This window comes from Ensifer sp. EB106-03-01-XG145, assembly GCF_058792075.1.
This window is the reverse complement of sequence record NZ_JBYTEC010000010.1, coordinates 54885-111428: the sequence shown is the minus strand read 5'-3', so window position 1 is coordinate 111428 and position 56544 is coordinate 54885. Positions and strand designations below refer to the sequence as shown.

53 protein-coding genes and 1 riboswitch (2 of these 54 running past the window's edge) are annotated in these 56544 nt (G+C 62.4%); of the genes, 20 read left to right on the top strand and 33 right to left on the bottom strand.

What is annotated here, in order from left to right; translation table 11 throughout:
* Positions 1 to 291, bottom strand: partial view of a ribose-phosphate pyrophosphokinase gene (locus tag AC3WWH_RS22460; protein WP_058324097.1) — the beginning only. It extends 642 nt beyond the left edge of the window; only the first 291 of its 933 coding nucleotides appear in the window; its start codon is at positions 289 to 291; its stop codon lies beyond the left edge, outside the window.
* A 268-nt stretch (positions 292 to 559) separates the two neighbouring features.
* Between AC3WWH_RS22460 and AC3WWH_RS22455 the strand changes: the two genes are divergently transcribed.
* Positions 560 to 1102 (top strand): GrpB family protein, encoded by a 543-nt coding sequence (locus AC3WWH_RS22455; protein ID WP_113132892.1) that lies wholly within the window; start codon positions 560 to 562, stop codon positions 1100 to 1102.
* 167 nt (positions 1103 to 1269) lie between these two features.
* On the opposite strand, the gene AC3WWH_RS22450 is transcribed toward AC3WWH_RS22455, so the two are convergent.
* The 6 genes from AC3WWH_RS22450 to AC3WWH_RS22425 all read right to left on the bottom strand — a co-directional run bounded on the left by AC3WWH_RS22450 (position 1270) and on the right by AC3WWH_RS22425 (position 8678).
* Entirely contained in the window at positions 1270 to 2139 is an 870-nt protein-coding gene (locus AC3WWH_RS22450) for a cytochrome c1 (RefSeq protein ID WP_057248900.1), read from the bottom strand.
* Positions 2140 to 2171: 32 nt separating this feature from the next.
* Entirely contained in the window at positions 2172 to 3452 is a 1281-nt protein-coding gene (locus tag AC3WWH_RS22445; protein WP_058324095.1) for a cytochrome b, read from the bottom strand.
* A gap of 14 nt (positions 3453 to 3466) precedes the next feature.
* Entirely contained in the window at positions 3467 to 4045 is a 579-nt protein-coding gene (petA, locus tag AC3WWH_RS22440) for a ubiquinol-cytochrome c reductase iron-sulfur subunit (protein WP_057248898.1), read from the bottom strand.
* A gap of 369 nt (positions 4046 to 4414) precedes the next feature.
* Positions 4415 to 6280 (bottom strand): ABC transporter ATP-binding protein, encoded by a 1866-nt coding sequence (locus tag AC3WWH_RS22435; RefSeq protein WP_058324094.1) that lies wholly within the window; start codon positions 6278 to 6280, stop codon positions 4415 to 4417.
* Between the two features lie 120 nt (positions 6281 to 6400).
* Positions 6401 to 8254 (bottom strand): ABC transporter ATP-binding protein, encoded by a 1854-nt coding sequence (locus AC3WWH_RS22430; protein ID WP_057248896.1) that lies wholly within the window; start codon positions 8252 to 8254, stop codon positions 6401 to 6403.
* Positions 8238 to 8678: a hypothetical protein gene (locus tag AC3WWH_RS22425; protein WP_492377281.1), complete on the bottom strand. Its 441-nt coding sequence runs from the start codon at positions 8676 to 8678 to the stop codon at positions 8238 to 8240. Before AC3WWH_RS22425 ends, AC3WWH_RS22430 begins: the two co-directional genes overlap by 17 nt.
* Here AC3WWH_RS22425 and AC3WWH_RS22420 point away from each other — a divergent pair.
* Positions 8666 to 9238, top strand: a complete 573-nt coding sequence (locus AC3WWH_RS22420; protein ID WP_058324093.1) for a GNAT family N-acetyltransferase — start codon at positions 8666 to 8668, stop codon at positions 9236 to 9238. The genes AC3WWH_RS22425 and AC3WWH_RS22420 overlap by 13 nt on opposite strands.
* Before the next feature lie 6 nt (positions 9239 to 9244).
* Complete coding sequence (locus AC3WWH_RS22415) at positions 9245 to 9706, top strand: tRNA (cytidine(34)-2'-O)-methyltransferase (RefSeq protein WP_057248894.1); 462 nt, start codon at positions 9245 to 9247, stop codon at positions 9704 to 9706.
* A gap of 80 nt (positions 9707 to 9786) precedes the next feature.
* Here the strand turns inward: AC3WWH_RS22415 and AC3WWH_RS22410 are convergent, their stop codons facing one another.
* Positions 9787 to 10362 carry an NADPH-dependent FMN reductase gene (locus AC3WWH_RS22410; protein ID WP_058324092.1) on the bottom strand — a complete coding sequence of 192 codons (576 nt, stop codon included), beginning with the start codon at positions 10360 to 10362 and terminating at the stop codon, positions 9787 to 9789.
* A 76-nt stretch (positions 10363 to 10438) separates the two neighbouring features.
* On the opposite strand from AC3WWH_RS22410, the gene soxR reads away from it, so the two are divergent.
* On the top strand, positions 10439 to 10909 hold the full coding sequence (gene soxR / locus AC3WWH_RS22405; protein WP_058328278.1) for a redox-sensitive transcriptional activator SoxR: 471 nt from the start codon (positions 10439 to 10441) through the stop codon (positions 10907 to 10909).
* 15 nt (positions 10910 to 10924) lie between these two features.
* On the opposite strand, the gene AC3WWH_RS22400 is transcribed toward soxR, so the two are convergent.
* Positions 10925 to 11185, bottom strand: coding sequence for a hypothetical protein (locus AC3WWH_RS22400; RefSeq protein ID WP_057248891.1), 261 nt, complete (start codon positions 11183 to 11185; stop codon positions 10925 to 10927).
* A 217-nt stretch (positions 11186 to 11402) separates the two neighbouring features.
* On the opposite strand from AC3WWH_RS22400, the gene hemF reads away from it, so the two are divergent.
* The gene (gene hemF / locus AC3WWH_RS22395; RefSeq protein WP_058324091.1) at positions 11403 to 12314 is read left to right on the top strand and encodes an oxygen-dependent coproporphyrinogen oxidase; all 912 of its coding nucleotides are present in this window, start codon (positions 11403 to 11405) and stop codon (positions 12312 to 12314) included.
* 46 nt (positions 12315 to 12360) lie between these two features.
* Here hemF and AC3WWH_RS22390 read toward each other — a convergent pair whose 3' ends face one another.
* Entirely contained in the window at positions 12361 to 12537 is a 177-nt protein-coding gene (locus tag AC3WWH_RS22390; protein ID WP_156433193.1) for a hypothetical protein, read from the bottom strand.
* Between the two features lie 153 nt (positions 12538 to 12690).
* Here AC3WWH_RS22390 and AC3WWH_RS22385 point away from each other — a divergent pair, with 153 nt between their 5' ends.
* Positions 12691 to 12963 (top strand): BON domain-containing protein, encoded by a 273-nt coding sequence (locus tag AC3WWH_RS22385; protein WP_058324195.1) that lies wholly within the window; start codon positions 12691 to 12693, stop codon positions 12961 to 12963.
* Positions 12964 to 12969: 6 nt separating this feature from the next.
* On the opposite strand, the gene AC3WWH_RS22380 is transcribed toward AC3WWH_RS22385, so the two are convergent.
* The 4 genes from AC3WWH_RS22380 to AC3WWH_RS22365 form a co-directional block, all read right to left on the bottom strand.
* The gene (locus AC3WWH_RS22380) at positions 12970 to 13584 is read right to left on the bottom strand and encodes an ABC-type transport auxiliary lipoprotein family protein (RefSeq protein ID WP_058324090.1); all 615 of its coding nucleotides are present in this window, start codon (positions 13582 to 13584) and stop codon (positions 12970 to 12972) included.
* Between the two features lie 87 nt (positions 13585 to 13671).
* Positions 13672 to 15042, bottom strand: a complete 1371-nt coding sequence (locus AC3WWH_RS22375) for an MlaD family protein (protein WP_057248888.1) — start codon at positions 15040 to 15042, stop codon at positions 13672 to 13674.
* Between the two features lie 81 nt (positions 15043 to 15123).
* The gene (locus AC3WWH_RS22370) at positions 15124 to 15933 is read right to left on the bottom strand and encodes an ABC transporter ATP-binding protein (protein ID WP_058324089.1); all 810 of its coding nucleotides are present in this window, start codon (positions 15931 to 15933) and stop codon (positions 15124 to 15126) included.
* Between the two features lie 22 nt (positions 15934 to 15955).
* Positions 15956 to 17083, bottom strand: a complete 1128-nt coding sequence (locus AC3WWH_RS22365) for an ABC transporter permease (RefSeq protein ID WP_082641105.1) — start codon at positions 17081 to 17083, stop codon at positions 15956 to 15958.
* A 256-nt stretch (positions 17084 to 17339) separates the two neighbouring features.
* Between AC3WWH_RS22365 and dgcA the strand changes: the two genes are divergently transcribed.
* The gene (gene dgcA / locus AC3WWH_RS22360; RefSeq protein ID WP_058324087.1) at positions 17340 to 18323 is read left to right on the top strand and encodes an N-acetyl-D-Glu racemase DgcA; all 984 of its coding nucleotides are present in this window, start codon (positions 17340 to 17342) and stop codon (positions 18321 to 18323) included.
* On the opposite strand, the gene AC3WWH_RS22355 is transcribed toward dgcA, so the two are convergent.
* Together AC3WWH_RS22355 and AC3WWH_RS22350 are read right to left on the bottom strand one after the other, a co-directional pair.
* Positions 18275 to 19495 carry an MFS transporter gene (locus AC3WWH_RS22355; protein WP_113399123.1) on the bottom strand — a complete coding sequence of 407 codons (1221 nt, stop codon included), beginning with the start codon at positions 19493 to 19495 and terminating at the stop codon, positions 18275 to 18277. The two genes, dgcA and AC3WWH_RS22355, sit on opposite strands and share 49 nt — an antisense overlap.
* Before the next feature lie 97 nt (positions 19496 to 19592).
* The gene (locus tag AC3WWH_RS22350; protein WP_058324085.1) at positions 19593 to 20429 is read right to left on the bottom strand and encodes a UDP-2,3-diacylglucosamine diphosphatase; all 837 of its coding nucleotides are present in this window, start codon (positions 20427 to 20429) and stop codon (positions 19593 to 19595) included.
* A 172-nt stretch (positions 20430 to 20601) separates the two neighbouring features.
* Between AC3WWH_RS22350 and AC3WWH_RS22345 the strand changes: the two genes are divergently transcribed.
* From AC3WWH_RS22345 to AC3WWH_RS22330, 4 genes are all read left to right on the top strand, one after another.
* Positions 20602 to 22914 (top strand): NADP-dependent malic enzyme, encoded by a 2313-nt coding sequence (locus AC3WWH_RS22345; RefSeq protein WP_058324084.1) that lies wholly within the window; start codon positions 20602 to 20604, stop codon positions 22912 to 22914.
* A gap of 282 nt (positions 22915 to 23196) precedes the next feature.
* Positions 23197 to 23934 carry a helix-turn-helix transcriptional regulator gene (locus AC3WWH_RS22340; protein WP_057248881.1) on the top strand — a complete coding sequence of 246 codons (738 nt, stop codon included), beginning with the start codon at positions 23197 to 23199 and terminating at the stop codon, positions 23932 to 23934.
* A 142-nt stretch (positions 23935 to 24076) separates the two neighbouring features.
* Positions 24077 to 24718, top strand: coding sequence for an acyl-homoserine-lactone synthase (locus tag AC3WWH_RS22335; RefSeq protein WP_058324083.1), 642 nt, complete (start codon positions 24077 to 24079; stop codon positions 24716 to 24718).
* A 127-nt stretch (positions 24719 to 24845) separates the two neighbouring features.
* The gene (locus AC3WWH_RS22330; protein WP_058324082.1) at positions 24846 to 25952 is read left to right on the top strand and encodes a DUF2865 domain-containing protein; all 1107 of its coding nucleotides are present in this window, start codon (positions 24846 to 24848) and stop codon (positions 25950 to 25952) included.
* A 56-nt stretch (positions 25953 to 26008) separates the two neighbouring features.
* Here the strand turns inward: AC3WWH_RS22330 and bluB are convergent, their stop codons facing one another.
* The 3 genes from bluB to AC3WWH_RS22315 all read right to left on the bottom strand — a co-directional run bounded on the left by bluB (position 26009) and on the right by AC3WWH_RS22315 (position 29197).
* Positions 26009 to 26704, bottom strand: coding sequence for a 5,6-dimethylbenzimidazole synthase (gene bluB / locus AC3WWH_RS22325; protein WP_058324081.1), 696 nt, complete (start codon positions 26702 to 26704; stop codon positions 26009 to 26011).
* Between the two features lie 46 nt (positions 26705 to 26750).
* Positions 26751 to 26962, bottom strand: a riboswitch (cobalamin riboswitch).
* A 141-nt stretch (positions 26963 to 27103) separates the two neighbouring features.
* The gene (locus AC3WWH_RS22320; RefSeq protein ID WP_058324080.1) at positions 27104 to 27916 is read right to left on the bottom strand and encodes an SDR family oxidoreductase; all 813 of its coding nucleotides are present in this window, start codon (positions 27914 to 27916) and stop codon (positions 27104 to 27106) included.
* Positions 27917 to 28003: 87 nt separating this feature from the next.
* Positions 28004 to 29197: a phytanoyl-CoA dioxygenase family protein gene (locus AC3WWH_RS22315; RefSeq protein WP_058324079.1), complete on the bottom strand. Its 1194-nt coding sequence runs from the start codon at positions 29195 to 29197 to the stop codon at positions 28004 to 28006.
* Between the two features lie 104 nt (positions 29198 to 29301).
* On the opposite strand from AC3WWH_RS22315, the gene AC3WWH_RS22310 reads away from it, so the two are divergent.
* Positions 29302 to 30321 (top strand): LacI family DNA-binding transcriptional regulator, encoded by a 1020-nt coding sequence (locus AC3WWH_RS22310; RefSeq protein ID WP_058324078.1) that lies wholly within the window; start codon positions 29302 to 29304, stop codon positions 30319 to 30321.
* On the opposite strand, the gene AC3WWH_RS22305 is transcribed toward AC3WWH_RS22310, so the two are convergent.
* From AC3WWH_RS22305 to AC3WWH_RS22285, 5 genes are all read right to left on the bottom strand, one after another.
* The gene (locus tag AC3WWH_RS22305) at positions 30296 to 31843 is read right to left on the bottom strand and encodes a sensor domain-containing diguanylate cyclase (protein WP_058324077.1); all 1548 of its coding nucleotides are present in this window, start codon (positions 31841 to 31843) and stop codon (positions 30296 to 30298) included. The genes AC3WWH_RS22310 and AC3WWH_RS22305 overlap by 26 nt on opposite strands.
* Positions 31844 to 32088: 245 nt before the next feature.
* Complete coding sequence (locus AC3WWH_RS22300) at positions 32089 to 33822, bottom strand: ankyrin repeat domain-containing protein (RefSeq protein ID WP_058324076.1); 1734 nt, start codon at positions 33820 to 33822, stop codon at positions 32089 to 32091.
* A gap of 165 nt (positions 33823 to 33987) precedes the next feature.
* Positions 33988 to 34815, bottom strand: a complete 828-nt coding sequence (locus AC3WWH_RS22295) for a TolB family protein (protein WP_058324075.1) — start codon at positions 34813 to 34815, stop codon at positions 33988 to 33990.
* A gap of 27 nt (positions 34816 to 34842) precedes the next feature.
* Positions 34843 to 35097 carry a hypothetical protein gene (locus tag AC3WWH_RS22290; RefSeq protein ID WP_058324074.1) on the bottom strand — a complete coding sequence of 85 codons (255 nt, stop codon included), beginning with the start codon at positions 35095 to 35097 and terminating at the stop codon, positions 34843 to 34845.
* An 83-nt stretch (positions 35098 to 35180) separates the two neighbouring features.
* On the bottom strand, positions 35181 to 36863 hold the full coding sequence (locus AC3WWH_RS22285) for an NAD+ synthase (protein ID WP_058324073.1): 1683 nt from the start codon (positions 36861 to 36863) through the stop codon (positions 35181 to 35183).
* Between the two features lie 268 nt (positions 36864 to 37131).
* Here AC3WWH_RS22285 and AC3WWH_RS22280 point away from each other — a divergent pair, with 268 nt between their 5' ends.
* The 5 genes from AC3WWH_RS22280 to AC3WWH_RS22260 all read left to right on the top strand — a co-directional run bounded on the left by AC3WWH_RS22280 (position 37132) and on the right by AC3WWH_RS22260 (position 43211).
* A complete protein-coding gene (locus AC3WWH_RS22280) occupies positions 37132 to 39063 on the top strand; it encodes an LTA synthase family protein (protein WP_082615755.1) in 1932 nt (643 codons plus the stop codon).
* 137 nt (positions 39064 to 39200) lie between these two features.
* Positions 39201 to 39749, top strand: a complete 549-nt coding sequence (locus tag AC3WWH_RS22275; protein ID WP_057248868.1) for a DUF1003 domain-containing protein — start codon at positions 39201 to 39203, stop codon at positions 39747 to 39749.
* 185 nt (positions 39750 to 39934) lie between these two features.
* Complete coding sequence (locus AC3WWH_RS22270; protein ID WP_058324072.1) at positions 39935 to 40357, top strand: TadE/TadG family type IV pilus assembly protein; 423 nt, start codon at positions 39935 to 39937, stop codon at positions 40355 to 40357.
* Position 40358: 1 nt separating this feature from the next.
* Positions 40359 to 42098 (top strand): pilus assembly protein TadG-related protein, encoded by a 1740-nt coding sequence (locus tag AC3WWH_RS22265; RefSeq protein ID WP_058324071.1) that lies wholly within the window; start codon positions 40359 to 40361, stop codon positions 42096 to 42098.
* 195 nt (positions 42099 to 42293) lie between these two features.
* Positions 42294 to 43211 carry a helix-turn-helix domain-containing protein gene (locus tag AC3WWH_RS22260; RefSeq protein WP_057248865.1) on the top strand — a complete coding sequence of 306 codons (918 nt, stop codon included), beginning with the start codon at positions 42294 to 42296 and terminating at the stop codon, positions 43209 to 43211.
* Positions 43212 to 43215: 4 nt separating this feature from the next.
* On the opposite strand, the gene AC3WWH_RS22255 is transcribed toward AC3WWH_RS22260, so the two are convergent.
* From AC3WWH_RS22255 to rpiA, 5 genes are all read right to left on the bottom strand, one after another.
* Positions 43216 to 43614, bottom strand: a complete 399-nt coding sequence (locus AC3WWH_RS22255) for a GFA family protein (RefSeq protein WP_057248864.1) — start codon at positions 43612 to 43614, stop codon at positions 43216 to 43218.
* A gap of 187 nt (positions 43615 to 43801) precedes the next feature.
* Complete coding sequence (locus AC3WWH_RS22250; protein ID WP_058324194.1) at positions 43802 to 45175, bottom strand: class II 3-deoxy-7-phosphoheptulonate synthase; 1374 nt, start codon at positions 45173 to 45175, stop codon at positions 43802 to 43804.
* 256 nt (positions 45176 to 45431) lie between these two features.
* Positions 45432 to 46820 (bottom strand): glutathione-disulfide reductase, encoded by a 1389-nt coding sequence (gor, locus tag AC3WWH_RS22245; RefSeq protein ID WP_058324070.1) that lies wholly within the window; start codon positions 46818 to 46820, stop codon positions 45432 to 45434.
* A 189-nt stretch (positions 46821 to 47009) separates the two neighbouring features.
* Entirely contained in the window at positions 47010 to 47555 is a 546-nt protein-coding gene (locus AC3WWH_RS22240; RefSeq protein ID WP_057248862.1) for a DUF2059 domain-containing protein, read from the bottom strand.
* Between the two features lie 121 nt (positions 47556 to 47676).
* Positions 47677 to 48372, bottom strand: coding sequence for a ribose-5-phosphate isomerase RpiA (gene rpiA / locus AC3WWH_RS22235; RefSeq protein WP_057248861.1), 696 nt, complete (start codon positions 48370 to 48372; stop codon positions 47677 to 47679).
* Positions 48373 to 48596: 224 nt separating this feature from the next.
* On the opposite strand from rpiA, the gene AC3WWH_RS22230 reads away from it, so the two are divergent.
* A complete protein-coding gene (locus AC3WWH_RS22230; RefSeq protein ID WP_057248860.1) occupies positions 48597 to 49274 on the top strand; it encodes an HAD family hydrolase in 678 nt (225 codons plus the stop codon).
* 49 nt (positions 49275 to 49323) lie between these two features.
* On the opposite strand, the gene AC3WWH_RS22225 is transcribed toward AC3WWH_RS22230, so the two are convergent.
* Positions 49324 to 51213, bottom strand: a complete 1890-nt coding sequence (locus tag AC3WWH_RS22225; protein WP_058324069.1) for a L,D-transpeptidase family protein — start codon at positions 51211 to 51213, stop codon at positions 49324 to 49326.
* 509 nt (positions 51214 to 51722) lie between these two features.
* Here AC3WWH_RS22225 and fumC point away from each other — a divergent pair.
* The gene (fumC, locus tag AC3WWH_RS22220; protein ID WP_058324193.1) at positions 51723 to 53114 is read left to right on the top strand and encodes a class II fumarate hydratase; all 1392 of its coding nucleotides are present in this window, start codon (positions 51723 to 51725) and stop codon (positions 53112 to 53114) included.
* Between the two features lie 191 nt (positions 53115 to 53305).
* Positions 53306 to 54376 (top strand): GGDEF domain-containing protein, encoded by a 1071-nt coding sequence (locus AC3WWH_RS22215; protein WP_057248857.1) that lies wholly within the window; start codon positions 53306 to 53308, stop codon positions 54374 to 54376.
* Between the two features lie 115 nt (positions 54377 to 54491).
* Here the strand turns inward: AC3WWH_RS22215 and AC3WWH_RS22210 are convergent, their stop codons facing one another.
* The 3 genes from AC3WWH_RS22210 to AC3WWH_RS22200 form a co-directional block, all read right to left on the bottom strand.
* Entirely contained in the window at positions 54492 to 55283 is a 792-nt protein-coding gene (locus AC3WWH_RS22210; protein ID WP_245299240.1) for a M15 family metallopeptidase, read from the bottom strand.
* A gap of 62 nt (positions 55284 to 55345) precedes the next feature.
* Positions 55346 to 55954 carry a pyridoxamine 5'-phosphate oxidase family protein gene (locus AC3WWH_RS22205; protein ID WP_058324068.1) on the bottom strand — a complete coding sequence of 203 codons (609 nt, stop codon included), beginning with the start codon at positions 55952 to 55954 and terminating at the stop codon, positions 55346 to 55348.
* 127 nt (positions 55955 to 56081) lie between these two features.
* Positions 56082 to 56544, bottom strand: partial view of an alpha/beta fold hydrolase gene (locus AC3WWH_RS22200; protein WP_058324067.1) — the 3' portion only. The gene runs 446 nt beyond the window's last position; 463 of the gene's 909 nt are visible here — the last part of the coding sequence; its start codon lies off the right edge, out of view; the stop codon is at positions 56082 to 56084.

The following is a 56544-nucleotide window of genomic DNA, read 5'->3' as shown; positions in this document are numbered from 1 at the left end:
ACGGCGATCCTGACGGGCATAGCCGAAGTAAGGGATAACGGCGGTGATACGGCGAGCGGATGAGCGGCGCAGCGTATCGGCCAGGAGAAGCAACTCCATAAGATTGCCGTCGGCGGGGGCACTTGTCGACTGGAGAACATAGACGTCCTCCCCGCGTACATTTTCATGAAGTTGAACGTGGATTTCCTGGTCGGCGAAGCGCTTGACCGTACAATCTGTGAGGGAAAGATCTAAGTGGTTGGCAATGGCTTCGGCAAGGGCGCGGTTGGAGTTACCGGTCACCAGCTTCATTAGCGCGATCCTGTTTCGAGGAGCCTTCGGGAGCAGAAGTTTGAGCTTGGGGCACATTTAGAGACTTGTGCGTGAAATCACAACCAGACGCTGTACATTCTTGCGAGATGATCGGCCTCCGTTGGACCGCGGCCTTGGCCGGCTTGCCGATTGCGGACGACGAACCTATTTACGCCGTCGTCTCCAAACCAGCCGGTTAATCCGCCAGCGTAGAGCCCGACAGGAGCATGATCTCTCAACGCCAATGAACACAGCGCCGACAAAGACGATGCAACCGATTGAAATCTGCGCCTGGTGTCCCGAATGGCCAACTCAGTTCGCCGTCAAGGCAAAGCTCATCCGAAGCGTGTTGGACGCGCACGCTATGCGCATCGACCACATTGGCTCGACGGCGATCCGAGGTCTGGCGGCAAAGCCGATCATCGACATTCAAATTTCGGTGGCCGATCTGCAATCCGTCGAAGTCCTGAGGGAGAGGATGACGGCCATTGGATACGTGTGGCGACCATCGAATGCTGACCTGACCAAGCGCTATTTCCGAGAGGCGCCAGGCAACGAGCGTACGCATGTTCATGTGCGCGGGCGCGGAAGCTGGAGCGAGCAATGGTCCTTGCTGTTCCGGGATTACATGCGTGCCCACGCCCATGAGCACGCGCCCTATGGAGAACTCAAGCGCGCCTTGGCGGCGCGATACCAGAATGATCGAGTGGCCTACACCGAGGCCAAGTCCGAACACCTCTGGACAATTATCCATCGTGCAGATCGCTGGGCGGCCCAAACCGGCTGGCAGCCGGGCCCGTCCGACGCTTGACCGCACGCGCCACAGCGAGCGCGAGCACTCCGCGGCCAGCGCCAGGTCGGCTGGCCCCCTGCAGGGCCTGCATCCCGCCGCGGCCGGACTTCCAAAACAAAAGGCCCCGGACGAACCGGGGCCTTTTCTTTGGATCTTAATCAGAGCCGGCTTAAGCCGGCCGACGATCAATGTTCCTTGTTGGCGTAGACCGACTTCTTCGTAAGGTAGACGAGGCCGGTGAAGATCAGTAGGAACACCATGACCATGAAGCCGGTGCGCTTGCGGTCTTCGAGGTGCGGCTCGGCCGCCCACATCAGGAACGACGCAACGTCCTTGGCGTACTGGTCGACCGTCTGCGGCGTGCCGTCGTCGTAGGTGACCTGGTCGTTCGAGATCGGCTGCGCCATTGCCAGAGCGGCAGCGTTCGCGAAGTACGGGTTGTAATGCGTGCCTTCGGCGACTTCGACGCCCTGCGGCGGCTCCTGGTAGCCGGTCAAAAGCGCATGGATGTAGTCCGGGCCGCCTTCCTGGTAGGGCCAGAACATGTCGAAGACGAACTGCGGGAAGCCGCGTTCGATGCCGCGTGCCTTGGCGATCAGCGAGAAGTCCGGCGGGGCTGCACCGTTGTTCGATGCCGCAGCCGCTTCCTTGTTCGCGTAAGGCGACGGGAAGTGGTCGGACGGCAGAGCCTTGCGGGTGAACATCTCCCCGTCCGCATTCGGGCCGTCCTGAACTTCGTAGTTCGCCGCAAACGCCTTCACCTGTGCTTCCGAGTAGCCGAGGCCTTCGAGCGTACGGAAGGGCACCAGGTTCATCGAATGGCAGGCCGAACAGACTTCGGCGTAGACCTTCAGGCCGCGCTGAAGCTGGCCCTTGTCATAATGACCGAAGGGGCCGGCAAAGCTCCATTCCTGCTGTTCCGGCTTGTGGATCGGATAGTGAGGCGTACCGCCGCCGTGCTCCTCGCCGCCCTTCGCCTCTTCGGCGATAGCTGCACCGAGACCGAGACCAGCGACGACAGCGAGTGACAGAATGCCTGTAACAAGCTTTTTCATTGTTGTGGGTTCCTTATCAATCGCTGTTCTGATCAGGCGCGCGCGGCGGCCGGCTGGGCCTTGGCATTCTGCTTTTCCAGCACCGCTTCGGTGATGGAGTTCGGAATGCGCTTCGGCGTTTCGATCAGACCGAGAACCGGCATGACGACGAAGAAGAAGCCGAAGTAGTAGAGCGTGCCGATCTGCGACATCACGACGTAGAGGCCTTCTGCAGGGCGCGAGCCGAGCCAGCCGAGCATGATGGCGTTGACGACGAAGATCCAGAAGAACAGCTTGTACCACGGACGGTAGACGGCCGAACGGACCTTGGACGTATCGAGCCAGGGCAGGAAGAACAGGACGATGATCGAGCCGAACATCACCAGAACGCCGCCGAGTTTGGAGTCGATCGGGCCGATGTTGAAGGTGATGGCGCGCAGCATCGCGTAGAACGGCAGGTAGTACCATTCCGGAACGATGTGAGCAGGCGTCTTCAGCGCGTCAGCCGGGATGTAGTTGTCCGGGTGGCCGAGGAAGTTCGGCATGTAGAAGACGAACCAAGCATAGACGAGCAGGAAGACGGAGACGCCGAGCGCATCCTTCAGCGTCGCATAGGGCGTGAAGGCAACGGTATCGGTCTTGGACTTCACTTCAACGCCGGTCGGGTTGGTCTGGCCGACGACGTGCAGCGCCCAGATGTGCAGCACGACAACGCCGGCGATCATGAAGGGCAGCAGGTAGTGCAGCGAGAAGAAGCGGTTCAGCGTCGGCTGGTCAACGGCAAAGCCGCCAAGCAGGAACTGCTGGATCCACTCACCCACCAACGGGAAGGCGGTGAAGAAGCCGGTGATAACGGTCGCGCCCCAGAAGGACATCTGACCCCAGGGCAGAACGTAGCCCATGAAGCCGGTCGCCATCATCAGCAGGTAGATGACCACGCCGAGGATCCAGAGGATTTCGCGCGGAGCCTTGTAGGAACCGTAGTAGAGACCACGGGCGATGTGCAGGTAAACGGCGATGAAGAAGAAGGATGCGCCGTTGGCGTGCATGTAGCGCAGCAACCAACCCTGGTTGACGTCGCGCATGATCTTTTCGACCGAGTTGAACGCAACGGTCGTTTCGGCGGCGTAGTGCATCGCCAGAACGATACCGGTGAGGATCTGGACGACCAGCATCACCGAAAGCATGGCACCGAAGGTGTATGCGTAGTTCAGGTTCCGCGGAACCGGATAGGTGATGAAGCTGTCGTGAATCATACGCGGCAACGGCAGACGGGAATCAACCCATTTCTCAATGCCAGTCGTCGGCGTGTAGGTTGAATGTTCAGCACTCATTATCAGTAGTCCCCTCAACCGATCTTGATAACTGTGTCGGAAACGAACGTGAAGGTCGGCACGTGAAGGTTCTCCGGCGCCGGACCCTTACGGATGCGGCCGGCCGTATCGTAGTGCGAACCGTGGCAGGGACAGAACCAGCCACCGAAGTCACCGGCCTGACCAAGCGGCACGCAGCCGAGATGGGTGCAGGAACCGATCATGACGATCCAGTTTTCCTTGCCTTCGCCGGCAGAGCGATCGACGTCGCTTGCCGATGCGTCGGCCGGAAGGTTGGCATTGCGCGCAACCGGATCCTTCAGGTCGTCGAGCTTGACGGCCTTTGCCTCTTCGACTTCCTTCTCAGTACGGTTGCGGATGAAGATCGGCTTGCCGCGCCATTTCGCCGTCAGCGACATGCCGGGCTGCAGGCTCGAAACATCAACCTCGATCGAGGCGAGCGCGAGCGTCGATGCATCCGGACGCATCTGGTCGATGAACGGCCAAGCGACAGCACCGGCGCCGACGACGCCTGCCATACCGGTAGCCAGATAAAGGAAATCGCGGCGAGTGGGCTCGCCCAAGGCCTCGCTTGAAGTGTCGTGTTCGCTCACGGCTAAACCATCCTCTCACGCAATGTTGCGGAAACCGCATCCGCCCCCGGCGAAATTCCTGCCCCTTGCGGTTTGATCCAGGTCAAGGAACCACGCCCTATTCATAGTGCTAACGCCCCCGCCGTTTTGCGCCTGCAAACACGACATCGGCACCAGAATCCGAAAAAATTCTGCGCACCCACGGCACACAGATTCCCCGTCAATCCGGCGCGTTCTATGCTTGATCGCAAATTATGTCCAGCCTTGACAAGGGGATGTGGGCAGATTGTCGCGGGGAAAAGCGCGGCCAATCGGCACAAGGACTTGACGGTCGCCAGTTAGGCTGAATTCGGGCCGGCCGAGCGGGCGTTGAAGCGGTCTTGAACCGCCCTACTCCGCCGCTTCCTCGCGGGCGAGAAATCCACCCGACTGACGCGACCAGAGCCCGGCGTAAAGTCCGCCGCGGGCAACGAGTTCCGCATGGGTTCCCTCTTCGACGATCCGCCCCTTGTCCATCACCACGAGCCGGTCGAGCGCCGCGATCGTCGACAGCCGGTGCGCGATCGCCAGCACCGTCTTGCCCTGCATCAGGCGGTCGAGATTGGACTGGATCGCCGCTTCGACCTCAGAATCGAGCGCCGAGGTCGCCTCGTCGAGCACGAGGATCGGCGCATCCTTCAGCATCACCCGGGCAATGGCGATGCGCTGGCGCTGACCGCCCGAAAGCTTGACGCCGCGCTCGCCGACATGGGCATCGAACCCCTTGCGGCCGCGCTGGTCCTGCAGGCCGAGAATGAAGTCGTAGGCTTCGGCCTTGCGCGCGGCGGCAATCTGTTGCTCCTCGCTCGCATCCGGCCGGCCGAAGAGGATGTTGTCGCGGATCGAGCGATGCAGCAGCGAAGTATCCTGGCTGACCATGCCGACCTGGGCGCGCAGTGACTCCTGCGTGACCGCTGCGATATCCTGCCCGTCGATACGGATCCGGCCGCCCTCGAGGTCATAGAAGCGCAGCAGCAGATTGACGAGCGTCGACTTGCCGGCGCCGGAACGGCCGACGATACCCACCTTCTCACCCGGGCGAACGATCAGCGAAAAATCGTCGATGACGCGCTCGCCCTTGCCGTAGTGGAAACGGACGTGTTCGAAGCGGATTTCCGGCTGGCTGACGGCGAGCTCTGCGGCATCGGGCCGGTCGACCAGACCAATCGGCTGCGACACGAGTTCGGCCGAGTTCTGGATCGTGCCGATGTTGCGCATGATCGAATTGAACTGGGTCATCATGCGGCCGAGCAGCATGTTGAGCCGGAGCACCAGCGCCAGCGTGAAGGCGACGGCGCCGGAACTGATCGCGCCGCCGAGCCAGAGATGGATCGCATAGATGGCGATGGCCGTGATCATCATGCCGGAAAGCAGCGCCAGCGAAGCGCGCACCGCCGTCAGAAGCCGCGTGAACGGAATGACCGCGTGCTGGAACCGATCGAAACCGGAGCGGATATAGCGGTCGTTCTCGTCGTCGCGACCGAAGAGCTTCAGCGTCTGGATATTGGAATAGGCATCGACCATGCGGCCATTCAGCATCGAGGCCATTTCGGCCGTATCGCGGGCATGCTTGCGGATGCGCGGAACGAAGTAGCGCGCGAGCGCCAGGAAGACGACGATCCAGAAGGCGACCATCGCCGCCAGACGCCAGTCGAGTTGCGCCACCAGCGCCATGGTCGAGGCGGTGTAGATGACGATGAACCAGACGACCTGCAGCAGCGAGACGATCAGATCGCTCGTCGCCTGGGCGCCTGCCCAGACCTTGGTGACGATGCGGCCGGAGAAATCGTTCTGGAAGAAGGTCAGCGACTGTCGGGCCACATGCACATAGGACTGCCAGCGCACCAGATTGAGAAAGCCGGTGATGATCGATTGCTCTTCCACGAGCGCCGCCAGCGACACCGCAATAAAGCGGAACACCATCACCGTCAGCAGCATGAACAAAAGTTCGGGCCCGTTCGCGGCGATGAGCCCGCTCCAGCCGGCTTCCGGCTTGACCGTGTCAAGAACGTCGACCAGCCGCCCGACGAAATAGAACAGCCCGGCCTCAAGCATGGCGACGAGACCGCCGAGCACGGCCATCGCGATGAACGGTCCCTTCGCCTGTCTGGCGTAGAACCAGGCGAAGCCCCAGAGCGATTTGGGCGGCTGCAGACGCTCGCGCGGCGCGAACGGCTTGATCCAGTTCTCGAAGAGGCGGACGATGGCGCTGAGCATGGTTCCGATATAGGCGGTTCGGCGGGAACAGCAATCGGTTTCCGTCCGATTGCGGGTTACAAATGCGTAACGTCTAAGAGAGCGGCCCGCCGCTCTTTCGAACGGCGGGCCGACGGCATCTTACTCCGCCGCCTCTTCCTTCTCGACGTCGTCGGCGATGAAACCGCCGGACTGGCGCGACCAGAGGTCGGCATAAAGGCCGCCCTTGGCGACGAGTTCGCCGTGCGAGCCGGTCTCGACGATCCGGCCCGCTTCGAGGATCACCAGCCGGTCCATCTCCGTCAGCGTCGACAGGCGGTGGGCGATCGCGATCACCGTCTTGCCGGACATCAGCGCGAAGAGGTTTTCCTGGATCGCCGCTTCGACTTCGGAATCGAGCGCCGAGGTCGCCTCGTCGAGGATCAGGATCGGCGCGTCCTTGAGGAAAACGCGCGCGATCGCGACGCGCTGCCGCTGGCCGCCGGAAAGCTTGACGCCACGTTCTCCGACCTGGGCGTCCAGCGCCTTGCGGCCCTGGTTGTCCTCGAGCCCCTGGATGAAGTCCCAGGCGTTCGCCTTCTTCGCCGCGGTAATGATCGCCTCGTCGTCCGCCTCCGGATGTCCATAGGCGATATTATCGCGAATGGAGCGGTGCAGTAGCGAGGTGTCCTGCGTGACGACGCCGATTTGGGCGCGCAGGCTGTCCTGCGTGACGGTGGAGATATCCTTGCCGTCGATCCGAATTGCGCCGTCCTCGAGATCGTAGAAGCGCAACAGCAGGTTCATCAGCGTCGTCTTGCCGGCGCCTGAGCGACCAACGAGACCGATCTTCTCGCCCGGCTTGATGTCGAGCGACAGGTGATCGATGACGCCCTTGGCCTTGCCGTAGTGGAAGCGGATGTTGTCGAAGGCAATCGCCCCCTTGTCCGCCTTCAGCGCCTTGGCATCCGGTTCATCGACGATATCGTGTGCCTTTGTCATCATGCCGATGCCGTCATAGACCGTACCGATGTTCTCGAAGAGCGCCGAGACTTCCCACATGATCCACTGCGACATGCCGTTGATGCGCATCGCCAGACCGACCGCAATCGCGATCGCGCCGACCGAGATGGCACTCGTCAGCCAGAGATGGATGCCAAGCGTGGCGATGGCAAAGAGTGCGATGCTGTTGTTGGCATAAACGAGGATGTGGAACAGCGTCACCTTGCGCATCTGGCGATGTACGGTGTCGAGGAAACCGTCCATGCCGTCACGCGCATAGCCTTCCTCGCGGCCGGCATGGGAGAACAGCTTGACCGTGCCGATATTGGTGTAGCTGTCGACGATCCGGCCCGTCATCATCGAGCGCGCGTCGGCCTGCTCCTTGGAGATCTTCTGCAGGCGCGGCACGAAATAGCTGACGATGCAGATGTAGATCGCGAGCCAGATGGTGAGCGGGATAACGAGGCGCCAGTCGGCTGTCGCCACGACCGCGAGCATGGTGACGAAGTAGCTGACGACATAGACGAAGACGTCGAGGATCTTCATCACCGTTTCGCGCACCGCAAGCGACGTCTGCATCACCTTCGTCGCCACGCGTCCAGCGAACTCGTTGGCAAAGAAGGTCATGCTCTGACGCAGCAGGTAGCGGTGCATCTGCCAGCGGGCGATCATCGGATAGTTGCCGAGCAGCACCTGGTGCATGATCAGCGAGTCGATCGCCACCAGGCCAGGCAGGCCGATGAGGACGAGCGCGCCCATCCAGAAGAGCCTGCCGCCCTCGGCTTCCAGGAACGTGTCGCGGTTGGCGCTCGACAGCCAGTCGACCATGTTGCCGAGGAACTGGAACAGCGCCACTTCGCCGACGGCGATCAGCATCGTGCAGACGGACATGATGAGCAGCCACGGCACGGCCGGCTTGGAATAATGCCAGCAGAAGCCGAAAAGGCTTTTCGGCGGGAGCGTCGGCTCCTCCGCCGGATAGGGATTGAGGCGGGATTCAAACCAGCCGAACATTGCATTGCTCCTTCAGAGTATTTTGAAGGAAAGCGGGGTTTCCCCGCATTCTTATGATGAAAAGGTCAGTCCGGAAATGCAGCCCGAAAGAGGGCTTCGTCTTCCGGAGTCCCGGAAGCGCGTCGATCTCTTTTAAAAGATAGGTCGCGGAACCGGTCAGGCCAAACGGTGGCCCACTACTCCAGGAAGGCGTGTCAACATCAATACATTCATGTTTGCCTCCGTCGGTTCGCGTTGGAGAGGTTCGATCTCTACCCTTATTCGCGCCGGCATGCCAGATTGTCGCAGGCTGTTTCTTGCACATTTTTTCACCGTTCGGGTATCTGTTGCCGTTTCGGCACAGATTAGCGCCGGCAATATCAGCGACCGCAAAAGCAAGCAGCGCCGAGTTTTTCGCAGCGGAGAACACGGATGAATGCTTCATCGGATACGCCTCCTGATCTTCAAGGTGTCGGTTTCGTCCTTCGCCGCCCCCGCGACGGTGATGTGGATGCGCGCCTGAGGCTCGGCCGCCATCCGGAAATCTACCGAATGTTCGGTGCGGGCCGGTCCTTTCCCGGCCTCTTCAGTTACGGAGAGGCAGCCGCCTGGGTTGCGCGGATTGCCGGACACCCGGCGGCCTGGATCATCGATCAGGACGGCCTCACCGGCGAAGTGAGGCTCGACAATCTCAATCACGTCGATCGGCGTGCGAGCTTCGCCATCGGCATTTTCGATCCGGAACGCCTCGGCAAGGGGCTTGGCACGGCGGTCACCAAGCGGGTATTGGCCTATGCCTTCGATGAACTTGCCCTTCATCGGGTGTCGCTCAGGGTTCTCGCCTTCAATGAGCGGGCGATTGCCGCCTATCGCAAGTCCGGCTTCTCCATCGAGGGCCGCGAACGTGAGTCGGCTCTGATCGACGGCGAGTGGCATGACGACATCATGATGGGCATCCGGGCCGCGGAATTTGACGCGCGGCGTGATGCTACCGGAAACGAGTGACCTGACGTGAGCAATCTGCGCATCGCCCTCTACCAGCCCGACATTCCCGGCAATACCGGCACGATCCTGCGCCTTGCCGCCTGCCTCGGGCTTTGCGTCGACGTGATCGAACCGGCTGGCTTCGACCTCTCCGACCGCAACCTGAAGCGCGCCGGCATGGACTATATCGCCTCGGTGGCGCTCACCCGCCATGTCAACTGGGAGCGCTTCGAAGAGTGGCGAGCGGCGAGCGGACGCCGACTGGTGCTCGCATCTACCAAGGCTGCCCTGCCCTATACGCGCTACGAGTTTCGCCCCGACGACATCCTGCTCTTCGGACGGGAGAGCGCCGGCGTGCCCGACCACGTGCACGAGCGTGCCGACGGCCGAATCCTCATTCCAATGGCGGAGGGCCAGCGCTCGCTGAACATCGCAATCTCCGCCGCAATGATCGCCGGCGAAGCGATCCGGCAGGTTTCTCCAGCCTGACAGTGTAAACATTGCTACCTCCTTGGCTGTCGATCGAGGGGCGCTGCAAGCCGAACCGGCCACCGTCAGTGGTCGGCGCGTTACGCCGCCACCTCGTTGTAGGGTGCGCTCTTGCGCGCCTGTTTCAGAACACGTGCCCACCAGGTCAGCCGGTCGATCATCACGAACAGCGGCGCACGCAATTCCTCGGGCTTGTAGAGGTTGCCGGCAGCGTCGAACTTCGACCACGCCTTGGGGAAAGTGATGCCATCGCGCAGCGTCACCGTATGCAGCTCCCCGAACACCTGGCGCAATTGCTCGACGGCCCGGATTCCGCCCGAGGCGCCGCCATAGGAGACGAAGGAGACAGGCTTTGCGTGCCAGGGCTCGTAGACCGAATCGATCAGTTCCTTGAGCGCCGCCGGATAGCCGTGATTGTATTCGGGCGTGACGATGATGAAGGCGTCGGCCTCGGCGATCTTGCGCTCGAGCCACTCGCCCGGATTGACCGCAGCGCCCAGCCCACGTGACGTCCTCAGCCGCGCCGGATCGATGACCGTCAGGGTGAACACATCAGAAGCCGAAAGTTCCCGGATCAGCCAGTTGGCGACCGTATCGCAGAAGCGACCCTGGCGCGCACTGCCATAGATCACGGCAAGGGTCATTTTCTCAGTCATGGGATCAAGCTCCTGTTGTCGACGTTATGGAGCCAATGCTATAGAACCTCAACAATAGTTGAGGTCAATAGCCATCATGACAATTGTGAAAAGCAGCGAATTGCGCCGCGAACTGACGGTCGGCGAAGTGGCGGAGCGAAGCGGCGTCGCCGTCTCCACCCTGCACTTCTACGAGGCCAAGGGGCTGATCCGCAGCAACCGCACCCGCGGCAACCAGCGCCGTTATCCGCGCAGCGTGCTGCGACGGGTCGCCGTCATCAAGGTGGCCCAGCGCACCGGCATCCCTCTGTCGGAGATCCAGGACGCTTTGTCTGTCCTTCCGGACGATCGTCCGCTTACGGTCGAAGATTGGGGCAGATTGTCCGAAAATTGGCGCGAACAGCTGAACGAACGCATCGCCAACCTGATGGCTTTGCGCGATCACCTGACGGGCTGTATCGGCTGCGGCTGCCTGTCGCTGCGTGAATGTCCGCTGCGCAACCCGCACGACGTGCTGTCGATGGAAGGCGCCGGACCGCGGCTCATGGATGACGATGGCCACCCGTGAGGGCAGTGAAATGGGTCAATCCGCACTCGGCAGGCGGCGCATGGTGAATTCGATCTCGTCGCCATCGAGCTGCCGCCAGCTTTCGACCTCGGTCCAGTAGGCGGCCTTCGGCCAGGTGTCGAACCATTCCCGTGCCTTCGCGCGGGCGGCACTGCGATCGAGCCGAAAGGTTTCCCGCACGAAAAGGCCATCGCCTCGTGTCGGTTTGTCCCGGCGATGCCGGGCGATCTGCCGCCGCAATCCATCGAGCGGCGGGCCTGCAGGTATTCTTGCCATGGGCTATACCTCTGATAACTAAGATAGTGACGGCGCTTGAGCTTTGCCAGAGGATTGTTCTGCGGCAGGCTCGCGCTGCCCATCAGCGCTCTGGTGCGACAGACCGCCCCGAGGTGCTGGACCGGCGTTGCCATCGGCGCGAAAGTGTGAACTGTGGCGACTTCAATCGAATCGGCGGCATTTCATCGGGAAACCCGCCAACAGGACGCAACTTTCCATGGAACGACCGCAGCTCCCCCCGGGCCTCCCCGCAGATATCGAAGTGAAGAAGGCCGAGGCGCGTGCGTGGTTCGAAGGGCTGCGCGACACCATCTGCGCTGCCTTTGAAGGCATCGAGGATGAACTGACGGGTCCCCTCTCCGATCGCGCGCCAGGGCGGTTCGTCGCCAAGGATTGGAGCCGCGACGATGGCAAGGGCGGCGGTGGCCGCATGTCGATGATGGAAGGCCGCGTCTTCGAAAAGGTGGGCGTCCACACCTCGACCGTCTTTGGTGAATTCTCGCCTGAATTCCGCGGCCAGATTCCGGGTGCTGCCGAGGATCCGCGCTTCTGGGCCTCCGGCATTTCGTTGATTGCCCACCCCGTGAACCCCAACGTGCCCGCCGTGCATATGAACACCCGCATGGTGGTGACGACGAGCAACTGGTTCGGCGGCGGCGCCGATCTGACGCCGGTGCTCGATCGTCGTCGCGTCATGACCGATGCGGACACGCAGCTCTTCCATCGCGCTATGGAAATCACCTGCAGCCGCCATGCGGTCGCCGACCACGCCAAGTTCAAGACGTGGTGCGATGACTACTTCTTCCTGCCGCACCGCAACGAGCCGCGTGGCACCGGCGGCATCTTCTACGACTGGCTGCGCTCGTCGGAGGAACAGGGTGGCTGGGATGCGGACTTCGCCTTCACCCGCGACGTGGGCAAGGCCTTTGCCCTCGTCTACCCGAAGATCGTCCGCACCAACTTCAACATGCCCTGGACCGAGGAAGACCGGGATGAGCAGCTCGTGCGGCGCGGTCGCTACGTCGAGTTCAACCTGCTCTATGACCGCGGCACGATCTTCGGCCTGAAGACCGGCGGCAACGTGGAGTCGATCCTGTCGTCGCTGCCCCCGGTGGTGCGCTGGCCCTAAGACAAGCACAGAGAGCGTTTCGCCAGGCAAGAACGCTCTCGCCACCTCAACTGCAGATCCGCACCTTCTTAGGGATGACCCGGCCATAGGCGCCGTAGGTCTTGACGGTTTTGACGACGCAGCTCTGCCTGTAGCCATAGCTGTAGTTCCCGGCCTGCGCCGGTATGCCGAAGGCAAGTGCCATCGCTATCGCCAGAGCCATGGCGAAAAAAGAGCCGCGCATCGATATGTCCCCTGCATGCTGATCGTGACCGCGACAGATCCCGTCGCTTGAGGAGACACATGGCACGACTGAGGATTTCCCGCTGTTTCGAATGAAACAGGCGAACAAAGCGTGGCATCCAACGTTTCCTCTGCGTTGAGCGAGGTGGATGCCATGATTTTCAAGAAGCGAACATTCTACGGCGACGAGCCGGAGCGGCAGGCCGCGGATCACCCGGCCGAGCTCGAGCGCCGCGTTGCCCATTTTCTGGCGGTAGCCCCCGGCCTCGATGCCGCCGATCTCACGGTGACTGCCAAGGGCAACACGATCATCCTTGCCGGCTTCGTCGCGACCGCGGCCGAAGTTGCCCGCGCCGAAGAGGCAGCAAGGCACATGCAAGGCGTCGCGGAAGTGGTCAACCGGATCGAAATAGCCGGCGCAAAATAGAAGGCGTCAGATAGAGCCCAGCGTCCAGCTGACGATCTCGGCGGAAACGCTGGCAAAGGCCTGGTCCATCGCCTTGATGAAGGCCGGGTTGCCCGCACCCTTCACGCTGGCCGTGGCGCGAAACGCCTTTTGCACCCGCACCGTGCCATTGCGGTCGTTGAGGATTTTCGCGAAGATTTCGACAACGGCCGTATCTGCACCTTCCGTCGAGATCTCGAAGGCGCGGATTTCGGTGATGAGCTGGTAGTCGATCGCAAGGCCCTGGCCCGGCTTGCCGACGCCGCCGATCTTGCCGGTGTCTTCGAAGGCCTGCACGAGCTTCGATTGCACCAGCTTCGGCAGGCGGTCGCTCCATTGTGCCTTGGAGAGAAATTGCAGCTCGGAACCGGACAGGCGGATGACGACCTGGTCGCTGTCGAGCGCCTTCAGCGCCGTCGGCTCGGGCACCAGGATTTGTTTGCCGGTCGATGCCCGTCCTTCAACGAGAGGTGTAGCCGAAAGGCTGTACGTGTCGTTGACGGCTTTCGTACCGCAGCCGGCAAGTCCGGCTGCCAGCACGAAAATCAGGGCGGAGCGCCATGCTCCTGCTACTCGCACACCCACCAGCCCCGGAAAACTCATACTGCCAATACCCTTGTCCCACACACCTTGGCGCGCCCTTGATCGAAAGCACACCGCTTGGCCCCACACCGGTCCTGCCGCCCCGACTCAGCGCCGGGTGCGACCATCATATTGCTTCACCGTCTCGCCGCCAAAGAGAAGACGCTGCGGGTTCTTGTCGAATGTGGAGATGGTGTTCTCCAGGCTCTGGACCGTACGCCGCGTATCGGTGACGAGTGCTTCGACGTCGCGCAGGCCCGAGCCCGAGAAGCGCTTGAGGTTGTCGGCGATCGGGCCGATCTGCGCATTGAGATTGTCGGCCATCTTGCGGAATGACGCGAGCGTCGCGCGGGCGTCAGCCGAAAGCGAAGGCGCATCCGCATCACCAAGGAAACCATCGACCTTGACGAGAATGCTGTCGACCCGGTTGGCAGAGGCGTTCAACTTGCTCGCCAACTGGGTGACATCGGTGATGGTACGGTCGATATCCTGCTGCCGCGCCGTGATCTTTTCGGCAAATGCGGAAATGTTGGCGACCGTCTTCCGGGCGTCTGCGGTCGCCGCTGTGATGTCGTTGACGACGAGCTCGACCTTCTCCTTGTCCACCGAGGCCACAAGCGTATCGACCCGCTCCAGCGTCTTCTGGGCGTTCTTGCCGAACTGATCATAGGTCTCGACCGTTCGACGCAGCGCAGCAAGCGTCTCCGTCACTCCGCCCGAAGCCGCCTTCAGGTCGTTGCTGATCTGCTCGACATTCGAAACGATGTGGTCGATCTTCTTCGGATCCACCGACTTTACCAGGGTCTCGGCAGCCTCCAGGGTCGAATCGAGTTTCTTGGAGGCTGCGCTGACCGAACCGGAAAGCTCCGTCACGCTCCTGAGGAAATCGTCGATCGCGCCGGAATTGTTGGCAAGCGCCGTGGAGAACGTTTCGGCATTGCCGATCGTTTTCGTCAGCGGGCCGCGCACGTCGGTCACAAAACCCTGGATGTCGGTGATCGCGTCGTTGGCCCGGTCCATGATCTGGTCGGCAGTCGCCAGCAGGCTGGTAACGCTCGACTGATCCGCAAGGATGCGCGCCTGTGTGCCATTTTCGATCGCGGATCTCAGGATGTTCTCGTCGCCCTTGCGGCCGCCGCTGAGCTCGATATAGGCGGCGCCCGTCAGGCCCTGCACTTCCAGCGTCGCCTTGGTCGATTTCAGTACCGGCGCATCGATCGAAACCTCGGTGACCGCAATCGAATAGCGCGGGTCATTGGCGTCGATCGCAAGATTGCGCACCGTGCCGACGGGAATACCGTTGAAGCGCACCGGCGAACCGACGGAAAGACCGTTGGCGGAACCCGGAATATTGACCACCAGCTCGACCATCTCGCCGCTGCGGCCGTATTGCGACATCCAGTAGACGAAGCCGAATGCGGCCGCGATCACGAACACCGTGAAGAAACCGACAATGGCGTAGTTCGCTTTCGTTTCCATTCGTACCGACTACCTTCGTGGCCGCTTCACCGGCTCTTGCTCCGATCTCGACACGTGAGCGTCAAAACCGCCTTCTCGAAATCATTGATCGTTCCGCACGATCGAACGTGCCCGCTTGCCCCTGAAATAGGACTGCACCCAGGGGTCGTCGCAGGCCAGCATGTCCTCCACGGTCCCCTCGACCAGAACCTTCTTCTTGCCGAGAACCGCGATGCGGTCACAGACGGAAAACAGGCTGTCGAGGTCGTGAGTCACCATATACACGGTCAATCCCAGCGTGTCGCGCAGCTTGGCAATCAACTCGTCGAACTCGGCAGCCCCGATCGGGTCGAGGCCCGAGGTCGGCTCGTCCAGGAAGACCAGGTCGGGATCGAGCGCCAGTGCGCGTGCGAGAGCCGCGCGCTTGATCATGCCACCCGAAAGCTCCGACGGGTATTTTTCCGCCGCCTCCGGCTCCAGGCCGACCAGCTCGATCTTCACCCGCGCCAGTTCGTCCATCAGGCTCTGCGGCAGATCGAGATATTCCCGCATCGGCACCTGGATGTTCTCGCGCACCGTCAGCGCCGAAAAGAGCGCGCCATGCTGGAAGAGAACGCCAAGGCGCATGTCGAGCGCGATGCGCTCGGCTTCAGTGATCTTGTCGTAGTCGGCGCCCAAGATCTCGATCTTGCCGGAACGCTTCGCCAGCAACCTCAGCACAGTGCGCATCAGCACCGACTTGCCCGTGCCGGAAGCGCCGACGAAACCAAGGATCTCGCCGCGGTAGATTTCGAGGTTCAGCTTGTCGAGCACGATGTTGGAGCCGAAGCCCACCGTCAGGTCACGGACGGAAAGAACGGACTCCCGCCCGTTCGCCTCGGTCGCCTGGTACGCATCGTGCTGTTTTTCCAATGGGTTCACGCTGTTCTCCGCCTCAAAAATCGATCGACGCGTAGAACATGGCGAAGAGCCCGTCGATCAGGATCACGACGAAGATCGACTTGACCACCGAGGACGTCACGTGGCGGCCAAGCGATTCCGCGCTGCCGCCGACCTTCAACCCTTCGACGGCTGCGACCACGCCAATGATGAGCGCCATGAACGGCGCCTTGATCATGCCGGCGGCGACGGACGAAAAATCGACCGCTTCCTGCAGACGGGCGAGGAAGGTCGGGATAGTGATGCCGGAATAGCCCCAGGCAACCAGAGCGGCACCGGTCAAGGCCGCGAAGTTCGCGATGATCGTCAAGAGCGGCAGCGCGACGGTGAGCGCGACGAGGCGCGGAAAGACGAGAACGCCGATCGGGCTCAGCCCCATCACCTTCAGCGCGTCCACTTCCTCGCGCATCTTCATCGAACCGATTTCGGCGGTGATGGCACTGCCGGAACGGCCGGCGATCATGATCGCCGTGAGAAGAACGCCGATTTCACGCAATTGCAGGATGCCGACGAGATCGACGACGAAGACTTCCGCACCGAAGTAGCGGAGCTGGAACGCGCCCTGCTGCGCAATGATCGCACCGATCAGGAACGACATCAGCATGATGATCGGCACTGCCATCACGCCCATCCGGTCGATCTGATGAACGATCGCCGCCGGCGAGACACCGCTGTGCCGCCCAAGCTTCAGCTGGGCGCCGCGCACCGCAGAGCCAAGAATGTACATGGCAGCGACGATATCTTCCCAGGTCGCGATCATGACCTCGCCGACCGGCGCGAATATGCGCTGGAACAGCGGCACCCGCTCCTTGCCTTCATCGGGCGAACGCAGTTCTGCCGGCAAGGCGTCGATCAGCTCGACATAACGCTGCCCGCCGTCGGCGAAGTGAACGTCATCTCTGGACGGCCCGACGACACGGGTCACGAAGCGGCGGATGATCCAGGCCCCGGCCGTATCCATCGCGGTCACGCCGGACAGGTCGAACTGAGCGGCGCTGTCACCCTTGCGCGCGAGCTGGTCCAGCTTCGCCGCCATCGCCTCGGCTGTTTCATGCCGCCAGACGCCGGTGAAGACATAGCTTCGCTCGCCACCACTTTCGGCCAGCGCGACATCAGCGGTCATCTTGCGGGCAGGTTGCGACACGTGGCTTCTGTTTTCCCGAATTTCTACTGCATAATTCCCTGGATCGGGGTCGGTCTCAGGACAAATTTATGCAGCGGGCCTAAAGTGTTACAGCGAACTTTGCGCATCTCAACGCGCGTCGCCGTAAAGATTCGTAAATCCTTACACCGTCATAACCGCTCGTATCGTTGCTGTCACCCGAACCTTCGACCGGTGGCGATACCAGCCCTTCAGAATGCAGGCCGGAGACGTTTTCATGTCACTTTCTCTCGATGCAGCGGTGGAACATTTCCCGATCGCAGGCACCTTTACGATCTCGCGCGGCTCCAAGACGACGGCGAGCGTCGTTACTTGCCGAATCAGTGACGGCACCCACACCGGTTCCGGCGAGTGCGTGCCCTACGGCCGCTACGGTGAAACGATCGATTCAGTGTTGGCCGAGATCGCTTCCATTCGCCCGCGCATCGAGGCTGGCCTGACCCGTGTCGAACTGCAGCGCCAAATGAAACCAGGCGCCGCACGAAATGCCGTCGATTGTGCACTGTGGGACCTGGAGGCCAAACAGAAAAACAAGCCTGTTCATGCGCTTGCGGGCATAGCCTCACCCGACGCACTGACCACCGCCTACACGTTATCGCTCGCCGAGCCAGACGCCATGCGCGAACAGGCGGCGAAATATGCCCACCGCGCACTCCTCAAGATCAAGGTCGGCACACCGGACGATGCCGCGCGTATCCGCGCCGTACGGGCCGGCGCGCCTGAGAGCCGCATCATCCTCGATGCCAATGAGGGTTGGACGCCCGAAACCCTCGCCTATCACTTCGCAATCTGCGCCGAGGAACGGATCGACCTGATCGAACAACCGCTGCCCGCCGGGCGCGACGAGGCACTGGCGACGATTGCCCGCCCCGTACCCATTTGTGCGGATGAAAGCGTGCACGCGACCGAGGACCTCGCCGCGCTCGTCGGCCGCTACGACGCGGTCAACATCAAGCTCGACAAGACCGGCGGCCTTACCGAAGCGCTACGCATGCGTGATGAGGCCGTGTCCCTCGGCCTTAAGGTCATGGTCGGTTGCATGGTCGGCAGTTCGCTGGCGATGGCCCCGGCGATCCTAGTGGCCCAGGGCGCCGATTTCGTCGATCTCGACGGGCCGCTGCTGCTCGCCGAAGACCGCACACCCGGCCTGCGCTACGAGGCTTCGCTGGTCTTCCCGCCGGAGCCGCGCCTCTGGGGCTGAAGATACCAGGCGGCGACCGCAAAGCAGCAGCCGGCAAAGGCGACGACCGACATCGAATAGAACCCCTTCACCCCGTACCAGGCGTAGAAGTAGCCCGATAGGAACGTCAAGATCGCGGTGAAGATGCCGGTGTAGAAGAAGTAGAGCCCCTGGGCGGACGCTTCCTGGGATTCCACCACCCGCTCGACGAGCTTGTGCTGCATGCCGGTGTGCATGATCGCATAGGTGAAGGCGTGGAAGCACTGGAGGATGAAGTAGCCGCTGAAACCGAGATCCATCGGGAAGATGATCCAGCGCACCACGGCGAGCGAACAGCCCGACAGGATCATCACCCAGACGCTGAAACGGCGGCTGATCGCCTTGGCGAAGATGAACATCGTCACTTCGGCGGCCACGCCCGCGCTCCAGAGCAGGCCGATCTCGGTGCCGCTGTAGCCGATGTGCTGCCAGTAGATCGCCGAGAAGGCAAAAAGCATCGCGTGGCTGGCATTGACCAGCGTCACACCGATCAGGAGCAGCTGCAGGTCGAGCTGCTTGAGCGACTTCGGCGGCGGCTCGGTGAGCGCGGTGATCGGCGATGGCCGGCGCGGCTTGCCGACACGCGGCGCCGCATAGGCCATGGCAATCGTCAGGCCGAAACCGATCGCCATCGCCGGCAGCACCATGTCGCTGCCGAATATGCCGACCATCCAGCCGCCGAGCATGGTTGCGCCGATGAAGGCGACCGAGCCCCAGAGCCGCATATGGGCGTAGTCGAAGCCCCAGCGGCGGACGCCAGAAAGCGCGATCGCCTCGACGATCGGCACATAGGGCGAATAGACCGCCGATTGCAGCGTGTAGATGACCAGCACCGGCCAGAAGTCGCGGAAATAGAACAACACCAGAGCGGTTGCGAGCGACAGGAAGCCAGACCAGATCAGCACGATCGTCCGCTCGCCGAGGCGGTCGGCGATGACGCCGGCGATCGGCGCGGTGATGACGCGCACGAACATCGGCAGCGCCAGCACGACGCCGATCTCGAAGTCGCTCATCGAGAGCGTGCTGAGCCACATCGGAAAATACGGCATCGCGAAGCCGTTGACGATCAACGGCGCGCAGAAGAGCAAGGCGATGCGAAGCGCGAAATGGCGCGGCGGAGGGCCCACGGATGCGGGCGCTGAGGAGGGAATCATCGGCTGACCTGATGGCTGTGCTCAATCTCTAGCACAGCCCTGGCATGCCTCGCCATAACCTAGTTTTCGCGACAGGAGGTGACCTGTCGCTCTCCGGTTACGCAGCGCGCTGTGTCAGCAATTGGGCAAGCAGCTTGTCGGCTTCACCAGAGGCTTCGCCCTCAAGCGCGCCACCGCGCATCTGATGCCAGGTGATGAGTTCCATCGTGCCATCATGGTGCTCGGCGATCGCCGTGCAGCTTTCCACCCAGTCACCGGTATTGATGTAGCGGATATCGCCGATGTCCTCGATGACGGCATGGTGGATGTGGCCGCAGATCACCCCTTGAGCGTCGTGGCGGCGGGCTTCCTCGGCAACCACCTTCTGGAATTCGCCGATGAAGTTGACGGCGTGCTTCACCTGGAGCTTGGCCCAGGAGGAGAACGACCAGTAGGGCATGCCGAGGCGGCGGCGGATGGCGGCCAGGCCGATATTGATGGCGATCGCCGTGTCATAGGCCCAGTCGCCGAGATAGGCGAGCACACGGGCATTGCGGACCACGACGTCGAATTCGTCGCCGTGCAGCACCAAATAGTTACGGCCGTCGGCACCCTCGTGCATGTAGCGCTGCGCCACCTCGATGCCGCCGAAGTGCACGCCGGGAAAATCGCGCAGGAACTCGTCGTGATTGCCGGGGATATAGACGATGCGGGTGCCCTTGCGGGCCTTGCGCAGAAGCTTCTGGACGACGTCGTTGCAGTTCTGCGGCCAGTACCAGCTGCGCTTCAGCCGCCAGCCGTCGACGATGTCGCCGACCAGCACAATCGTCTCCGCTTCGTGATGCCGCAGGAAATCGAGCAGGAAGTCCGTCTTGGCGGCCTTCGACCCGAGATGGACGTCGGAGATGAACAACGTCCTGAGCTTTCGTACGGAGTTGTCTTGCTGCGCCGTCATGCCAGCCTCGTCTTTAATTACGCTTCCTGCCCCCGTGAAAACCAGACTCGTGTTTCAGGAAGATGACATGAGTGCCTTGCCGCCGGTCTGGCCGCCGAAATCAGCACGGCAAACTGTACCTCGCTCCGAATTCATGCCAAAAGGCACGACCACGAATGAGGAATGTGAGAGCATGAACACGGGCGACAAGACGAAATCCCACATCGGTCCGGCCAGCGGCGACATCGACCAGCAGGCCCTTTTCTTCCACCGTTACCCGCGCCCGGGAAAGCTCGAAATCCAGCCCACCAAGCCGCTCGGCAACCAGCGCGATCTGGCACTCGCCTATTCGCCCGGCGTGGCCGCGCCATGCATCGCCATCCGCGACAACCCGGAAACGGCCGCCGACTACACGGCGCGCGCCAACCTGGTCGCGGTCATCTCCAACGGCACGGCCGTGCTCGGTCTCGGCAATATCGGGCCGCTCGCCTCCAAGCCGGTGATGGAAGGCAAGGCCGTCCTTTTCAAGAAGTTCGCCGGCATCGACGTCTTCGACATCGAGATCGACGCCTCGAGCATCGAGCGCATGGTCGACGTGATCTCGGCGCTGGAGCCGACCTTCGGCGGCATCAATCTTGAAGACATCAAGGCGCCCGAATGTTTCGAGGTTGAGCGCCAGCTGCGTGAAAAGATGCAGATCCCGGTCTTCCATGACGACCAGCACGGAACCGCGATCATCGTCGCCGCCGCCATCCTCAACGGCCTGGAACTCGCCGGCAAGGATATCGCCAAGGCGAAGATCGTGACGTCGGGTGCCGGTGCGGCAGCACTCGCCTGCCTCAACCTGCTCGTCATCCTCGGCGCCAAGCGCGAGAACATCTGGGTGCACGATCTCGAAGGCCTCGTCTACAAGGGCCGCGAAGTGCTGATGGACGAGTGGAAGTCCATCTACGCCCAGGAGAGCGACAACCGCGTGCTCGCCGACAGCATCGGCGGCGCAGACGTGTTCCTCGGGCTTTCCGCTGCCGGCGTCCTGAAGCCGGAACTGCTGGTGCAGATGGCCGAAAAGCCGCTGATCATGGCGCTTGCCAACCCGACGCCGGAAATCATGCCGGAAGAGGCCCGTGCCGCCCGTCCGGACGCGATGATCTGCACCGGCCGCTCGGACTTCCCGAACCAGGTCAACAACGTTCTGTGCTTCCCGCACATCTTCCGCGGCGCGCTCGATTGCGGCGCAAGAACGATCAACGAAGAAATGAAGATGGCGGCGGTCCGCGCTATCGCCGGCCTTGCCCGCGAGGAGCCGTCCGACGTTGCCGCTCGCGCCTATTCCGGCGAAACCCCGGTCTTCGGTCCCGACTACCTGATCCCCTCGCCGTTCGATCAGCGCCTGATCCTCAGGATCGCGCCGGCCGTCGCCAAGGCGGCTGAGGAAAGCGGCGTCGCCACCCGTCCGATCCAGGATTATGACGCCTATCTCGACAAGCTGAACCGCTTCGTATTCCGCTCGGGCTTCATCATGAAGCCGGTGTTTGCAGCCGCGAAGAACGCCCAGAAAAACCGCGTGATCTTTGCCGAGGGCGAAGACGAGCGCGTGCTGCGCGCTGCCCAGGTGCTGCTGGAAGAAAGCACGGCCCGACCGATCCTGATCGGCCGTCCGCAGATCATCGAGACGCGCCTGCGCCGTTACGGCCTGCGCATCCGTCCGGATGTCGATTTCGAAGTGGTGAACCCCGAAGGCGATCCGCGCTACCGCGACTATGTCGAGGATTATTTCGCCCTCGTCGGACGCCTCGGCGTCATCCCGGAGGCGGCCCGTACGATCGTGCGCACCAACACGACGGTGATCGGTGCGCTTGCGGTCAAGCGCGGCGAAGCCGATGCGCTGATCTGCGGCGTCGAAGGCCGGTACTCCAGGCACATGCGCGACGTTTCGCAGATCATCGGCAAGCGCGAAGGCGTGCTCGACTTCTCCGCCCTCAGCCTGCTGATCTCGCAGCGCGGCGCGACCTTCTTCACCGACACCTATGTCAGCTACTGCCCGAGCGCCGAGGAGATCGCGCAGACGACCGTCATGGCCGCGCAGGAAATCCGCCGCTTCGGCATCACGCCGCGTGCAGCGCTCGTCTCGCATTCGAACTTCGGTTCGCGCGACTCGGAAAGCGCCACCAAAATGCGCAAGGCGCTTCAGCTCGTGCGCGAACTCGCGCCTGACCTCGAAGTCGACGGTGAAATGCACGGCGATGCGGCGATCTCGGAAGCGCTGCGCCAACGCGTCATGCCGGACAGCAGCCTGCCGGGTGAAGCCAACCTGCTGGTCTTCCCCAATCTCGATGCCGCCAACATCACGCTCGGCGTCGTCAAGACCATGACCGACAGCCTGCATGTCGGTCCGATCCTGCTGGGTTCGGCGCTTCCCGCGCACATCCTTTCGCCTTCGGTCACATCGCGCGGTGTCGTCAACATGGCGGCCCTCGCGGTCGTCGAAGCCAGCCATCCGGGCTGACATGATACCGCGGAGATCGCCTTCGATCTTCGCAGCTATCAGGCGCCAGACCGGCGCCCCCAATGCCATATCCAGGCGTCGCGCAGTTGTTGAGCGCGACGCTCTATCGCCCGAGAATCACAGCGGAATCATCCTCTGCTGCCCGCTCGCGCGATCCGGTCGCAAGAACCGGCAATCGAAAATTGCAAAATTGGCACCACACACCAAACGGGTAAGTTTGCGCTGGACAAAAGGTGAACCTCTAACCATGCTGTGGCTTCGGACGAGATTCGGTGTTGTGGCATGACTGAGCAGCAGGCTGTCCTCGACATGCTGGAAATCCTGGAAGGCGGGGGCTGTGTCGAGCCCGCTCATTTCTTTACGCTGATGCGCCGCACGTTCCGCATTGCCCATCTCCTGTACCTCGAAGCCGAGCCCTATGCGGACGAGCTCAAGATCTGCCGCCTGCATCACACCTTCGGCGCCTATGCCGCCGAGATCTACCGTTCGCGCGGCCTTCACCGAATCGATCCGATCCTGAAGCTCGCGCTTGGCGGCGTGCGCCCGGTGGAATGGACGATGGCGCGACATCGGTTCCCGGAATGCGAGCCTTTGTTCCAGGCCGCGCAGGAAATCGGCATTTCCACCGAGGGCGTTGCCTTGCCGCTGCCATCGCCCGCAGGTCGGACGGCGCTGCTGGCAATCAACGTCAACATGCCGGCCGACGAATGGACGGCCTATCGGCGCCAACATCTGCGCGATTTCCAGCTCGCCGCGAATCTTTTCCATGCGGCCATGCTGGAACATGGCGCAATGGCCGGCGGCCTTTCGGCGCGTGACATGCGCCTCACCGGTCGCGAAACCGAGGTTTTGACCTGGGCCGCCGCCGGCAAGAGCTATTGGGAAATCGCCACTATCCTCGGCATTTCCGAACGCACTGTGCGCTTCTTCATGACCAATGCGAGGCGCAAGCTGAATGTCGTCTCCAACACGCAAGCGGTCGCCCAGGCCGTCCGCCATGCGCTGATCCCCACCGTTTGACGCAGCTCGCGCCAATGCCCTCCCAAAACCCCTCGAAATCTAGTGGGAAATATCGCTGATTTAAACTGTCACTACCGACAGTTACGCGACCGCCGCCAGCCTGACAGCATCCGCCCATCCCAAGACAAGGATGGAGAAAAAGATGATCAGGATCCTGAACGGAAAGACCCGAGCACAGCACCCGCAGGCCGTCGACGACATGTTCCGGCTGCGCAAGCGCGTCTTCCACGACTTCCTGAAGTGGGACGTTCAGACGGACGGCGCATGGGAAATCGACAACTACGACACGGCGAACCCGCTCTACGTGCTATCCTACGCTCCCGACGGCCGGCTGCGTGGCTCGCTGAGGCTGCTGCCGACGCTCGGCCCCAACATGCTGGACGATACCTTCCCGATCCTGCTCGGCGACAATCCGGAAATCCGCAGCGCCTCGGTGTGGGAATCGAGCCGCTTCTGCATCGAGCCCGAGATTTCGCAGGACCGCGCCTCCAATCAGGTGACGATCGCCGCCGCCGAGTTGATGTGCGGTGTCGGCGAACTCGGTCTCGCCTCCGGCATCAGCCACATCGTCACGGTCACCGACGTGTTCCTGGAGCGCATGTTCCGCCGCATGGGATGCCCGGGCGAGCGCATTGCCGAACCCCATCGCATCGGCTCGGTCTTCGCCGTTGCCGTCGCCTGGGAAGTGACTAACGACCTGCTTCAGCGCATGAAGGCCATTGCCGCCATCGAAGGCACCGTTCTCGAACGCCCGATGTCGCTCGAAACCGCCCGCGCCGCTTGAATGCCATCGCCGGCCGGAGCCGTTAACGCAAACCGCCGCTTGTCGTTGCACGATCACCGACAAGCTCTATGATGGAGGTGAAACAGGAATTGCCGCTGGCAGCCGCCCATATCAGAAGGCCGGCATCATGCGGCATCAGGAAGAGACTTCGCCCGTGTTCCCGCGCTTGAAACACGTCGCTGTGGTGCTTGTGCCGCTGGCCCTGGTCGGTGCCGATCCTTCGCTGGCATCGACCGTGTGCGACCGGCTGAATACCCGGCTTGCGCAACTGCCCGACATGGTCGCCACCACTGCGGATGCCCGGGACTATGCCAGCGCCATCTCACGACAGAATATCGAGCTGCGCCGGGCGAAGAACGACCGCCGCCGCGCGGGCTGCGGTGGCGGCAGCGTCGTCACCTTCGATGGCGGCGACCCCGACAGCTGCGGGGAGCTCGACAGCCTCATAGCCGAGATGGAAGACAATCTGCGCATGCTGAAGTCGGAGCGCGAGCAGATCGTCGCCGGCGGCAGCGAAGACAGTCGCCGCCGTATCCTTGCCGCGCTTGAAATCAACGGCTGCTACAGCGACAGCGAAGAATTCGCGAGCGTCGAGCCCGAAGAGCCCGAAACGCACCGCAACATCATTGCCGACCTGCCACCTGACGACGCCTACGGGCCGATGCTCGGGCATGGCGAAGACGGCTATGCGCCGCAGGATGGCTACTATCGCGGAACACTCAGGACCATGTGCGTGCGCACCTGCGACGGCGCTTTCTTCCCGATCTCCTCGGATGCGACGCCGGCCGACTTCCCGCGGGACGAACAGGCCTGCCGGGCGCGCTGTCCTGGCGCCGAAACCGAACTCTACTTCCACGATATCAACACGGAAGAGAGCGAACAGATGGTCTCGGCCGTGACCGGGTTACCCTATACCGAAATGCCCAATGCGTTCGCCTATCGCACACGCGGCATCAGCAAGCCCGGCATGTGCGGCTGCCAGATACCGCAGACTGCCGCAACCTCACCGAAAACGACCGGCACCAAGATCGGCGACGATCAGTCATCCATCGTCGTGATCGAAACCAAGAAGCCGGCGGACACCACGACCGCCACGGCGCCGGCCGAGGAGAGGCCTTACGACCGGTCCAAGAGCAAGGTGCGCGTCGTCGGTCCGACCTTCCTGCCGCAGGAAGAAACCTCGATCGACCTGAAGCACCCGAAGGGACCGGCCTATCAACCGGTCCAGAACTGAACCCGGCGCCGCCTTAAAGCGCGTCGCGATCGCTGCGCACTTTTGCGCGACGGGCTTTAGGAACTCTCGCTGCAGTTCCCCCAGCCTTCCTCAAACACCAGTTCTTCCAGCGGCAGGCGTTGCCGCCATCCCTTCACCGCCAGTTCGGGCTGCTGGTAAAGGCGATCGACATAACCGAGGCAGAGCCAGGCGACGATCTCGATATGATCGGGAATGCCGAGGATCGCCTTGATCTCCGCCTCGTGAAAGATACTGACCCAGCCGACGCCAACGCCTTCGGCTCGCGCCGCAAGCCACAGGTTCTGCACGGCACAGACCGTCGAATAGACATCCATCTGCGGATTGTGCGTCCGCCCGAGAACGACGGCGCCGCCGCGTGTGCGGTCGCAGGTGACGCAGATGCTGAGCGGTGCCTTGCGAATGCCTTCAAGCTTCAGCGAGCGGTATTTGGCCTGCTGCTCTGCCTCGAACATCAAGGCGGCCTCATCATTGGCGCGGTGAAACGCCTGCCAGACGCGCTCGCGCGTTTCTGCCCCCCGCACCAGTACGAAATTCCAGGGCTGCATGAAGCCAACCGACGGCGCGCTGTGCGCCGCGGCAAGCAGGCGTTTCACCAGATCGTCGGGAAGAGGCTCGGCCAAGAATTCGTCGCGCACGTCGCGGCGTGTTTCGATGGCGCGGTAGACGGCCTCCCGCTCGTCCGGCGAAAAGGCACCGGCAGCCGCAAGGCCGCCCTTCTGTTCAGTCAGCATCGTTCGATCCCCAACAATGCGAAAACCTCCCGCCGTCCGCGCGGGGTTCGGTCTATCTCGCCAGGCCGGTCTTCTGACTTCGGTTCAACCGGTCGCCTCACCTTCCCAGATCGATTGAGGATCCAGTGGCAAAGCCTTGAATCAATTCAAGGCACTTCTAGAGGCGACCGTCCCCGTCACAGCGTTGGGCACGTTCCGGAATGACACCGGATTCCCGATTCTCCCGCTCGCGCGGGCACCTGACGGCGTCATAAGGGCACAGCCGCCAAGGAAAGACAAGCGCCCGTCAGAGCGGGATGAGGAAAAGTGCGCGCGGTTTTCCGCCCGCATTCCGCTCTAACTTTTGAGGATCGATCACGTTTATGATTTTGGGTCGATCCGACCCAAAATCATCGTGATCTAGAGCGGCGCCACCGGATGCGGCGAACCGTCATAGCCGCCCCAGACCGACTGGTCGAAGCAGATCACCGATCCGGTCATCAGCCCGGATTCCGCGGAAGACAGATAGGCGCAGGCGCGCGCCACCTCCGCCGGATCGACGAGCCTGCCGAAGGGTTGGCTGGCGGCCGCCTTTTCGAGCCAATCCGCGGCAGCGCCGTGAAATTCGCGCTGGATGCGGTCCTCGCCTTCGGAAGCCATCCAGCCGATATTCAGGCCGTTGACGCGGATGCGGTTGCGCAGAAGCGCATAGGCAGTGTTCTTGGTCAGCGTCTCCAGAGCGCCTTTCGACGAGCAATAGGCCGCAATGAAGGGCTGCCCGGCCATTGCCGACATCGACCCGATATTGACGATGGTGCCTTCCGTTTGCTCACGCCGCATCACCTTCACCGTCTCCTGCATCAGGAAAAACGGCGCCCGCACGTTGATGGCGAACATGCGGTCGAACAGTTCCGGTGTCGTGTCGAGGATCGTGCCGCGATCGGTGATAGCGGCGGCATTGACCAGCGCATCGACCCGGCCGAACTCCGCATCGCAGGCGGCAACGACCTTGCGCGCGTCGTCAACCTTTTCAAGATCGGCCTCGACATAGACCACTTTCGCGCCGCTGGCCTTGCCGATTTCTTCGGCCTTCGCCTTTCCCTTTGCGGCGTTGCGCCCACAAATGACGATGCCTGCCGCACCGCGTTCGGCGAATAGGCCGGCGATCGTTGCGCCCAGCCCTTGCGTGCCGCCGGTGACGATGGCGATCTTGCCTTCCATTTGTCCGCTCATTGAAATTCCTCCCTCGGATGATCGTGTAAAACAGGTGCGGCCCCGGGCGAAACGCTCCGGGAGCCTGTCGGATGTGCTGTCGGACCGTCAGCTCAGCTTGCGCTTCGCCTGCGCGTCGAGTGCGGCCTGAAAATCCTGCTCGCTCGTTCCTGCGGTCAGTGCCTCGCGCATCAACTGCGCCTGGGTCTTCGGCGCCAGCCCGCCAAGCGGCGGGTCGCGGTCGAGATTGGTTGGGAAGGAATAGCCCTCGGCGCAGGACGCGATGGCATTGGCCGCTTCCGCATCGGTCAGCTTGCCCTTCGCCAGCAACGCCTTCAAGGCCGGGTAGAGCGTCGCGCTCATCGTCAGCCGATCGACCGTTTCCATCGCCCGGCCAAAGGCCGAGGACACCTGCAGCAGGTTCGCCACGCGGCGGATGTCGGTGGAGCGGTTGTTGCCGGCGGCGTGGAAGAGCGCCGGATTGAAGAAGACGACATCGCCCTTTTCGAGCGGGAGCTGGACATGGTGCTCGTCGAAATAGGCCCGGAACTCCGGCCGATTGAGCGCCAGATAACCCGGCACATAGGTTTGGCTATAGGGCAGGAACAGCGTCGGCCCGCTTTCAAGCGGCATGTCGCAATGGGCGACCGCCCCTTGCAGGGTCAGCACCGGCGAAAGCTTGTGAACATGCGCCGGATAGCGCTCGATCACCGCGGCGGTCTGGAAGCCGAGATGGTAGTCCCGGTGCGCCGATTGTGCCGCGCCGCCCGGATTGACGCGGTTCACCTGCGCCGTCATCTGGTAATTCGGCCCGAGCCAAGCTTCGCTGACAAGCGCGATGATGGCATTGCCATAATAGGCTGCAAAATTTTCCGGCGCCTTCAGGCAGTGCTTTTCCAGCGAGTTCCAGATGCGATCATTGGCGCCGGGCTTGGCAAAATGATCGCCGCCGCCGCTGCTGGTGCGATGCTGTTCCTCGATGATCTCGTCGAAGACGGTGCTCGCGACATCCACCGCGGTGGTATCGGCAAAGGCGCGCTTGAAGACCGCCACACCCGGGCCGGTCGCCAGCGCCTCACAGATTTCGGCAAGCACCGCCCGCCGCGCCTCGGCATTGCCGCAGGCTGCAATCAGCTCGGCGCTGTTGTAGATCAACACGTTCTGGTCGCAGCTTGAAGCATAGGGATAGTCGGCCAGGTTGGTTCGGCGCTCGACCTCCGCGCGGAACGCCTCGATATCGCAGGCCGCTTCGGTGAGCCAGACACGCTCGATCCGCTGCCTCGCACTGTTGTCGGTCTTCATCCCGTTTCCTCCTCCGGAACATCTTGATGGACACGACTATAGGCGGCGGCAAAACATGATATAGAGCAAGAATCCATCAAAAATCCATCAGGAGAGCAGCGGCGGTGGCCCATCCCTTTCTGGTCAAGGACATCGCCTTTCAGGCCGGTCTCAGCACCGCGACGGTCGATCGCGTGCTCAACGAGCGCCCGGGTGTCCGCCGCCAGACCATCGCCAGGGTTCGCGCGGCCATCGAGGAGCTGGAAAAGCAGCAGGCGGGGCTCGACATTCAGGGCCGCAAGTTCGCGATCGATATCGTCATGGAGGCGCCGGAGCGCTTTACGGATGCGGTACGGCGGGCCTTCGAAAGCGAAGCCATGACGCTGGCGCCGACGATCTTTCGCTGCCGTTTTCACTTCGCCGAGACCATGCGCCCGCAGGACATCGTGCAACTGCTCGACCGCATACGCCTGCGCGGAACCGACGGGCTGGTATTGAAGGCGCCGGATGTGCCCGAGATCGTTGGCGCCGTCGCACGCTTCGAGACAGGCGGCATTCCCGTCGTGACGCTGGTGACCGACCTTCCCAACTCCCAGCGCACCGCCTATGCGGGCGCCGACAACCGGGCGGCCGGAGAAACGGCTGCCTATCTGATTGGCGAACGCTTTGCAGGTGCCGCGGCCACGGTCCTCGTGACGCTATCCAGCGGCCGCTTCCGCGGTGAGGAAGAGCGCGAAATCGGCTTTCGCCGAGTGTTGCGTCAGCACTATCCGACAATCAGGATCGTCGAGATCAGCGAGGGGCATGGTCGCGATAGCGAAACCGGCGCGCTGGCGGACGCAGCGCTCGCCGCCAACCGCGACATCAATGCCGCCTATTCGATCGGCGGCGGCAACCGCTCGGTGCTCGCGGCCTTCGATCGTCTCAACCGTGACTGCGCGCTCTACATCGCCCATGATCTCGACGATGACAATCTGGCGCTGCTGCGCGCGCGGCGCATTCATTTCGTCCTGCATCACGACCTGAAGACCGACGCGCGCACGGCCTTCCGCACGATCATGCTTTACGGCCGCGTGCCGTCCGCCGCAGTCGGCCCTCAGCTTTCTGCCGTGGTGGTCATCACGCCCTATAACGTACCGGAGTAGAAAAATCGCCCGGGCCGCTTGGCCCGGCGGTTGGCTGCTCGCCGGAGGTATCGTCCGGCAGCACCGTATCGTCAGCGGTCTCGACGCGGTTACGGCCACGTCGCTTGGCAAGATAGAGCGCCTCATCTGCCGCCAGCAGCAAGGCACGCGCGGTCAAACCATGGCGCGGCGCGAAGGCGATGCCGGCGCTGCCGCCGACGACCAGCAGTTGGCCGTTGAACGCAACCGGTGTCTGCGCATCGGCGACAAGACCAGTCGCAAGGCTCCGAGCGTCGGTCTCGCTGCAATCGCCGAGGATGATTGCAAACTCGTCGCCGCCGAGCCGTGCGACAGTACCCTTCGGGCCAGCGCGGTTGCGGAAGCGCTCGGCCATGGCGACAAGGACAGCGTCGCCTGCCGCATGACCATAGCGGTCGTTGACCGCCTTGAACGCGTCGAGGTCGGCATAGACGAGCGTGAACGGGTGCGTCTTCGCCCGCAGCAGCGCCGCCGCCAGCATGTCGTCGAAACCGCTGCGATTGAGCAGCCCCGTCAGCCGATCGTGCTTGGCGAGGTGCCGGTTGAGCGCCTCGCTCTGCTGCAAGGCGGCAAAGAGCGTCGAGAAGCGGAAGGCGACGAACGCCATCAGCAGGGCTGCGACGATCGCCATCACGATGACGCTCGGCAGCAGTTCGGCACGCACGAAACCACCAGGCGATTGCGGCATCCACGCCGCCACCAGACAGGACGCGTCGGAACAGCGGCCGACCGATGTGTAGACGCTGCCCTTCGGCCGCTCGGTCAATGGCACGAAAGCAAGACCCCGGACGCCCAAACGCGCCGCGATCTCTCGCGTCATCTTGGCCGTCACCGGTCGCACCGAAACCATGAGCACCGGCGCCCGGCGCTCCGCTGGAACGACCAGCGTTTCCGGGATGACCGCCTGCACCACCGCAACGCTCATGCGCCCGTCGATCTCGCGCAAGTCCACGGCGTGGATCCCGGGGACGGACGGCATCAGCGATTGCGGGTCGGGCGTCACGACATCCAGCGCGTAGGAGCCGCGGCTGTTTCTGAGCACGTTATCGTAACGGCGTTTGGCTTCGTCGAGAAGGTCATCGACCTCTTCGAGCGGGACACGGGCCGTCTCGCTCGGCACGGCAACACCGCCCTTCAACACTGTCGACGTGTTGTGATCCACATCCGTCATGATCAGCCAGGAGAAGCCGTAGTCTTCCCACAGCCAGCCCGACAGCTCGTCCGCAACGAATGCGTCGCTGACGTGCCCCTTGGCCAGTTCGTCGTAGGTCTTGTCCCAGAAGGAAAGCTGCGCCTGAAACTGAACGACGGCATCCATCTGGTGGCGCAGTTCGTTTGCCACCAGCCGACGCTCCGCCGAGAGGCCGAAGCGGTCCGCCTCGTCGACGGACCGATCCAGAACGAAGATGAGGCTCGCGATGATCAGGACGGCGACCAGGGTGCAGGCGGCATGGATCGCCCAAACCGTTCTGCTCCGCTTCGCCAGCCGCAAAGTCTTGTCCATGATGCGATCGCCCCCTCGTCCGGCCGGCTGTCGCGCGCATTCTCGCGTCTCTCCAAGCGCGATACGCAGCCACGGCGGCCAACACGGGCAGCACCGTAGCGATCAAAATCAAAGTTTGGCTTAAATAAGCTGGTGTTGAAATACTTAACGATTTCAACCGGCTGAATCCGCCAGCAATCAGCAGTCGCAGGCGGATTACAGGGAGCGCAAACCAATGTCAGCGCTCCCCATTTGGACGGAGCGTTCTATTTCGGAACGGCTGCCGGGCGCAGCAATGCGATGACCTCCTCATTGCCCTTGTCACGCGCCAGATCTCGTATCGAGGGGCCCGCGACACCGTCACGTATGCCGGCGTTTGCGCCTCGATCGAGAAGCAGCCGCACAGCGGCCGGCTGCCCGTTGACCACGGCGAACGCCAGTGGCGTCATCCAATCCTGTTGCGGTTCCGGACGGCCGCGCCCCCGGAACCTTCCGAACGGCGTTTCGAGCAACTCTGGCTCCCGATCGAGGATTTCGGCAACCCATTCGACCATGCCGAAGGCCGCGGCCGCGAAGATATCCAGCGGCTGCTCCTTCAGGAAGCGCACCATCTCGGCCTTGCCGTTGTACTCGGCCCAGCCGATCGGCGGCGCATGGTGGTAGGGATCACGAGCCGTTGAATTGGCACCGTGATCGAGCAACAGCTTCGCCATGTCAACATTGCCGTGCAGCGCCGCCTCGTGCAGCGGCGTGCGCGATGTCATGCGGTTGACGTCGAAGCCGAGCGACAACATGAGCGCGGCGTCAAGGCGCCTGTCGTCACCCGCCGCCTCGTGCAGAAGCGTCGGATGCGCGGTCTGCGCGCGTGTGATCAGCGTCGGATCCGCATCGACGAGCGCCCTCGCCTCATCGGCCTTCATTTCTGAGATAGCCCGGGCCAGCCGGTCAACATCGTCCAGCGGTGCCTCCGTTGCCCCGCGCGAAACGAGAAACGCAGCCAGCGCCGCATCACCGCCGAGCTCTGCCCATTGATAGGGCGTCCGGCCCTTGATGGGACGATTGACGTCGGCACCATGCTCGACCAGCAGGCGTACGCGCTCGCCCATGCGTTTTTCGAGCGCCCAGGCGAGCTGGTAGTCGAAAACGCGTTCGCCGTTTTCAACGAAACCGCCATCGTTGCGAACCAGCCAATTGTTCCGATCGTTGGCGCCAAGGCCATAGTCGAGCAATAGCTTGAGGCAGGTGTTGTCCGGCTGGAACATCCGGTTGTAGAGCGCCTGGCTGTCATTGGCCCGGGCACCGGCATCCAGCAAGAGCCGCGCGAAAGCGACGCAATCCGGATGTTGCGGCTGTCGCTCGGGGCCGGCCTCGCCTTCGCCGAAGACGCCCGTCAGCACAGTGAAGCGGTACTGACCGTCGTCGAGCCAATGCGCATCGGGATTGGCACCCCGTTCGATCAGGCGTCGGCCGGCGGGCAGAGAGGAGTGGCCGGGAACCCGGGCATAGGCAGCGTAGAGCAACGGCTCCCAGTCATACGGCCCGCCGCGTTTGCCCACGAGTTTCGGATCGCGATCGAGCCAGCGGTCAATTGCCTCTGCTTCGCCGAGCGCGGCTGCGACGTGGATGCTGTCGCCGGCGATTTCGGGATGTTCATCCAGCAGTGCAAGCGCCTGGGTGAACCGTTCGGGATCAGCGGCTATGTCGCCGAAGTAGGAGACGGTCGCCAGAGACAGAAAGCGGTTTGCAAGCTGCTCGGTTGCAGGTGCATTGCTCCCGGATTTCTCGAGATGCCGCTTCAGCCGTGTCCAGCTCGAAAAGCCGAACTCGCGGGCGAGCACCAGTTGCGCATCCTGGAGCCCCATTGCAGCGGGATCGGAAAAATAGGGAAGCGCCCGCTGCCTTGCACTGGCATCATCGGCCTTCACGGCTTTCAGAAAAGCCTTGGCCTGCTTGCGGATCGTTTCGAGGGTAAGGTTCGCGGGAAGATCGCGCGCGATCATGAAAGACCTCCTTTCATTCACGTCCGGTATCCGCGCCCACAGACTGAAAAGAGGTGTGGCAACCAAGTTCAGTGAGACAGGTGGACCTTGCCCTTCCCGCGGATCGGATGCGCCCTGCGAACGACGTCATCGCTAGCACGCCGCCCTTATACTTGTCCAGCGCGCTCAGCTTTCCGGCTGGTAGCGAACGAAGGCGAAACGATCGCCTGAGGGAGCCCAGTTGGGAACGTTGATGGTTCCCTGCCCGCCGAAAAGTTCGAACAGGATGCGCGGGTTGCCGCCGTCCATATCCATCAGCCGCAGGCGGACATCGAGATCCCTCGGATGATCGAAAACATCACCGTCATAGGAGAGCACCAGCAGATGCTTCCCATCCGGCGACGGATGCGGAAACCAATCGCCATAGGGGCTGTCGGTGATGCGCGTGACGTCACTGCCATCCGGCCGCACGCGCCAGATCTGCATGCGTCCGGTGCGGCTGGAGTTGAAATAGATCCATTCGCCATCCGCCGACCAGTCAGGCCCGTCGTTGCGACCTTCGCCGTGGGTCAGCCGCTGCTCGTCGCCGCCATCAACCGAAATCGTGTAGATGTCGAAGACCTGGTCGCGGATGCCGCAATAGGTCACCCTTCGCCCATCCGGCGACCAGCCGTGCCAATAGGACGGCAGATTGCGGGTGACGAGTCGCGGCGTGCCGCCTCTAGCCGGCAGCAGATAGATCGCCGACTTGCCGAACTCGGTCTTGTCGCTGATCGCGATGGTGCCGCCATCCGGCGATATGCCATGATCGTTGTTGCAGAGCGTGGCAAATCCGGTGTCGATCTCCACCGGCTCCGAACCGTCGAAGCCGAGGCGATAGAGACGGCCATCGCCGTTGATGACCAGATGCGTGCCGTCCCGCGACCAGTTCGGCGCCTCGACCAGCCTGTCGGTCTGCCAGACGACGCGCGTTTCACCGGTAACGATGTCATAGGTCTCGATGGAACTGCGCATCCCCTTCTCCCGCCGCAACCAAGGCAGCTATTTGCGTTCTTCGCCGGCCGGCAACGTCGCCGAGACCTTGGCGCAGATCGACTGCATCAAATTGGAATTGCGTTGGTCCCGCCAGGTCGAGACGACGCCCCAGGCCAACAGCAGCAGGATGCAGACGAAGGCCACGCCGACGATGGCGATACTGCCGCTTGCAAGACCATAGATGCCGAAGGCGCCGGTGTCGCGAAATAGGCGATCTGCGCCGAGAGCTGCCGGCCAGCAGAAACGTCGCTCAGCGACCACAGCCGGATCAGCCGGATTTCCTCGTCCGTGAACTCCGGACAGCTTTCCTTGCCGTCCCGCCCTTGGCCGAACGCGCTCATCGGCTACCCTCGATCGCGGAAGCGGTTGGTGATCGGGTAACGCCGGTCGCGGCCAAAATTCTTCTTGGTGATCTTGACGCCCGGCGCCGATTGCCGCCGCTTGTATTCGGCGATGTAGAGCAGGTGTTCGACCCGGTGAACCGTCGCCTCGTCATGGCCGCGGGCGACGATCTCGTCCGTCCCCATTTCCTTTTCCACCAGGCATTCGAGAATGTCGTCGAGCACCGGATAGGGCGGCAACGAATCCTGGTCCGTCTGGTTGGGACGCAATTCAGCCGAGGGCGCCTTGTCGATAATATTTGGGGGAATGACGACGCCGGAGGGTCCAAGCGCGCCCGGCGGAACCGTGGTGTTGCGCCAGCGCGAGATGGCATAGACCTCCATCTTGTAGAGGTCCTTGATCGGGTTGAAGCCGCCGTTCATGTCGCCATAGAGCGTGGCATAGCCGACCGACATTTCCGACTTGTTGCCGGTCGTCACCACCATCGAGCCGAACTTGTTGGAGATCGCCATCAGGATGGTGCCGCGGGTACGGCTCTGCAGGTTCTCCTCGGTGATGCCGGATTCGGTCCCCTCGAACATATCGGAGAGCGCGCTCAAGAACCCTTCGACCGGCTCGGAGATCGGCACGATATCGTAGCGGCAGCCGAGCGCTGCGGCACATTCCTTGGCGTCCTTCAGCGATTCCTGCGAGGTGTAGCGATAGGGCAGCATGACGGTGCGCACCCGCTCCTCGCCGAGCGCATCGACCGCCAGCGCCGCGCAGATCGCGGAATCGATACCGCCGGAAAGGCCGAGTACGACGTTCTTGAAGCCGTTCTTGTTCACATAGTCACGGAAGCCGAGCATGCAGGCGCGGTAGTCCGCCTCCTCGCGCTCCGGCAGGCGCGACTGCAGCCCGCTTTCGCAATGCCAGCCGCTTTCGCCCTTCTTCCATTCGACGATCGAAATCGCCTCTTCGAACTGGCTCATCTGGAAGGCGAGAGACTTGTCGGTGTTGAAGGCGAAGCTTGCGCCGTCGAATACCAGTTCGTCCTGGCCGCCGAGCTGGTTGGCATAGATCATCGGCAGGCCGGTCTCGAGCACCTGCTTGAGGACCACCTGTTGGCGCACATCCACCTTGCCGCGAAAATAAGGCGAGCCGTTCGGCGACAGCAGGATTTCCGCGCCGCTTTCCGCCAGTGTCTCGCAAACGCCGAGATCGCCCCAGATGTCCTCGCAGATCGGAATGCCGATGCGCACGCCGCGGAAATTCACCGGGCCCGGCATCTCGCCCTGGTCGAAGACGCGCTTCTCGTCGAACTCGCCATAGTTCGGCAGATCGACCTTGTCGCGGAACGCGATCACCTTGCCATCGTCAAGCACGGCCACCGAATTGTGCCGGCCGGTCTTGGCCTGGCGCGGGAAGCCGATGATGACGCCCGGGCCGCCGTCCGCCGTGTCGCTCGCGAGCTTCTCGACCGCCTGGAGGCAGGCCTTCAGGAATGCCGGCTTCAGCACGAGATCTTCGGGCGGATAGCCGGAAATGAACAGCTCCGTCAAAAGCAGGAGATCGGCGCCCTGGCGCCCCGCATCGGCACGCGCCTCACGCGCCTTGGCCAGGTTTCCGGCGATGTCGCCCACCGTCGGATTGAGCTGGGCGATTGCGATGCGCAGGAGCGAGGGGGCGATCTTGTGAGCGGTCATGAGCGGGCCTGTCGGTCTGTTCTGAGCGATTGCGTCTGACTTTCGCAATGTTCTTTAGCGCAATCCGCAGGAAAATACCCACAGGCAATCGCCGCTCCGCGAAAAAAACCGAAAAATTCTGTCTTTCCCGGTTCTTATGAAGGGCCGTTGCAGCGCCCTCACGCGACGAAAAGCTGTTCCCAAACCCCGTTAAGAAACCATTCATCCCCTGTTCAAAATGACGGGCGTATGACAGTTACACGACACATTTATGAAACTGGAGAACATGTTGGCTAGTATCGATTCCGCTGTCGCGAGAGGTTCGCGCGTCTATGTCGATAGACCCGGCTTCACCGCACGGCACGCCAAGACGCTTGCGGCCACCCGCAGCGCATTGTTCTCCCTTTTCGTCGCAGCCGCTCTCGTCTTCGCCGTCGAGCTGATCGTGCGCCAGTCGATGGCCGATACGCTCGCCTATATGCTCGACCCGACGCGCCCGGCGCTGACGACTGTCGGTGCATTCTTCCTGATGCTGCTGGCCGTCGACGGCATTTTCGGTCGCGAACATAAGTCGGCCGTGGTGATTGCGCCCCTCGCCATCATACCCGCCGTCGTCTGCCAGCAGAAGCAGGTCTTCCTGTCCGATCCGCTTTATCCGACCGATTTCCTGTTCGGCCGCCAGATCATGGAATTGATGCCGGTGCTGGTGAAGGACCGCCCCTGGACCGCCGTCGGCATCGTCGTCGGCCTCATCGCCGCCGTTGCCGCCATCGGCCTCTTGCTGCGCTACGCCTGGCGCAATTTCCCCAAGCTGACGCGCCGCGAGCGCATCGCTCGTGCGGCCTTTGCGCTGCCGCTGCTCTTCGCCTTCTGGCACATCATGGATTACAACCAGTTCTCCTGGATCCGTGATCGCCTGAAGGTCATCCCCATCATGTGGGACCAGACCGAGAACTATAAGCACAACGGCTTTGCGCTTGCCTTCGCCATCAACCTGCCGATGGCCAATGTCAGCGCGCCCGCTGGCTACATGGCCGACGCCATCGATCGCATTCCGGTGAAGCCGCTTCCGGCTGGCACCTCGCACCGCGGCAAGCCCGACGTCATCGTGCTGATGAGCGAATCCTTCTGGGATCCGACCCGCCTGCCCAACGTCAAGCTCTCGCCCGATCCGATGCCGACGATCCGCGAGATGCAGTCGGGCAACGTCTTCTCGCCGGAATTCGGCGGCATGACCGCCAATGTCGAGTTCGAGGCGCTGACCGGCTTCTCCAACGCCTTCCTGCCCTATGGCAGCATTCCGTACCAGCAGTACATCCGCAACCCGATCCCGTCGCTCGCTACCTTCTTCCGTGGCGAAGGCTATGTCTCGCGCGCCATCCATCCCTTCCAGAGCTGGTTCTGGAACCGTACCGCCGTCTACAAGGCCTTCGGTTTCGACACCTTCAAGTCGGAAGAGAACATGCCGCCGATGCAGAAGCGCGGCATCTTTGCCTCGGACGAGTCGCTGACGCATGAGATCATCCGCCAGGCCGACGCCATGGACGATCCGTTCTTCTTCTTTGCGGTGACACTGCAGGGCCATGGCCCCTATGAGGCAAACCGCTATGCCAAGAACACCATCAAGGTCGAAGGCAACCTGCCCGAAAGCGACCGGCAGGTGCTGGAAACCTATGCTCAAGGCATCAAGGAAGCCGACGAGAGCCTGAAGAAGCTGATGGACTGGGCAAAGAAGCGCGATCGCGAAACGATCATCGTGCTGTTCGGCGACCACCTGCCGCCGCTCAACACGGTCTATACCAGCACCGGCTTCATGAAGGGCGTCACGGCGGAGCGCAAGGGCTCGAAGGACCAGATGAAGGCGCAGCACGAAACGCCGCTCGTCGTCTGGTCGAACAAAACAGGCCCGAGAAAGAACGTCGGCACGATCAGCCCGGCCTTCCTCTCCTACCAGATCCTCAAGCAGTCCGGCTACGAGCACCCCTATTACACCGGGTTCCTCGGCAAGGTTCATGACCAATACCGGGTCGTCGACCGCTACATGCTGATCCGCAGGAACGGCAAGGAAGTCGCCGAGTGGTCGCGCCAGCCGAAGGTGCCGGCTCTCTTGCGTGACTATCGCTTCCTGCAGCACGACATGATGTTTGGAGACCGCTTCTCCACCGACCGGTTCTTCAAGTCCCACGCCGACCTCTTCGCAAGCGCGGCCGAGACCCACTGAACCACGAGCGCCGGACCGGCCACACCCGGTCCGGCTCTTCATGCTCTCGGTCGGCCAGATTTTTCCGCGACGCAAAACCGCCACGCACATTTGCTGGAAATGCTCTAGATTTTCTCCGGTCAACCCCGGAGATCGCCATGCCGCATTTCAACAACATCTCGCACCAGTTCTTCGGCAAGCCGCTCAGCGAACTCGGCGAGATCGAGCGCCGCATCCTCGCCTACGCCCGCGAGCGGCGCACGCTGACCACCGATACCAATGCGGCCTTCGCTGCCGAGCAAACCTTAGGCGACAGGCTCGCCGACAACATTGCCCGCGTTGGCGGCTCCTGGAGCTTCATCGTCACCTTCTGCAGTTTTCTCGTCTGCTGGGTCATCGTGAACTCGGTGCTGTTGGTGACCGGAGCGTTCGACCCCTACCCCTACATCTTTCTCAACCTCGTGCTTTCCATGCTTGCCGCACTGCAGGCCCCAATCATCATGATGTCGCAGAACCGTCAGGCCGAACGCGACCGCTTCGCAGCGTCCAAGGACTACGAGGTCAATCTCAAGTCGGAAGTCGAACTGATCGCCCTGCATCACAAGGTCGACGACGTGTTGCTGCGTGAGATTTCGGAACTGCGTGCCGACCTCGCAACGCTCAACCGCCAGCTCGAGCACTACCGTCCAGCACCCGGGCAGGACTGACCGAACACCCACGACACGCAGGATCAGATCCCGCGGTGCCGCGGCGTAGCGCGGGCGCCCACACCCCCGCTTCGCTGCCATCGGCAACTTATCGGAGTATGAAAAAATTAATATTTGAAGACCATCGTATGGGTGCAGGGACATTCGAAAAAAATACAGCAACGTGGGTACGCGGAGATGCTGCAATGTCCAACTTCAAGCGCCTTTTCGGCGGCCGAGACGGCGCCGCTGCAATCGAATTCGCAATCATAGCGCCGCTCTTCTTCCTTTGCGTGCTGACCTTGATCGCCTACGGCGTCTATCTCAGCACAGCGCATTCCATACAGCAGATCGCCGCCGATGCCGCGCGCACAGCCATCGCTGGACTATCCCAAGGCGAGCGTGAACGCCTCGCGACCGACTACATCCGCCGCACCACGATGGATCAGGCCTTCATAAAATCCTCGCGTATGACCGTGACCGTCAAAGACGACGCCAGCAACGCCAACCAGTTCACCGTTCGGATCAAATACGACGCCGCCGACCTCCCGATTTTTAACCTTTTCACGTTCGCGATGCCGAGCAGCCAGATCGAGCGCTTCGCAACCATACGCGTGGGAGGGGTCTGACATGTCGTGGAATTCAACGCGACTGCGCACGCTGCTCCGATCACGGGACGCCAATATCGGCATCTCTGCCGCACTGGTCATGCCACTGGTCATCGCCTCAATGGGGCTCGGCATCGACTACGGCTATCTCACCGTGCAGAAACGTGAGATGCAGTCGGCGGTCGACCTTGCCGCGATCGCAGCGGCCGCCAACATCTCGTCGGCCGAGAAGGCCGTGCTCAACCATTTCTCCAACAATGGCCTCAACTACGCCGTGGCCACGCCGACCGGGCTGATGACGGTCGATGGCAAGGTGCTGCCGCTGAGCCATGTCGGCACGGGCAAGGTGGATGGCGTGGCCACGCTGGCGCGCGGTCGCTATATCCCCGACCCTTCCGTCGAGGCCGGACAGCGCTTCGTCAAGGACGCAACGCCGACCGATGCCGTTCAGGTTCTGCTGGAAAAGAAAGGCCAGATCTTCCTAGCCTCCATGTTCAGCGCGCCGCCGGATTTAAGCGTCATCGGCACGGCCGCCAGCTCCAAGATTGCCGCCTTCTCTGTCGGCTCGCGTCTCGCCAGCCTGAACGACGGATTGTTGAATTCGATCCTCGGGCAAATGCTCGGCACGACCATCTCCCTCAAGGTGATGGATTATCAGGCTCTCATCGACGCCGACATCGACGTCCAGCCGTTCCTGAAGATCGTCGCGACAAAGCTGAACCTGACCGCCGCCTCCTATGAGGACGTGCTGAAGGCCAATCTGACCATGCCGCAGTTGCTCTCCTCGATGCGGCTCGTCCAGGGTCTTTCAGGCACAGTGACAGCCGCGCTGAAGAGCATCGAGCTTTCGACCGCAAACAACAAGAAGACCGTCACACTGGCCCAGATCCTCAACCTCGATCCGAAAAAGAGCCTGCAGATCGATGCCGGTTCCGATTGGGCGATGAAGATCAGCGCGCTGCAGATCGTCTCCGCGGCCGCCGCAATTGCCAATGGCGAACACCAGATCGCGCTCAACGCCGTGACCGGGCTTCCCGGCATCGCTTCTGCCAAGGTCAAGCTCGCGATCGGCGAGCCGCCGGTCCAGACGCCCAGCCACCGCCTCGGAACCCCGGGGGCGGCCGTGCGCACCGCCCAGACCCGCCTCGCCGTCGAAGTCAACGTCGATGGCCTTGCGGCCCTTGCCGGCATCCGCATCAGACTGCCGATCTACGTCGAACTTGCCTATGCCGAGGCGAAACTTGCCGACATCCGCTGCTACGGCGGTACTCCGGAAAACGCGGCGGTCAGCGTCGACACGGTGCCGGGCATTGCCGAGATCGCGATCGGCGACGTCGACCCGACAGTGCTCTCGAACTTCTCGTCGGATGCCCGCGTGCAAAGGGCCCGCCTCGTCGATGCCCTCGTCGTCAAGATCGATGCGCTCGCTCATGTCGAAGCACAGAACCTCAAGGTCTCGCGCCTGAGCTTCAGCCCATCCGAGATTGCGGCTCGATCGATCAAGAGCGTCTCCACGAAGGATATTCTCACCTCCACGACCCAAACGCTGCTCAACAACCTCGACGTCAACATCCAGGTTCTGTTCCTCACGCTCGGCAGCCCGACGATCGTCCAGCAAGCCCTGGCCCAGACCTTGGGTTCCGTCACCAAGCCGGTCGATGATCTCCTCTACAACCTGCTCCTGCTCGTCGGCGTCCGGGTCGGCGAGGCCGATGTACGCGTCACCGGCGTCAAGTGCCAGCCGCCTGTGCTGGTGCAATGATCGAGATCCAGCAATCGAACGGGGCGCCTGACGGCTGAACGTCAGGTGCCCCGTTTGAACAAAATCGGTTGTTCGCACGTTATGGGCAAGCTACTCCTACTAAAAGGGGTTAGGCTGAGTGGCGGCTGGCGACCGGGCATCTTGAAATTCAAGCATCCGGCACGCCGCGCAAGCTTCGGGGGGTGTGCGCAGCAAATGCGTGTCGTGGCAGAGCATGAGGGCGTTGCGCCAGTTGGTGCGCTTGCCTTCACCGCAGAAGATTTTCGCAATCATCCGAACTTCCGGGCGATCCTTCAGGCGAGCGCCCGCGATCTGATGTCGGTGTTTGATGTCTTCCCTCGAGTTGCCCGCCTCGTCGCCTCCCATCAGAAATGGACGCTGAGCCAAGCCGTCTACACACTTCACCTCGAGCGCGATCCAGCGAATCCGGAGACGGGTATCACCACCGCGCGCCTGCTAAAGTTCATGCATGAGATGGGCGGCGCCAGCCGCAATACCGCTGCCGCCTTCATTGCCGAACTGCTGACCTACAAGCTGCTGCGCGATACCAATGGCGGTCGTGCCAGAAAGAAAGTGCGGCCCCTGGAGCCGACCGAAATCAGCGAAGGGGCGATGTTGCGCTGGTTCATGAGCCAGATGGGCACGCTCGACCGTTTCGACGGCAAGGGCCGCCTTCAGCGCGTCGAAGCCGATCGGACGATCTTTGAGCGCGCCCAACCGATCGCCACCCGCCTGCTGCTCGCCGACCGGCGGTGGAACGAGCCGCCGGAAGCTGTGGCCGCCTTCGTCTGGACCGAATGCGGCGGCCTGCTGCTCGACGATCTCATGTCGCGGCCGCAAAGCCTCGATCCCGTCGACGGCAAAGTCTGGCTCGAAGCGAGCCTCTCGGAACTCGCCACGCACTACATGATCTCCAACACGCATATCAGGCGCATTTTCACCCGCGCCCAGGATGCGGGCCTCATCGGCCGCGCCGGCGAAGGCCAGCGCGGGCTGTTCTGGCTAGGCGAACGCCTGCTCGACGAATATTGCCAGTGGCAATCGGTCAAGATGGCCGGCCTTGCCAATGGCTATGAGCAGGCGGTTCGGCAGGCAACAAGCACGCCGGAGTGATCGCTCAGCTGCGTCCGGCCGCATATTTCGGCAAGTCGTCGGTGATTTCGTAGAAGTCGCCCTGGTCTTCGCAGAAGATGTGATAGCCACCCTTCAGCACGGTCGGCTTCTCGAAGGCCCCAGCCATGATCGAGATGTAATCCTGCCCGTCGCCCTTCCAGAACAGGGCCGAGCCGCAGATCCGGCAAAAGCCACGGCTGGCGCTGTCGCTTGCCCGATACCAAGTGACATGCTCCATTCCCTCGACCTCAAGGCCGTCGTTCCGGACATTCGTCGCGGCGTAGTAGAGCCCGGTCTGCTTCCGGCATTGGCTGCAATGGCAGTAGATCAGCTCGCGCAGCTCGCCCTGTGCGGCAAAGCGCACTGCCCCGCAAAGACAGCTTCCCTTGTGAACGTCCGGCATTGTTCCCCCAAAGCGAAATCGTGATGCATCACCCTGTCATGCGGTGGATAAGGCGGCACGATTGCGCGCGCCGCTTCCTGCTCCAGACACGAAAATGCCGGACCAGCTTCCAGAGCGGGCCCGGCATTGTCAAATTCAAAACTCCCAAGCGACGTTCAGAAAGCCTGAACGATGCCAGGGGATTAGATCAGCCGTTGACGACCATCTTCTTCTCGTCGCGGCCGCCCTTCATGCGCTCGGCCAGCAGGAACGCGAGTTCCAGCGCCTGGTCCGCATTGAGGCGCGGATCGCAATGGGTGTGGTAGCGGTCGGCAAGATCGTCGCCGGAAAGCGCGCGCGCACCGCCGGTGCATTCCGTCACGTCGTTGCCGGTCATCTCGATATGGATGCCGCCCGGATGCGTGCCCTCTGCCCGGTGAATCTGGAAGAAGCTCTCGACTTCCGACAGGATCCGCTCGAACGGGCGGGTCTTGTAGTTGTTGAGCGTGATCGTGTTGCCGTGCATCGGATCGCAGGACCAGACGACCTTCTTGCCTTCGCGCTCGACCGCACGGATGAGGCGCGGCAGATGCTCCGCCACCTTGTCATGGCCGAAGCGGCAGATCAGCGTCAGGCGGCCGGCTTCGTTGGCCGGGTTCAGAAGATCGATCAGCTCCAGGAGACCATCGGCCGTCAGCGACGGGCCGCACTTGAGACCGAGCGGGTTCTTGATACCGCGGCAGTATTCGATGTGCGCATGGTCGGGCTGGCGGGTACGGTCGCCGATCCAGATCATGTGGCCGGAGGTGGCGTACCAGTCGCCCGAGGTCGAGTCGACACGCGTCAGCGCCTGCTCGTAACCGAGCAGCAGCGCCTCGTGGCTCGTGAAGAAATCGGTCTCGCGCAGGCTCGGATGGTTTTCCGAGGTGATGCCGATCGCCTTCATGAAGTCCATGGTCTCGGAGATGCGGTCGGCGAGCTTGCGGTAGCGCTCTGCCTGCGGGCTATCCTTGACGAAGCCGAGCATCCACTGGTGCACGTTGTCGAGGTTGGCATAGCCGCCCATGGCGAAGGCGCGCAGAAGGTTCAGCGTTGCAGCCGACTGACGGTAGGCCATGATCTGGCGTTCCGGGTTCGGGATACGCGCTTCCTCGGTGAACTCGATGCCGTTGATGATGTCGCCACGGTAGGACGGCAGCGTCACGTCGCCCTGCTTCTCGACGCCCGAAGAACGGGGCTTGGCGAACTGGCCGGCGATGCGGCCGACCTTCACCACCGGCTGCTGCGCGCCGAAGGTCAAGACGACGGCCATCTGCAGGAAGGCGCGGAAGAAGTCACGGATCGTGTCGGCGCCGTGCTCGGCGAAACTTTCAGCGCAATCGCCGCCCTGCAGCAGGAAGCCGCGGCCTTCGGCAACATTGGCAAGGGCACTCTTCAGACGGCGCGCTTCGCCTGCAAACACCAGCGGCGGATACTTCGCGAGGCTCGCTTCGGTCGCCTCAAGCGCTGCCAGGTCCGGATAGTCCGGCACCTGCTGGATGGGTTTCTGCCGCCAGCTGTTTGGAGTCCAAGTCTGTGCCATTTCGATCACCTGTTGTCTGCCGCGGATCTATCCGCGCGGGTCGCGCCCTGACGGCCGAAGGTGGCCGCCCGGTATTCGGAAATTTCACTCATGTCCGCGTGCCCTGCCCCAACGCAAGATTATTGCGCCAAGCTCGCCCGAAGCCGGTGACTTCGCGGATGCGGGCTTATAGACGTTAAGCGAAGGCTTGGAAAGACATCCTACCAGAATTCATCGGCCCCGGCGCCTGCAAAGCAAGGCGCCGGCTGCCGGGGCCTCAGACCCGCTCGCCCTTGCGGATGCGGTAGGACGGCGAATACATCGTCACCAGTTCTTCCGCCGCCGTCGGATGCACCGCCATCGTCCGGTCGAAATCGTCCTTGGTGCAGCCGGCCTTCAGCGAAATGCCGAGCAGCTGGGCCATCTCGCCGGCATCATGGCCGAGGATGTGGGCCCCGATCACCTTGCGGTCGGCAGCGTTGACGATCAGTTTCATGATCATCTTTTCCTTGCGGCCCGAAAGCGTCGCCTTCATCGGCCGGAATTCGGCGCGATAAACGTCCAGCTCGTCGAAGCGGCGCGCCGCCTCTTCTTCCGTCAGACCGACGGTGCCGATCTCCGGCTGCGAGAAGACGGCGGTGGGGATCAGGTCGTGATCCGGCGACACCGGATTGTTCTTGTACTCGGTCTCGATGAAGCACATGGCCTCGTGGATCGCGACCGGCGTCAGTTGCACGCGGTCGGTGACGTCGCCAAGCGCATAGATGCCAGGCGCACTGGTGCGCGAGAACGCATCGACGATGATGGCGCCGCGCTCATCGGTCTTGACGCCAGCCGCTTCGAGGCCGAGCCCCGTGGTGTTCGGCACGCGGCCAAGCGCCAGCATCACCTGATCGACGGCGATGTCGCCGTGCTTCATCGTGCGCGCGACACGCTTCCCAGCATCATCGAGGGTGACCGACTGGATAAGGTCCTCGCAGAGGATACGGATGCCCTTCTCTTCCATGGCCACATGCAGCCCGCGGCGCAGGTCTTGGTCGAAGCGCGACAGAATTTCCTTGCCGCGATAGATCAGCGTCGTCTCGACGCCGAGGCCGTGGAAGATGTTGGCGAATTCGACGGCGATGTAGCCGCCGCCCGCAATCAGGATCGACTTCGGCAGGTCTGCGAGATCGAAAGCCTCGTTCGAGGAAATGCAGTGCTCGTGTCCCGGCAGCGCGTCATGCGGCGTCGGATGACCGCCGACGGCGATCACGATCCGCTCGGCCGTCACCGTTTTGCCGCTGTCGAGCAGGCGAACCGTGTTCGGGCCGACGAGCTCGGCGCGCGTATGCAGGATCTCGGCGCCGGCATTGTTCAGACCCTTCTGGTAGAGCCCTTCGAGCCGGGTAATTTCCTGCTCTTTGGCGGCGACCAGTTTCTTCCAGTCGAACCGGCTTTCGCCGACCGACCAGCCGAAACCGGCTGCGTCTTCGAAATGTTCGGAAAACTGCGACGCGTAGACATAGAGCTTCTTCGGCACGCAGCCGCGGATGACGCAGGTGCCGCCGTAGCGAAACTCCTCCGCAATCGCCACCTTCTTGCCGAGGCTCGCCGCCAGGCGTCCGCTCCTGACGCCGCCGGATCCGCCACCGATCACGAAAAGGTCATAGTCGAAAGCGGGCATGGGCAGTCTCCTGAAAGCAAGCGGGCCGAAATGGCGAAATGGAAAGCGCGCCGAACGATCTCGAGTCCGGCAGCCGGTGCGGCCGGCCGAAGGCCGCACCGCAGGTACATATAGTGGTGCCTCCGGCCAAAAGAAAAGCCCGGATCTCTCCGGGCTCCTCGATACGTGATGAACCGTGGCCGGCGACGGTTATTGCGCCGGCGCTTGGACGGCGCCCTCGGCAGCCGGCTGCGTGCTGCCAACCTTTTCGTCGAGCGACTTGGTGGCTTCCTGGGTCAGATCGCGGGAAACGCCTGCGGCCCAGATGTCGGCGGCCTTCAGCAGTTCGCGCGAAGCGATCGGGCCGTTATCCAGGAGCTTCTTGCCGGCGGACGAGCCGTAAAATTCGGTGATCGCGTTCAGCTCTTCGAGCGAGAAGGTCTTGGCGTAGATCGTCGCCGCTTCGTTCTCGAGATCGGCACGGCGGGCGGCAAGGCTGAGTGCCTTCTCGTCGACGGTTGCCGTGATCAGTTCCTGATGGTTCGGCGATGACTGGATCAGCGTGTTCTTCAGCCGCTCGGCAAGGTTCGGCAGAATGTTGTCGAAGCTGTTGGTCACGCCAAGCGCTGCGATCGTCGCGCGCGCCGCCTTGATCTGCTCTTCGGAGACGTCCTGGGCCTGCACCGCCGGAATCGATGCGGAAAGCAGAACCGCGGTGGCAGCGAATGTGCGGACAAGACCTGCGAGTTTGTTCATTTTTACCCTTGCTCCTGTGTTTGTCGCATGCTGCCCGGGCGATTACCGCCGCCAGGCCCGCATGTGTGGAAACCTGTTGTCTTTACCGCTCCCAGCCCATTGCGGGCTGTCGGGAGCCGGCTCAGGACGCAGTCAGAATGCGTGCCTGCTCCGGCCCTGCAATGATTGCCAGCGACGCGATGTCGATGAAAAGCCCGTGCTCGACGACGCCGGGAATGGCATTCAGCTCCCCCGCGAGCGCATCTGCATCAGGAATACGGCCAAAAGATGCATCGAGAATAAGGTGTCCGCCGTCGGTCTTGAAGGCGCCGTCGTGCGATTGACGCACGGCGATTTCGCCGGAAAGGCCGAGCCGCGAAGCGACTTTCTCGATCGCGATCCGCGTCGCCACCTGACCGAAGGGATTGACCTCGATCGGCAGCTTGAAGGCACCGAGGACCTCGACCACCTTCGATTCGTCGGCGATCACGATCATTCGCTTCGACGTGCTCGCGACGATCTTTTCGCGCAGCAATGCGCCGCCGCCGCCCTTGATCAGCCGCAGCCGGCCATCGACCTCGTCGGCGCCGTCGATCGTCAGGTCCAGTTCCGGCAGCTCATCGAGCGATTTCAACGGCACACCGAGTTCGAGGCAGAGCCGCGCCGTGCGCTCCGAAGTGGGAACGCCTTCGATACGGAAGCCGGAGGCGACCTTCTCGGCCAGCAGCCGGACAAATTCCTCAGCCGTGGAGCCCGTACCGATGCCGAGGCGCATGCCGTCTTCGACATATTCCAGAGCCGCAGCCGCGGCTTTGATTTTCATTTCGCGGGCGTCCATGCGCCAGTCGCTCCCTTGTAATTCCGACGGACGGCTTTGCTGCAAGCAGCGAACGGCCGGCCCGTTTTCCGCTGAGACACTTACACGCCCGGCGACGCAAACAAAAGTCAAAATGAAATTGCCGCCAAGGATTCCGCAGGACTTGGGACATGTACTCCCCATTGCATTCTGCTGTCACTTCGCCTACCCGAACGGCAACGTTTCCGGTGCCATGAGGTTTTTCGGTGTCATCTCCCATAGTCGTCTTCGATCTCGATGGAACGCTTGTCGATACCGCGCCGGACCTGGTCGCGAGCCTCAACCATGCGGTGACCCAGGCCGGCATCGCACCGGTCGGCTATGCGGATCTGACCCATCTTGTCGGGCACGGCGCACGCGCCATGATCGAGCGCACCTTCGCGCTCCGGCAAAAGCCGCTCGCTGAAGACGTGCTGGAATGGCAGCTCAAGGAGTTCGTCGATTTCTACCACGGCTCGATGCCCGGCGATTCGCTGCCCTATCCGGGCCTCGTCGACGCGCTCGACCGGCTCTCTGGCGCCGGCTTCAAGCTGGCCGTCTGCACCAACAAGCCGGAAAAGCTGGCAACGCGCCTGCTCGAACGCCTGGGGCTGATCGAACGCTTCGCCGCGATTTCGGGTGGCGACACTTTCGAAGTGCGCAAGCCGAATGCCGAGCACCTCCTGAGGACCGTCACCAATGCCGGCGGCTCGGCGGAACGCTCGGTGATGGTCGGCGACAGCCTCAACGACTTCCTCGTCGCCCGCAATGCAGCGGTGCCGTCGATTGCGGTTCCTTTCGGCTACTCGGACGTTCCCGTCGAAAGTCTCGAACCGACGAAAATCATCAGCCACTTCGACGAGCTGACACCGGAACTGGTCTCGGCGCTGCTCGAGACCCGATGATCGAACAGAAAAAAGGCCGCTCGAAGCGGCCTTTTCTTATTCTTGTGTCCTATCCTTCGGCCCTGCGGGCGCCGCGCGTCGCGTCAAAGGCGCGGTTCATGTACATGTCGCGCTCATAGACGTCGTCGAAATACTCGACGACACCATCCTTGTTCGGCCAGGCAGTGAAGTAGGCGACATAAACAGGCACCTTCACCGGAACCTGCAGCGCCTTGTTGCCGCCGCCGGCAATCTCCTTGCCGACGTCCTCGACGCTCGTGCCGAGCACGGCCGCCGCCATCAGGCGCGGATCGGCAAGCCGCACGCAACCGTGGCTGAGTGCGCGGTTGTCGCGCTTGAAGAAGCTCTTCGACGGAGTGTCGTGCATGTAGATCGCATGCGCGTTGGGGAACAGGATTTTCAGCTCGCCGAGCGCATTGTCGCTGCTCGGCGGCTGGCGTACTGCGACCGAAGCGGTTGAGCCGTTCCAGTTGACCGACGCCGACGGAACCGGCCGGCCGCCGACCTCGACCTGGTAGCCCATGCGATCGAGATAGTTCGGGTCGCTGCGGAGCTTCGGCAGCATCTCGTTGACGATGATCGACTGCGGCACGCCCCAGTACGGATTGACCTCGACGGTCTGGATCTCGTCCTGGAAGAAATAGGTCTGGTTCGTCTTCGAGCCGACGACCACGCGCATCGAGAACTGCTCGGCGTCCTGGTCGGTATAGGTCGCGGTGAAGGCCGGTTGGTTGATGAAGACGTAACGGCCGCCGAGGCCATCCGGCAGCCAGCGCGCCTGCTCCATGGCGATCTCGAGCTTGTTGATCTTGTTCGCCACGCTGTCGCCACCCGTCAGGATGCGCACCGACGCCTGGCCGACGACCCCATCAGCCTTCAGCCCGTGTTCCTTCTGGAAGGCCTCCACCACGGTTACCAGTTCCGGCGTGTATTCCGGCGCTCCCTGGTAAGCGGCAAGAACCGCCGCATGTTCGGTCTTCAGCGCTTCCGAGCCCTTGAGGCGAATACCGGCAATGATGTTGGCGAGCTCGGGATTGCTCTGGCCCGGCTTAAGCAGCGTGCCGGGCGCGATCTCGACGCGCTGCTCGGCGCCCGTTTCCGCCCTCAGCTTCTCCAGTTCGACGGAGAGTGCCGCAAATTGTGCGCTCTTCGGGTTCTGGTCGTTGAGAAGCGTGGCGACGTCGTTGCTCGCAGACAGCTTGTCGAGAAGCGGGGCGAGTTCGACAGTCTTGCGCTTGAAGTCGTGGTAGCCGGAGATCTTGTTCGGATCGATGCGGCCGCGCACGGTGTCCTGCGTATAGGTCAGCGTTGCCGCCGACAGCGCGATTTCGAACTGCAGCAGTTCCTTTTCGCGCGCGATCATGTCGCCGCGGTCGAAAGTGTCTGCCGGTACGTTGACGGCATAGTCCTGCGGGTCGAGACCGACCTTGGCGGCATCGGCGAGGACGGCGACCGCCGCCTTTGCCTTGGCGTTCACGCCTTCGGCGCCGATCCAGATGTAATCCATGCGGGCGCCGTAATGGGCTTCGACCGCCTTGGCGACGTCGCCGGACGCGCGAACGTTGATATCCGGCAGGAACTGCCGCGCGTCGGCAAGCGGCGTGCGCAGCATCGGCGGCAGCGCATCGTTGCGCACGGAGCCGGTAACGACCGGGTCGAGCAACTTGTCGGTTGAGATGCGACGCAGCGGCTCCGCCTTGTAGGTGTAATATTTGGGGCCCGTGACCTTCGGCAGCGGCTTGGCCGCCTGCTGCGGGTCGACCATCGTGCCCATGCCCGGCAGCGGCTGGTTCGGCTGAACCTGCTGAGCCTCGGTCTTCTTCCGGCCCGCCCGGATGAAATCGCCAAATGTGAAGGCCGAAGCCGGCCGCACATCCATGGTCGCGATCGCACAGCCGCTCATGAGCGCCACGACCGCTGCCGTCTTAATTACTCTCATATGAAACTACGTCCCCGTATCGCGTTGTCGCCGAATTCGACTGAAGCCAGATTCTCGCCACGCCCTCGTGCACTGAAAGTTATAGAAAAGGATGGTGAATGAAAAGGAAACGCGCCCGCGAACATCGACCTTGAATCTCCTTCCTCGTCCCAGCAAACGCCTCGATTCCATAACGTTCGAAGGGGGATAAAAATTTGATCCATATGGATTTTATTTCAGCAGAAGGTCATGGGCCGGTTGCAGCCGCCGATCCGCGGCTAAAAAGAACGCCGCGCCTGTGACCTAAAAATCACAACGGCGCCCGCGGCCCTCAAGCGACCGAATCACCATCGTTCCGGGCCGGCCTTGTTGCACGTCAACGTTTCAAACGATTGTAGCATGGCAAGCCGCGCCACGCCCCTTTACAAGCTCCGGCAGGCGGGGCAGAGAGAGGCCCGGCACCCTGGGGAGATGCGCCACCCGGCCCTCGCCCAGGCTTCATGAACCGCATGATCAAGGCAGGTATCACGATGACATCGACGCGCACGGAAACAGACACGTTCGGCCCCATCGAAGTGGCAAGCGACCGCTATTGGGGAGCCCAGGCCCAGCGCTCGCTCGGCAATTTCAAGATCGGTTGGGAAAAGCAGCCGGCCTCGATCGTCCGGGCGCTCGGCATCGTCAAGCAGGCAGCCGCCCGGACCAACCAGGCGCTCGGCCGTCTGGATTCCACCGTAGCCGATGCCATCGTCAAGGCATCGCAGGAAGTGATCGACGGCAAGCTCAACGACCATTTCCCGCTCGTCGTCTGGCAGACCGGTTCGGGCACCCAGTCGAACATGAATGCCAACGAGGTGATTTCGAACCGCGCCATCGAATTGCTCGGCGGCGTCATGGGCTCGAAGAAGCCGGTGCATCCGAACGATCACGTCAACATGAGCCAGTCGTCGAACGACACCTATCCGACGGCGATGCACATCGCCTGCGCGGAACGGGTGATCCATGACCTGCTGCCGGCATTGAAGCACCTGCACAAGGCGCTGGAAGCCAAGGTCAAGGCATTCGATCACATCATCAAGATCGGCCGCACCCACACCCAGGATGCAACCCCGCTGACGCTTGGCCAGGAATTCTCCGGCTATGCCGCGCAGGTCGCTTCCTCGATCAAGCGCATCGAGATCACGCTTCCCGGCCTTTGCGAACTCGCCCAGGGCGGCACGGCCGTCGGTACCGGCCTCAATGCGCCGGTCGGATTTGCTGAAAAGGTTGCCGACGAGATCGCCAAGATCACCGGCATTGCCTTCACCTCGGCGCCGAACAAGTTCGAGGCGCTCGCCGCCCATGATTCCATGGTCTTCAGCCATGGCGCGATCAACGCGACGGCTGCAGCCCTCTTCAAGATCGCCAACGACATCCGCTTCCTCGGCTCCGGCCCGCGCTCCGGTCTCGGCGAACTGTCGCTGCCTGAAAACGAGCCTGGCTCGTCGATCATGCCCGGCAAAGTCAACCCGACCCAGTGCGAAGCGCTGACCCAGGTCTGCGTCCAGGTCTTCGGCAACCACGCCGCCCTCACCTTCGCCGGCAGCCAGGGCCACTTCGAGCTCAACGTCTTCAACCCGCTGATGGCCTACAACTTCCTGCAGTCGGTGCAGCTGCTTTCCGATGCGGCCGTGTCCTTCACCGACAACTGCGTCGTCGGCATCGAGGCACGCGAAGACAACATCAAGGCGGCACTCGACCGCTCACTGATGCTGGTCACCGCCCTCGCCCCGAAGATCGGCTACGACAACGCTGCCAAGATCGCCAAGACCGCCCACAAGAACGGCACGACGCTGCGCGAAGAAGCCGTCGGCGGCGGCTACGTGACGAACGAAGAGTTCGACGCGATCGTGCGCCCCGAAACGATGATCGGCCCGGCCTGATCCATTTTGACACACCACGGCGCCTCAACGGCGCCGTGGGTTCAAGTCGCAAACGCTAGGATAGATCGGCGGGAATGGCCGCAGTCGATCGAACTGCGGTGCACCGCGGCGGCAAATATTAAGACTTCGCAAATCATTTGCCCCTAAAAATCATAACCCGTAAGCAGTGATTAATATTAGGGGGTTTGCACATGCAAACGGCAAACTCGGGCAAAGCACAGACGCCCGATATCGCAGCGCAAGTAACCCATGCCATGCGCATGATGGGTGTCGCGCCTATCCCCCGCAACTACGAACTCTATTACGAAGCCTATCTCGGCTCCAACCCGCAGCTGTCGAAAGAACTCGCGGCGCTCGGTAGCCGCGCGACCCAGGAAGAGCTGGATGCGATCGGCGCGCAGTACTTCAGCCACATCCACCGCTCGAACGGCATCGAGCGCGCCCACACCACCCTTGCAGCCAAGCTTGCCGAGCTCGTTACCCTGTTGCGCGACGAGCAATACGCGCTTGAGAACTACAACAAGGTTCTCGATGAGGCCTATGTCAACATCGTCAGCAAGAGTGCATCGAGCGCGGATATCCTGCGCCACGCGATCGGCATCCTGACCGAGGCGACGGCCGAGACGATGAGCCAGGGCAAGGAGCGCGTCGAGACCGTTGTGCAAAAGTCCTTCGAAATGGAGGTCATCCGGCAGGAACTCGACGAGTACAAGCGCATCGCCAACACGGATTCGCTCACGCGTCTCGCCAACCGGCGCGCCTTTGACGACAATCTGGCGGCCGTCTACAACAATGAGCACCTGAGAAATTACACCGGCCTGCTCGTTGCCGACATCGACCATTTCAAGAAGGTCAACGACACGTTCGGCCATCCGGTCGGCGACAAGATCCTCGCGACCGTCGGCGGAGTCCTTCGCGCCAACCTGCGCCGTGAGGCGTTCGTTGCCCGCACCGGCGGCGAGGAATTTGCCATTATCCTTGGCGACAGCACCCAGGAAGAATGCCTGCAGATCGCCGATCGCATCCGCACGGTTCTTGCGGCAACGCCCTTCCGCAATTCGAAGACCGGTGTCAACTACGGCCCGATCACGCTTTCCGTTGGCGTCTGCATGGCGACCGCAGCAGAAGACCCTGTCGATCTCTACAACAAGGCGGATATCGCGCTCTATTCGGCCAAGAATGGCGGGCGCAACAAGACCGTTCTCTTTGAAGACGGCATGCGCAAGGAATCCGGCCGCAACTGGCTGATCTATCGACGCTGACCTACGGCGCTCTGCGATCGAACTGACAATCGCGCTCTTCATGGGCGCTTTTTGTTTGCCGGTGCTCGGGCATGCGTGAAGGCGCCGCCCGCTCTGAACGCTGCGAGGCAGCCGACTAGTGGCCGCAGGCATCCGCGCCCGCCGCCCGCGCGATCGCGATCAGCTCCGGCCGGTACTCGAAATGCATCGTATCGAAGTGGTACCAGCGGCCACCCCAGATGAAGCCGTGCTTCTCGAAAATCTCGACGATATCCAGCGGATAGCGGTTGCGATAGCCGTGCACCCCCTTCCCGGACCAGCGCCAGTAATCCGCAAAGCCCGTATTGAGATCGATCGCCGCGCCGAAGCTATGGACCGACAGCGTGGCAGCACCGGCAATCGGCCGCCAGTTGAAGGTGCCGGCGCTTGGGCTGAGATAGCGTTTGAGTTCGGCATGTCGCGAAAGATCAGCGGCGATCGCCTTCAGCGCCGCGGCCGTTCCGTGCTTCCGCGTCACCTGCAGCCGCTCGCCGAACCAGTCCACAGTGACGAGATCCCGCCTGACAGCCGCAGCACTGCTGCCATAGAGCCGCTTCAACAGTGCTTCGCTGCGGATGCGACCCGGATCGAAATCGACGGCCGGCGCTTTCGCACACGCGCCCAGCGGATAGATCTGTGACAGGCTGTCCTCGATATCCGCCGCGGCCAGTTTCTCGGCATGGCTCTTCTTCTTGCCGTCGTCGATGGAGAGCGGCACCCCACCATCCCGCAGAACCAGGACATTGCCGTCGATCCGCTCGATGGCATCGGGGTAGGCCGTAGCCAGCAGGCTGAGCTTCTCGGATAGACTGGGCTCGCCGGCTGTCGCCTTGCCGGCCAAGAGAGCGAAAAGGAGTGCTGATGCACCTGTCAGAGCCTGCCGCCGCACCCTCGCCTCCACCCGCGCGCTTCGCTGAGATGGCGACCGTACCGGTCGGCCCCCGCAGCAGCCTACCACATGGTCTTGGCTGCGCGCTCCGGCCATTCGCGGTCATAGGTTTCGCGGTCGAAATCCGTCTTGGCAGCCTTCAGCAACGCGCCGGGCGTCGGCAGCGATGCCGGATCGAGGAAGCGTTCCGGGTTCCAAAGCTGCGCGCGCATCACCGCACGGGCGCACTGAAAATAGACTTCACCGATGGTCACGACAATCACGCTGCGCGGGTGCTTGCCGTCGACCTCGAAGCTATCGGTAAGCTCCGGATCGATACTGAGGACGGCTGTGCCGTTGATGCGCATCGTCGTGTTCGAGCCGGGGATCAGGAACATCAGCGCCACGCGCGGGTCACGCACGATATTGGCGAGCGAATCGACCCGGTTGTTGCCGCGCCAGTCGGGAAGCAGCACCGTCTTGTCGTCGGCGATCCGAACGACGCAATCGTCGTCACCGCGCGGCGAACAATCGAGCCCCTCCGGCCCGACGGTTGCGAGCGCGCAGAAGGGCGAAGCCTCGATCATCAGCCGATACTCCGCCGTCAGCGTTTTGGTGACCTTGGCCACCGATGCTTCGCTAACACCGCCATAGAGCGCGTTGAGTTCCTCGACCGTGGTGATGACCGACATGCCGTCCTCCAATACCGAAAGATCTCCGGATCGATGGCAGGGCGCGGATTGCGAAGCGATTCCGGAGGCTAAAGCGACCCTTTGACCGATAGCATGACAGTCTGATGACGGCAGCAACGAAAAATAGTCAGGCGGCGGCTTTTTGATCTTCCGCGTGTATGAAGGCATTGATCCGCGCGATCACGGGTGCGGCCGAGACGATGCGGCGATGGCCGAAGCCGTTTGCCCAAAACATCTCCACGTTCGGCCCAGCGGCTGCATAGCGGCGGGCATGATCGGCCGCGACCTCCTTGTCGTCCTCCGCATGGATGACCAGCGTCGGCACGGCGAGGACGCCGATGATCCGCGCGGCGTCGAAATCCTCGAGGCGTCTGCCGGCGAGACGCTCGACAACATCTTCGAAGGCCGCCTGCGTCTTCGGCGCCAGGCGAAGAATTTTGCCGAAACCTTTGAAAAGCCAAGTCATCTCGCTCGGCGCGCCGATCAGCACCAGCTTCTTCGCCACATGGCTGCGCACGTCGCAGACGATGCCGCCCGCCGCACAAGCAAGGCTTCCCCCGCCAAAGGAATGACCGACGCAGACATCGAAA

Excerpts from the sequence above, each read along its gene's own strand:
- AC3WWH_RS22455 (WP_113132892.1), top strand. The coding sequence starts at position 560 with ATGCAACCGATTGAAATCTGCGCCTGGTGTCCCGAATGGCCAACTCAG.
- AC3WWH_RS22450 (WP_057248900.1), bottom strand. The coding sequence starts at position 2,139 with ATGAAAAAGCTTGTTACAGGCATTCTGTCACTCGCTGTCGTCGCTGGT.
- AC3WWH_RS22445 (WP_058324095.1), bottom strand. The coding sequence starts at position 3,452 with ATGAGTGCTGAACATTCAACCTACACGCCGACGACTGGCATTGAGAAA.
- AC3WWH_RS22435 (WP_058324094.1), bottom strand. The coding sequence starts at position 6,280 with ATGCTCAGCGCCATCGTCCGCCTCTTCGAGAACTGGATCAAGCCGTTC.
- AC3WWH_RS22430 (WP_057248896.1), bottom strand. The coding sequence starts at position 8,254 with ATGTTCGGCTGGTTTGAATCCCGCCTCAATCCCTATCCGGCGGAGGAG.
- AC3WWH_RS22420 (WP_058324093.1), top strand. The coding sequence starts at position 8,666 with ATGAATGCTTCATCGGATACGCCTCCTGATCTTCAAGGTGTCGGTTTC.
- AC3WWH_RS22425 (WP_492377281.1), bottom strand. The coding sequence starts at position 8,678 with ATGAAGCATTCATCCGTGTTCTCCGCTGCGAAAAACTCGGCGCTGCTT.
- AC3WWH_RS22410 (WP_058324092.1), bottom strand. The coding sequence starts at position 10,362 with ATGACTGAGAAAATGACCCTTGCCGTGATCTATGGCAGTGCGCGCCAG.
- soxR (WP_058328278.1), top strand. The coding sequence starts at position 10,439 with ATGACAATTGTGAAAAGCAGCGAATTGCGCCGCGAACTGACGGTCGGC.
- AC3WWH_RS22400 (WP_057248891.1), bottom strand. The coding sequence starts at position 11,185 with ATGGCAAGAATACCTGCAGGCCCGCCGCTCGATGGATTGCGGCGGCAG.
- hemF (WP_058324091.1), top strand. The coding sequence starts at position 11,403 with ATGGAACGACCGCAGCTCCCCCCGGGCCTCCCCGCAGATATCGAAGTG.
- AC3WWH_RS22390 (WP_156433193.1), bottom strand. The coding sequence starts at position 12,537 with ATGCGCGGCTCTTTTTTCGCCATGGCTCTGGCGATAGCGATGGCACTT.
- AC3WWH_RS22385 (WP_058324195.1), top strand. The coding sequence starts at position 12,691 with ATGATTTTCAAGAAGCGAACATTCTACGGCGACGAGCCGGAGCGGCAG.
- AC3WWH_RS22380 (WP_058324090.1), bottom strand. The coding sequence starts at position 13,584 with ATGAGTTTTCCGGGGCTGGTGGGTGTGCGAGTAGCAGGAGCATGGCGC.
- AC3WWH_RS22375 (WP_057248888.1), bottom strand. The coding sequence starts at position 15,042 with ATGGAAACGAAAGCGAACTACGCCATTGTCGGTTTCTTCACGGTGTTC.
- AC3WWH_RS22365 (WP_082641105.1), bottom strand. The coding sequence starts at position 17,083 with ATGACCGCTGATGTCGCGCTGGCCGAAAGTGGTGGCGAGCGAAGCTAT.
- dgcA (WP_058324087.1), top strand. The coding sequence starts at position 17,340 with ATGTCACTTTCTCTCGATGCAGCGGTGGAACATTTCCCGATCGCAGGC.
- AC3WWH_RS22355 (WP_113399123.1), bottom strand. The coding sequence starts at position 19,495 with ATGATTCCCTCCTCAGCGCCCGCATCCGTGGGCCCTCCGCCGCGCCAT.
- AC3WWH_RS22350 (WP_058324085.1), bottom strand. The coding sequence starts at position 20,429 with ATGACGGCGCAGCAAGACAACTCCGTACGAAAGCTCAGGACGTTGTTC.
- AC3WWH_RS22345 (WP_058324084.1), top strand. The coding sequence starts at position 20,602 with ATGAACACGGGCGACAAGACGAAATCCCACATCGGTCCGGCCAGCGGC.
- AC3WWH_RS22340 (WP_057248881.1), top strand. The coding sequence starts at position 23,197 with ATGACTGAGCAGCAGGCTGTCCTCGACATGCTGGAAATCCTGGAAGGC.
- AC3WWH_RS22335 (WP_058324083.1), top strand. The coding sequence starts at position 24,077 with ATGATCAGGATCCTGAACGGAAAGACCCGAGCACAGCACCCGCAGGCC.
- AC3WWH_RS22330 (WP_058324082.1), top strand. The coding sequence starts at position 24,846 with ATGCGGCATCAGGAAGAGACTTCGCCCGTGTTCCCGCGCTTGAAACAC.
- bluB (WP_058324081.1), bottom strand. The coding sequence starts at position 26,704 with ATGCTGACTGAACAGAAGGGCGGCCTTGCGGCTGCCGGTGCCTTTTCG.
- AC3WWH_RS22320 (WP_058324080.1), bottom strand. The coding sequence starts at position 27,916 with ATGAGCGGACAAATGGAAGGCAAGATCGCCATCGTCACCGGCGGCACG.
- AC3WWH_RS22315 (WP_058324079.1), bottom strand. The coding sequence starts at position 29,197 with ATGAAGACCGACAACAGTGCGAGGCAGCGGATCGAGCGTGTCTGGCTC.
- AC3WWH_RS22305 (WP_058324077.1), bottom strand. The coding sequence starts at position 31,843 with ATGGACAAGACTTTGCGGCTGGCGAAGCGGAGCAGAACGGTTTGGGCG.
- AC3WWH_RS22300 (WP_058324076.1), bottom strand. The coding sequence starts at position 33,822 with ATGATCGCGCGCGATCTTCCCGCGAACCTTACCCTCGAAACGATCCGC.
- AC3WWH_RS22295 (WP_058324075.1), bottom strand. The coding sequence starts at position 34,815 with ATGCGCAGTTCCATCGAGACCTATGACATCGTTACCGGTGAAACGCGC.
- AC3WWH_RS22285 (WP_058324073.1), bottom strand. The coding sequence starts at position 36,863 with ATGACCGCTCACAAGATCGCCCCCTCGCTCCTGCGCATCGCAATCGCC.
- AC3WWH_RS22275 (WP_057248868.1), top strand. The coding sequence starts at position 39,201 with ATGCCGCATTTCAACAACATCTCGCACCAGTTCTTCGGCAAGCCGCTC.
- AC3WWH_RS22270 (WP_058324072.1), top strand. The coding sequence starts at position 39,935 with ATGTCCAACTTCAAGCGCCTTTTCGGCGGCCGAGACGGCGCCGCTGCA.
- AC3WWH_RS22265 (WP_058324071.1), top strand. The coding sequence starts at position 40,359 with ATGTCGTGGAATTCAACGCGACTGCGCACGCTGCTCCGATCACGGGAC.
- AC3WWH_RS22260 (WP_057248865.1), top strand. The coding sequence starts at position 42,294 with ATGCGTGTCGTGGCAGAGCATGAGGGCGTTGCGCCAGTTGGTGCGCTT.
- AC3WWH_RS22255 (WP_057248864.1), bottom strand. The coding sequence starts at position 43,614 with ATGCCGGACGTTCACAAGGGAAGCTGTCTTTGCGGGGCAGTGCGCTTT.
- AC3WWH_RS22250 (WP_058324194.1), bottom strand. The coding sequence starts at position 45,175 with ATGGCACAGACTTGGACTCCAAACAGCTGGCGGCAGAAACCCATCCAG.
- gor (WP_058324070.1), bottom strand. The coding sequence starts at position 46,820 with ATGCCCGCTTTCGACTATGACCTTTTCGTGATCGGTGGCGGATCCGGC.
- AC3WWH_RS22240 (WP_057248862.1), bottom strand. The coding sequence starts at position 47,555 with ATGAACAAACTCGCAGGTCTTGTCCGCACATTCGCTGCCACCGCGGTT.
- rpiA (WP_057248861.1), bottom strand. The coding sequence starts at position 48,372 with ATGGACGCCCGCGAAATGAAAATCAAAGCCGCGGCTGCGGCTCTGGAA.
- AC3WWH_RS22225 (WP_058324069.1), bottom strand. The coding sequence starts at position 51,213 with ATGAGAGTAATTAAGACGGCAGCGGTCGTGGCGCTCATGAGCGGCTGT.
- fumC (WP_058324193.1), top strand. The coding sequence starts at position 51,723 with ATGACATCGACGCGCACGGAAACAGACACGTTCGGCCCCATCGAAGTG.
- AC3WWH_RS22215 (WP_057248857.1), top strand. The coding sequence starts at position 53,306 with ATGCAAACGGCAAACTCGGGCAAAGCACAGACGCCCGATATCGCAGCG.
- AC3WWH_RS22205 (WP_058324068.1), bottom strand. The coding sequence starts at position 55,954 with ATGTCGGTCATCACCACGGTCGAGGAACTCAACGCGCTCTATGGCGGT.